Here is a 56,860-nt window from a genome sequence, read left to right as displayed (position 1 = left end):
TTTTTTTTCTTTTTTTGTTTTTTTTTTTTGGTTTTTCTGGGTGTGTTTGTGTTTTTGTTTTACTTTTTTTATTTTAAGTTTAGTCCCTCTGTGATTTCCTAGGTTGTGGCTTCGCGGGCACGGACCCCCCGCTTCTTGGCTGTGCGAGTCAACTGCGGCCGCTGCCGAGAGCCTTCCGTCCGGTGCCCGGCGGCAGCGCGGGACGTTCCGCCGGTGCCTGCTCGATGCGGAGTGCCAGCGCGGGGCAGCGGCTCACGGCACGCTGGGCGCGTCCCCGCAGATGCATCGGAACCGCGGCGTCCGCGAGCGCGGGATACCCGTCGGGGCCCAGTCTGATCAGCTCCGGGACGATGTCCGCACAGAGCCCGTGGCCCTTGCAGAGCGTCCAGTCCACCGCCAGCTTCTCGCCGCTCGGAATGGACTCCTCCAGGTCCTGGTAGCCGGGCGCCGGCAGCGGGAGGACGCCGAGCGTCTCCCGGCCGCAGCCGCCGTCCAGGACGTGGGCCGCCAGGTCGTCCGTGAACGCGGACAGGGTCGATGTCAGGAAGCGGGCCGAGCCGTCCGGATGCTTGCAGGCTCCCCGGCCCTTCACCGCCTGGGTCACCTCGCGCAACGCCTCCAGGGCCGCGGGCCCGCCCCCGTGCAGCACGTCGGAGAGTCCGCCCGCGGCGGCCGGCAGCCCCAGCTTGCAGGGGCCGCACTGACCCGCGGTCTCGGCGGCCAGCCAGTTCGCGATCCGCAACGACTCGCCGAGCGGGCAGGTCTCGGGCCCGATCGGCAGGATCGCGCCGGCGCCCAGGGCGCCGCCCGCCGCCGCCAGGGAAGCCCGGGACACCACCGCGTCGTGGCAGGCCATCGCGTCGATCCAGTTGCCGTGGTAACCGCCGGTCAGCACGCCCTGGGGCAGCGGCGGCGCGCCGGCCAGCTGCAGCACGTACCGCAGCGGCACACCGGTGGGCACCTCGATGACCATCGGGCGGGCGACGGCGCCGGAGAGGGTGAGCAGCACGGTGCCGGGCTCGTCGGGAAGGCCGGTGTGACCGTAGCGGCGGGCGCCGATCCGGGCGGCGACGGCGAGCTGTGCGTACGTCTCCGCGTTCGACAGCAGCGTCGGGGCGCCGCCCACCCCCGACTCCGCCGCTCGTTCGCGACGGCCCGGCGGCAGGGCGGGACCGCCGGCCGCGGCCCTGATGACGGCCGACGCCTCGCCGGAGACCATCCGCTCGGGAGTGCGCACCACACGGGCGCGCAGCTGCCGCCCGCGCCGGTCGGACAGACCCCGCTCGGCGAGGGCGGCGCGTATGGAGATCTCCGTGGAGTTACGGGTGACCGCGACGATCAGTGTGCGGGCGCCGAGCGCCTCCGCCGCCAGGAGGGCACCGTCCAGGATGAGGTGCGGCGCGCGGTTGAGCAGGACGGTGTCCTTGCGGCAGGCGGGCTCGCCCTCGCTGCCGTTGATCACGACGACCGGGCGGACCCCGCGCCGGATGGACGCCTTGGCGACCGCCCGCAGTTTCTTGCCGAACGGAAAGCCGGCGCCGCCGCGGCCGCGCAGCGAGATGGTTTCGGCCAGTTCGGCCAGACGCTCTCCGGTCATCGGCTCCAGCGGTCCGTGCACCTTCAGATGCATGGTGAGGTCGAGCCGCTCCACCAGGTCGAACCCGGTGGTGAGCTGAGGGAGGCCGACGACGCGGACCTCCGGCACATCGGGGAGGGGGAGATTCACGGTCGGTCTCCTGCGGGTGCCTGCCAGGGTTCTCCGGCAGGGGGTGGGTAGAGCGGCCCCGGCAGTGGCGCGGTCTCGTCGACGGCGGGCAGCGGGCCGGTCGGACCATCGGCTGCGTACGGGTCGTACGGGTGCTCCTGCGCGGGCTCGTACGGGGGACGGAACGCCTGGGCCGGCGGCGAGGGTGACGGGGCGGGCCAGCGGCCGGCCGGCTGCTGGGGACCCGGTCCCGGGACCGTGGTCCCGGCCGCCCGGGAGACGGCTCGGTACCCGGCCGATATCCCCGGGCCGCGGCCGGAGCGGACGGGCCCCGTGTCCGCCATGGGATCGGTCCCGTGACTGATGTCCAGGCGGTCGGAGCTGCGGGGCGGTGCCTCGTACAGCGGCGGGGCGGGGGCGGCGAAGGGCATCCGCAGGGGGGCGGGCGGCGACGGCAGCGCGCCGCCGGACGGCTCCCGGCCCAGCACGTCCCGGACCCCGTACGACCGGCTGCGGTCCTCCCGGCTCAGCGGATCCGCGCGGTCCGCGCCGGGCGGCCGGGATTCCCGAAGCGCCGGGTCCGGTTCGGCGGGGAGCGCGTCCGGCCTGATCAGAGCGGTGATCAGACCGGCGATCCGGCGCTTCGCCGGGGGCGGCAGACGGCGCAGGCACAGGGCCGCGGCCACCGCGAGCAGCGACAGGCTGTACATCACGACGACCCAGGTCGCGGGCGGCCTGCCCGCGTACAGCCCGTGGACCAGCGCGGTGCACCAGGCCGGATAGGACAGAGCGTGCAGGGCGCGCCAGCGGCCGGCCGTCCGGCCGGGGGTGGCGAAGGCGCTGCGCATCGCGCCGGTCGCGGCGGCCACCACCATCAGCAGCCCGGCCAGTGAGCCGAAGCCGATCAGCCCCGCCGTCCCGTGCACCCCGAGACCGAAGGGGACGAGGGCACCGAGCAGCGCCACGTGTCCCAGCGTGACCTTCACGGTGACGTGCAGAAGGAGGAACCCGAGCGAGGCGGAGGCGGCGGCCCGGTGGATGCCCTGGCCGAGCAGGCGCTGCCGCGAGGAGAGGAGCAGCCGGTCGGTGGCGATCAGGCCCCAGGCCACGGCTGCGGTGAGCGAGACCAGCGACAGTACGCCGGTCGTGAAGTCGAGTGCGGCGCGCAAGTCGTCGCTCCCTGCGACGGCGAGCAGAGGGATGAGAACCAGCACGGCGACGGTCAGCCCGCCCTGTACCGGGCGGCTCGGTCCGGCGCTCAAGGTGGGGGATGAGCGGATCTTGCGATGAGGGTTCATTGGGGCAACTCCGAATGGTTCGGCAAAGCGGTCCCGTTGCCGCATGCTAAGTCGCTCCATACCGGCCAGTACGAGGTTTGAGCGGTTGCCCCGATACAGGGCGGTACGCGGAGTAACCACTGCTTCCCGGACGTTCTGCAGCCGCCTGATGTCCGCCCCGCAGCGGGCTTCCCCGCACCGCTCCCTCCGGACGCCGTCCGCGGAGCGGAAGTGCCCGGCTGGGCTCCGGGCCCGTGCGGTACCCTGACGCCATGCGTGCCGTACGCCTTCTGCTTAGCGAGCCGCGCTGATCAGTCCCGACCGGTGAACATGCCTGGTTGGAATCGGCGCGGCGTCCCCTCCTGTGCGAGGGGCTTTTTCGTTTCCGTAAGCGCTGGCAGATGACGATCGATGGAGCTTTGAGGATCATGAGCGAGACGAATTCCGCAGTCGACGTGGCTGCGCCGCACCGCTACACGGCGGCGATGGCTGCCGACATCGAGGCACGCTGGCAGGACTTCTGGGACGCCCACGGCACGTACGAGGCGCCGAACCCGACCGGTGACCTGGCGGACGACCCGGAGCTGGCCGCCAAGCCGAAGAAGTTCATCATGGACATGTTCCCGTACCCCTCGGGTGCGGGCCTGCACGTCGGTCACCCGCTGGGCTACATCGCCACCGATGTCTTCGCCCGCCACCAGCGCATGACCGGGCACAACGTGCTGCACACCCTGGGCTTCGACGCCTTCGGCCTGCCGGCCGAGCAGTACGCCGTACAGACCGGGACGCACCCGCGCGCCTCCACCGAGGCCAACATGGTCAACATGAAGTCCCAGCTGCGCCGGCTGGGACTGGGCCACGACAAGCGCCGCTCGTTCGCGACGATCGAGGCGGACTACTACAAGTGGACCCAGTGGATCTTCCTGCAGATCTTCAACTCCTGGTACGACACCGAGGCGGACAGGGCGCGTCCGATCGCCGACCTGGTCGCGCAGTTCGAGAACGGTGAACGCCCGACCCCGGACGGCCGCGACTGGAGCGCGCTGAGCGCAGCCGAGCGCGCCGACGTGCTGGGCGGGTACCGCCTGGCGTACGCCTCCGACGCGCCCGTCAACTGGTCGCCCGGGCTGGGCACCGTGCTGGCCAACGAGGAGGTGACGGCCGACGGCCGTTCCGAGCGGGGCAACTTCCCTGTCTTCAAGGCCAAGCTGCGCCAGTGGAACATGCGCATCACCGCCTACGCCGACCGGCTGCTGAACGACCTGGACGGGCTGGACTGGCCCGAGGCGATCAAGCTGCAGCAGCGCAACTGGATCGGGCGTTCAGAAGGCGCGCGTGTCGACTTCCCGGTCGACGGTGCCGGTGACATCACCGTCTTCACCACCCGCCAGGACACCCTGTTCGGCGCCACCTACATGGTGCTGGCGCCGGAGCACGACCTGGTGGAGCGGATCATTCCGGCCGCCTGGCCCGAGGGCACCCACCCGGTGTGGACCGGCGGGCACGCGTCCCCGGCGGAGGCCGTCACCGCGTACCGCAAGCAGGCCGCCGCCAAGTCCGACGTGGAGCGGCAGGCCGAGGCCAAGGACAAGACCGGCGTCTTCACCGGCGCGTACGCGACCAACCCGGTCAGCGGCGAAAAGGTGCCCGTCTTCATCGCCGACTACGTCCTGATGGGCTACGGCACCGGCGCGATCATGGCCGTACCGGCGCACGACGCGCGTGACTTCGCGTTCGCGCGCGCCTTCGAGCTGCCGATGCGCTGCGTCGTCGAGCCGTCGGACGACCGCGGTACGGACGCCTCCACGTGGGAGGACGCGTTCGCCTCGTACGACGCGAAGCTGGTCAACTCCGCGAGCGACGAGATCTCGCTGGACGGCCTGGGTGTCGTCGAAGCCAAGGCGAAGATCACCGAGTGGCTGCGGGTGAAGGGCCTGGGCGAGGGAACCGTCAACTTCCGGCTGCGCGACTGGCTGTTCAGCCGTCAGCGCTACTGGGGCGAGCCCTTCCCGATCGTGTACGACGAGGACGGCATCGCCCACCCGCTGCCCGAGTCGATGCTGCCGCTGGAGCTGCCGGAGGTCGACGACTACTCGCCGCGCACCTTCGACCCGGAGGACGCCGACACCCAGCCCGAGACCCCGCTGTCCCGGAACGCCGACTGGGTCAACGTCACGCTGGACCTGGGTGACGGCAACGGCCCGAAGAAGTACCGCCGCGAGACCAACACCATGCCCAACTGGGCCGGTTCCTGCTGGTACGAGCTGCGTTACCTGGACCCGAACAACGACCGTCAGCTGGTCGACCCGGCGATCGAGCAGTACTGGATGGGCCCGCGCGAGGGGCAGCCGACCGGTGGCGTCGACCTGTACGTCGGCGGCGCCGAGCACGCCGTACTGCACCTGCTGTACGCCCGCTTCTGGTCCAAGGTGCTGCACGACCTGGGGCACGTCTCGTCCGCCGAGCCGTTCCACAAGCTGTACAACCAGGGCATGATCCAGGCCTTCGTCTACCGGGACAGCCGCGGCATCGCGGTCCCGGCGGCCGAGGTCGAGGAGCGCGACGGAGCGTTCTACCACCAGGGCGAGAAGGTCAGCCGTGTCCTGGGCAAGATGGGCAAGTCGCTGAAGAACGCCGTCACGCCCGACGAGATCTGCGCCGAGTACGGGGCGGACACGCTGCGCCTGTACGAGATGGCGATGGGTCCGCTGGACGTGTCGCGGCCGTGGGACACGCGCGCCGTCGTCGGCCAGTACCGGCTGCTGCAGCGGCTGTGGCGCAACATCGTCGACGAGGAGACCGGTGAGGTCACCGTCGTGGACGCCGAGCCCGACGAGGACACCCTGCGGGCGCTGCACAAGGCCATCGACGGCGTCGGTCAGGACATGGCGGGTATGCGCTTCAACACCGCGATCGCCAAGGTCACCGAGGTGAACAACCACCTGACCAAGGTGGGCGGCCCGCTGTCGCGCTCGGTGGCCGAGCGGCTGGTGCTGCTGGTCGCGCCGCTGGCGCCGCACATCGCCGAGGAGCTGTGGCGTCGGCTGGGCCACACCGAGTCGGTCGTGCACCAGGACTTCCCGGTCGCCGACCCGGCATACGTGGTGGACGAGACCGTGACCTGCGTCGTACAGATCAAGGGCAAGGTCAGGGCGCGACTGGAGATCTCGCCGTCGATCTCGGACGCGGAGCTGGAGGCGCTGGCCCTGGCCGACCCGGCAGTCGTCGCGGCGCTGGACGGGGCGGGGATCCGCAAGGTGATCGTGCGGGCGCCGAAGCTGGTCAACATCGTCCCCGCGTGACGGTCCCGGTCCACGGGCCGGCCGCCGGCTGTCGTCCGGTGGTGTGAGGGTTTCCCCTACGGGCAGGTTGGGGGTTCCGATGGAACCCGCGGCCTGCCCGTTCCGTTTACCGTTGAGAGGCTGGTAGCCGAATCGACATCCAAGGGGCGTCATGGAAGCCGTGATCCTGATCCTGGGGCTGCTCATCGTCGCGTTCATGGCCCTCGGTGTGTATGTGACCGTCAAGGTCGTCGGCGCCGCCAAGCGGGGCGTGGACCGCACGATCACGCAGGCGCGTCGCACCGTCGAGGACGGCGCGCTGCGGGCGAAGAGCTTCGGCCAGAGTGGTGTGGCCGGGGAGCTGGCGCAGATGCGGCTCGCGCTGCGTACGTCGATGCGCTCCACGCAGGAGGCGTTGCAGGCGGGGGTGGCCGAGGACGCCTCCCTTTCGGAGTCGGTGGGACTGTTCCACCGCCTGAGCGCGCACGGGCGGGAACTCGACGAGGAACTGAAGCGGCTGGAGCGCGAGCCCGACCGGGCGACGGTCGCCACGCTGCTGCCGGGGCTGAAGCAGCGTACGAAGCGCATCACGCACTCCGCGGATTCCTTGCGCTGGGCCGCTCGTGACCGGGCTCGCCGGTTCGCCGACGACGACCTGGAGGCGCTGAACACGCAGATCGATGTGGAGGCGGGGGCGCTGCGGCACTGGACCGTGGAGGAACCCTCGGCGGGTGCGGCACCGCATGCCGGCGCAGACCGGAGCGGAGCAGGGCGGATGCGGGGCGCGCCGGTCGGTCAGGAGGGGCCGGAGGCACTCACGGCTCGGGACCCGCGGCTGGAGACCGGCCATCCGTGGCAGAAGGCCGCGCGACCCGAGCCCACGAACTGAGGCGACGAGCTGAGGCGACAGAGCGGCCCACGGGGGTGCTTCAGTGCTGCGGGGCGGGGCCGCAGAAGGTGTCACAGGTCCGCACGAGAGGTGATCGTGGCCCTCGGGCCCTCGGGGCGCACGCGGGCGGTCGGTGGGCCACGGAAGCGCAGGTACGGTGGCTGGAGGATTCCCGGCGGGCGGCGTCCGACGGCTACCGGGCCGGGTTCGCATCGGAGTGACTGGTGATGCCAGGATGCGATCCGAAGCGATCGGAAGCGATCACTGGGTCGGGGTCGGACTGCCGAGCCGCCGCCGCGGCAGGTAACCTCCCGGTCATGTCCCGCCATGTCGCCATCGTCACCGATTCCACGGCCTACCTGCCGCCCCAGGCGATGGAGCGGCATGGCATCACAGCAGTGCCCCTGACCGTCGTACTGGGCGACCAGGCGTTGGAGGAGGGCACCGAGATCTCGGCCCGCTCGCTCGCGCTGGCGCTCCAGAAGCGGCGCCCCGTGACGACGTCCAGGCCCAGTCCCGAGGTCTTCGCCGCCGCGTACCGGGCAGCGGCCGAGGCGGGCGCTGGTGCCGTCGTCTCGCTGCATCTGTCGGCGGAGTTCTCCGGCACGTACGACGCCGCGCTGCTCGCCGCGAAGGACGCCCCGGTGCCTGTACGGGTGGTGGACAGCGGCATGGTGGCCATGGCTCTGGGATTCTGCGCGCTGGCGGCCGCCGAGGTGTCGGAGGCGGGCGGCACCGTGGAGGATGCGGTCGCCGCCGCCGAGAAGCGGGCCGCGGACACCTCCGCGTATTTCTACGTCGACACGCTGGACTACCTCCGTCGCGGCGGACGCATCGGCACGGCTCAGGCCCTGCTGGGTTCGGCGCTCGCGGTGAAACCGCTGCTGCAGCTGGACGGTGGCAGGATCGAGCTGCTGGAGAAGGTGCGGACGGCCTCGAAGGCGATCGCGCGCCTTGAGGAGATCGTCGCCGAGCGGGCGGGCACCGGCCGGGTGGACATCGCCGTGCACCACCTGGCGGCGCCCGATCGGGCCGAGCGGCTGGCCGAGCGGCTGCGTGTGCGGGTTCCGGGGCTGGTCGATCTGCATGTCAGCGAGGTGGGTGCGGTAATCGGCGCGCACACCGGCCCGGGTCTGCTGGGAGCAGTGGTCTCACCGCGCTGATCTCACCCTCCGGAGTGAGCGGGTTATCCACAACCGGCTTGTTTTCCACCGTTGTCGGGGCTGTTCAGCGAGTTTTCGCGCGGATGTCTAGCGTCGTGAGGCATGGCTCTCCGATCACATCGTGCAAGCAGCGGAAGCGGACCCGGTCGCGCTGCGGCCCCGGAGGTACGCGCCCGGCGCAGGTCCGGTGCGGGCACCGGCCCCGGCCCTGGACCCGGCGCGGCCACCGGACCCGGGCACCGAGGCCGCTCGCGAGGGCGTGCCGCGATCGTCGCCGCAGCGTCGCGGCGACGCGCGGACGCCCTCATGGGCGGGGCGTACGGAGGGCCTGCGGACCGGCCCGCGGAGACGGCGTCGCCGCCCCCGTCCCCCGCCCCGGCGGTTGCCGACCCGGGGGAGGCCGAGCAGTCCGGCGCGCGCGGGCGGACGGCGGAGCGGCTTCCGGCAGCGCCGGGACGCCGGGAGCGTGTGATGCCCGCGGTGCGGGAGCGGCTGCCGTTGTGGCTGCAGCTCAGATGCGGGCTGGAGCCGAGGACCCTTGCCGCGCTCACCGTCGTCCTGGTCGCCGCCGCGGTTTTCGCCGCGTTCCATTTCTGGTCCGCACGGCCCCGTTCCGTACGTGCTCCCGATCCGGTCGGAGCAGTCGCGCACACCCCGGTGGCGGACTCGGCCACGGATCCTGTCCGTACCCCCGAACCGGCACCTGGAGTGCCGCCCGGAGGTCCGCCCACCGGCGGATCGGGTGAGCGCATCGTCGTCGACGTCGGCGGCAAGGTGCGGCGGCCGGGCATCTATCCCTTGCCGTCCGGTGCGCGGGTCGCCGACGCGCTGCGGGCCGCGGGCGGGGTCAGGACCGGAGTGGATCTCACCGGGCTCAACCGGGCACGGGTGCTCGTGGACGGGGAGCAGGTCGTGGTCGGCGCGCCACCCGGCGGGCCCGGTCCCGTCGCTCCGGGAGGGGCAGTCCCCGGTGCGGCTGCCACGGGTGGCACCGGGGCCGGCCCCATCGGCCTCAACACCGCGACCGTCGAACAGCTGGACACGCTGCCCGGTGTCGGTCCGGTTCTCGCCCAGCACATCGTCGACTACCGCGCACAACACGGCGGCTTCCGGTCCGTCGACGAACTCCGTGAGGTCAACGGGATCGGTGACCGCCGTTTCGCCGATCTCCAGCCGTTGGTGCGGCCATGAGCGGCCAGGTCGTCGCACCGGATGTTGTCCTCCCCGACGACGTTCACAGGGCGTCCGGCCGACGGCTGGGTGCCTCGGACCCGCGGCAGGAGGGCCCGGCCGACCTGCGGCTGGTCCCGCCGGCTCTCGCCGCCTGGGCGGCCGCCGCGCTCGCCGTGGGCGCGCCGGTGCGCCGTACGGCCTTGGGGACGCTGCTCTGCCTCATCGCGGCCCTGGTGCTCCTGGCCGTGTCTCGGATCCCGGCCGCCCACGCAACGCGCGCCCGGCCGGGAGACCGCGCGGACGGCGCGGGCGGTGGTGACGGCGGGAACGGCGCGGCGCGGGACCGACGCCGGCTGCACGCCACCGCGGCGGCCGCGGTACTGCTCTGCGCGGCGGCCGGAGCGATGTCGGCCGGACTCCGTACCGCCGACGTACGGCAGGGGCCGGTGCCCGGTCTGGCCCGCCGCTTCGCGAGGGTCGACGCGGACGTGACGGTCATCTCCGACGCACGCCCGACCCGGCCCCAGGTCCACGGTGACCACAGCGCCCCGGCCGCCTTCCTCCTGGACGCCGAGATCACCCGACTCACCGCACCCGGCAGCGTCGTCACGGGGCTCCGCACCCCGGTGCTGCTCATCGTGGAGCCCGGCGCATCGAAGGCGCGGTGGCAACAGCTGCTGCCCTCCACGAGGCTGCATCTGACGGGGCGCCTCGCGCCGCCGCTGCACAGCGGTGAGCGCACCGTCGCCGCCCTGCGGCCTGACGGCAAGGGGCCACCCCGGGTCACCGGGCCGCCCATCCGCCTTCAGCGCATCGCGGGTGGGCTGCGCGCCGGGCTCCGCAGGGCGACGCGGCGACTGGACCCCGACGCGCGGGCGCTGTTGCCGGGGCTGGTCGTCGGCGACACGTCACGGGTCACCCCCGAACTGCACGATGCGTTCCGAGCGGCCGACCTCACCCATCTGATGGCGGTCTCCGGTGGCAATCTGGCAACCCTGCTCGTGCTGTTCATCGGTCCGGCCGGCACCGCGCTCAGGGCCGAACGCCGCGGTCTGGCGCCCAGGCTGGGGATCTCGCTGCGTGCGACCGCGTTGCTCGGCGGCGGCCTCACCGTTGCGTTCGTCCTGGTGTGCCGTCCGGAGCCGAGCGTGCTGCGCGCCGCGGTCTGCGGACTGATCACGCTGCTCGCCATCGGCACAGGGCGCCGCCGCTCGCTGATCCCCGCGCTGGCCGCCGCCGTTCTGCTGCTCGTGCTGTACGACCCCTGGCTGGCGCGTAGTTACGGCTTCATCCTCTCCGTCCTGGCGACCGGCGCGATGCTCACGGTCGCGCCGCGATGGAGCGAGGCGCTGCAACGCCGGCGGGTGCCGCCCAGGTTCGCCGAAGCGCTGGCCGCGGCGGCCGCGGCGCAGGCGCTGTGCGCACCCGTTGTCGTGGTGCTCGCCTCACGGGTCAGCCTGGTGGCGATCCCGTGCAATCTGCTGGCCGAGTTCGCGGTGGCACCGGCCACCGTTCTCGGGTTCGCCGCGCTCGCCCTGGCACCGGTGGCCATGCCGGTGGCCGAACTGTCGGCCCGGATCGCGGGCCGGCCCGCCGGGTGGATCGCCTACGTGGCCCGCACCGGAGCCGCCCTGCCCGGCGCGGAGGCCGGCTGGCCCGACGGCTGGCGGGGAGCGGCGCTGCTGGCCGCCCTGACAGCCGTCGCGGCGCTGTCCGCCCGCCGCCTGGCGCGCCATCCCTGGGTCTGTTCGGCCGCCGCGCTGCTGCTGGTGCTCATGGTGCTCCGACCGGTGCCGCTCACCCGGGTGCTGACCGGATGGCCGCCACCGGGCTGGGAGTTCGTGATGTGCGATGTGGGCCAGGGCGACGCCATGGTGCTCGCGGCGGGAGGCGGTGAGGCGGTCGTCATCGACACCGGCCCCGATCCGCGGCTCGCCGACCGCTGCCTGCGCGATCTCGGCGTCACCCGGATTCCGCTGCTGCTGCTGACACACTTCCACGCGGATCATGTCCGCGGCCTGCCAGGCGTGTTGCGGGGCAGAGCGGTGGGCGTGATCCAGACGACGAGTCTGGACGAACCCCCGGACCAGGCGGTGTTCGTACGCAGAACGGCCGCCGCGGCGCGGGTGCCGGTGGTGCGGGCGGTGCCCGGTGAACGCCGCCGCGTCGGCCCGCTCGACTGGCGAGTCCTGTGGCCGGCGGCCGGGCCGGTGACAGGTGGCGTACCGGCGGGTCGGGTGACCGTGCCCCCCGTGCCGGAGGACCCGAACGACGCCAGCGTCACGCTGTTCGTCCGGACCGGAGGGCTGAGCCTGCTTCTCCTCGGAGACCTCGAACCCCTGGCTCAGCAAGGGCTGCTGCGCCAGTACCCGGCGTTGCCGCGGGTGGACGTCCTCAAGGTCGCCCACCATGGATCCGCCTACCAGGACCCCGAGTTGCTGCGCAGCACCCGTCCACGGCTCGCCCTGGTGAGCGTGGGCAGGGACAACCCGTACGGGCACCCGGCCGCCCGCACGGTCGAGGCGCTCAGGGCCGGGGGAGCGGTGGTCCTGCGTACCGACCTGGACGGCGCGATCGCGGTGACCGGAGCCGGTAAGCGGTTGCGAGCGCTCGGTCGATCATGACCCTGCCCGTCCCGCCCGTCCCGCCCGTTCCGCCTCACGCCGTCCGCCTGCGCGCCGCCGGATCCCGCGCGGTGCCGTCCTGCACCGGCCTCCGTACCGTTCCTCCCATTCGACCGCAGAACCCCCGTTCCCACCCCCACCCACCAGCAGAACTCGCGCCCACACACCACCACTCACTTCGACTCGGTGAACCGACAAGGCCCCCGTACCCCCCCCGCCCCCCCGCCCCCGCCCCCGCCCCCGCCCCCGCCCCCGCCCCCGCCCCCGCCCCCGCACCCCGCTCCCGCACCCCGCACCCCGGCCTCCGTGCCGATCCCCGGCCGGAGCCCTGGCGCCGCTCGGGGTCAGACCAGCCAGGTGCCGTCGGCCATGAGCTCGCGCTCGCTCAGTTCGTTCTCCTCCCGCCAGGCCCTGACCGCGTGCGGGGTGAAGCGGAGGTAGACCCAGGAGGTGCGGCCACGCAGATCCCAGTCGAGCTTCGCCGCGAAGGCGTCCCCCGACTCCGTCGCGAGATCCGCACCTTCCACGACCTCGGCGGCCGCGTCGATGAGCACCACATCGCGGGTGTGCCCCAGGCTGATCCTGGCCTGACCGGTCGGCGTCACATTGCGCGCGGTCGGGTTGGTGCGCCTGGTGGCCATCAGCAGCGTCCCGCGGTCCCACACGAACGACAGCGGTACCAGCGTCGGTGCGCCGTCCGCCGAAGCGGTCGCCACCCAGGCGTCCTCGTCCTTCTCCAAGCGGCCGAACACATCCTGCTTGCGCTGCTCCCGGCTGCGTGCCGGTTCCGGATTCGTCATGCCCCGCACGCTAGTGCTGTGACCGGAAAGGTTCACCGGCTCGCGCCGCCCGGCACGGCACCTCGCCGCGTTGTCGCATCACCCGAGTACATCCAGTACGCGGGCGATGCTCCGCCTTGCGATGCACCGCACCGGACGCCGCGAGCTTCCCGGCAAACCTTTCCGGTCACAGCACCAGCGAGTTCCCGCGGCCCGCTACCTCGGCCGGCGGTCCTAGGACCAGCGGCTCATGGTGTGAGGCGGTGTCGCGGGACAGACTTCCGCCATGGACCCGGAATCACCGAATACCGTCGATGCCTACCTGGACCGCATCGGTGCCCGGCGCCCCGCGCGTCCCGACGCCGCCGCTCTGCGCGAGCTGCAGTTGCGGCATCTCACCGCCGTGCCCTTCGAGAATCTCTCGGTCCACCGTGCCGAGGACATCGTGCTGGACGAGAAGGCGCTCCTGGACAAGGTGGTGGGGGACCGGCGCGGTGGATTCTGCTACGAACTCAACGGGGCCTTCGCCGCCCTGCTGCGGGCCCTCGGATTCCGCGTCAGCCTGCTCCAGGCGCGCGTCCACGGGGACGGCGGGCGGCTCGGTATTCCGTACGACCATCTGGCGCTGCGCGTCGGGACCGACGACGGCACCGGGCCCTGGCTCGCCGATGTCGGCTTCGGCGATCACGCGCATCACCCGCTCGTGCTCGGCGACCGCACGGACCAGGAGGACCCGCGCGGCACGTTCCGGATCAGGCGGGCGACCGATCCGACGGACGGCGACGGCGGCATGGCCGGGGACGGGGCGACGGCGGCACTCGGGACGGCGACCGCAGACGCGGTCACGGCCGCCGCCGGGGACCTCGACGTGCTGCGTGACGGGACACCGCAGTTCCGGCTGGACCAGCGGCCACGCGCTCTCGCGGACTTCCGGGCCGGCGCCTGGTACCACAGCACCTCGCCCGACTCCCATTTCACCCGGTCCCTGGTCTGCTCCCGGCTCACCGACGAGGGCAGGGTGACGCTGAGCGGCCGCACTCTCGTCATGACGGTGCGCGGCGAACGCCACGAGGTGCCGCTCGCGACGGACACCCAGGTGCTGACCGCCTACCGTGAACACTTCGGACTGCGTCCGGACCGGGTGCCCACCGTTCGGGCAACCGCCTTTTTCGGACGCAACGACTGACTCTCACAAGCGGAATTTCTAATTCGGACCTTCGGTAACACCTCTACCCAAGACCCGACCAGTGCCTCTGTTTGCCTCGAACACCCCAAGAGTGATCGAATGCATGATCGTCGGCGGGCCGCTGCTCCGACAACGACGTCCAGCCGCCAGGCCCCAAGGTGAATCTCCCCCGGGGGTACGTGAAGATGTTGGGCCGTTGGCTGGGAAGCAAGAAGGCGACGGGTGCCGCGCGAGGCAACCCCCTTGCGGGGCTCACGGTGCCGCGTACGGCGGGAGTCGTGAGCTGCCGGGTACTCGATCCGGTCAACGAGGTGGTCCAGCAGGCCGAGTTCGTGGTCACCGACAGTTCGGGCCGCAAGGTCGTCAGCGGTGAGACGGATCCCTTCGGGCATGTCATGGCCACTGTCCCGGCGGGCGACTACCGGCTGGCGGTCACGTCCGAGGGCTTCACCCCGTTCCATGGCTCGGTCACGGTCGTCGAGGACAGCCACGCCGGCCTCGGCGATGTGGTGCTCCAGCTCTCCGCGCCCCCGCAGCTGCCCGCCCCCGGTGACTGGGAGATCGAGCCGAACCACACGCAGATCGCGTTCACGGCCCGTCACATCGGGCTGGCCCGCATCCACGGGCGGTTCAACACATTCGCCGGTGCCGTACGCATCGCCGACCGTATGGAGGACTCCGCCATGCACGTGGTCATCGACGCCTCGTCGATCGACACCAACGTGCAGATGCGTGACGACCATCTGCGCTCCAGCGACTTCCTCGACGTAGGGCGCTACCCGACGCTGGAGTTCTACAGCGACCGTTTCGTCCACCGGGGCGGCACCCGCTGGGGCGTGAGCGGCGCGCTCACCCTGCACGGCGTCAGCCGTACGGTGACGCTGGACACGCAGTACCTCGGCCTCGGCAACGGTCTCGAGGGCGAGACCCGGGCGGCCTGCCGGGCCACGACCGAGCTGCACCGTGAGGACTTCACCCTCACCTGGCAGACCCTGCTGGCCCGGGGTATCGCGGTGGTCGGCCCCAGCATCGCCATCGATATGGACATCCAGATCGTTCCGAAGAGCTGAGTCCGGCACCGCTGCGGCGGGCGGGGCGCCCGTCAGGGCGCCTCCAGCCAGCCCTCGTACTCCGCCGCGAACGTGTCCAGTGCCGCAGAGTCCAGCCGGCCGGCCGGGTCCTCGACGACCACCAGCCACTGGGCGTCCTCGGCGTCGTCCTCGCCGGCCAGCGCGTCGCGTACGAGCTGGGGTTCCTCGTCGACGCCGAACCGGTCGGCGAGCTCCCCGGCCACCTCCTCCGCCGTGTCGCGGTCGGGCAGCACCAGCACATGTCTCACATCGCTCACCCGCCCATTCTCCGGCACCGGGCGCGGTGCCCCGACAGGCGTCGCAGCCGGGCTGTCAGTGGGGCGTGGGATGCTGGACGACGATGGCCACCAGAAGGAATTCCACCGACGACCCGCTCGCCCCTCTCACGCTCGCCGTGGGCCAGGAGGACCTCCTCCTCGACCGTGCGGTGCAGCAGGTGGTGGCGGCGGCCCGTGCGTCCGACGCCGACACGGACGTCCGCGACCTCACCTCCGACCAGCTCCAGCCGGGCACCCTCGCCGAGCTGACGAGCCCGTCGCTCTTCGCGGAGCGCAAGGTGGTGATCGTGCGCAACGCACAGGACCTCTCCGCCGACACGATCAAGGACGTCAAGGCGTACCTCGACGCGCCGGCCGAGGAGATCACCCTGGTTCTGCTGCACGCCGGCGGCGCCAAGGGCAAGGGGCTGCTGGACGCGGCGCGCAAGGCGGGTGCACGGGAGGTCGCGTGCCCCAGGACGACCAAGGCCGCCGAGCGGCTGTCGTTCGTACGCTCCGAATTCCGGGCACTGGGAAGATCGGCCACCCCCGAGGCGTGCCAGGCGCTGGTCGACTCCATCGGCAGTGACCTGCGGGAGCTGGCGAGCGCGGTCTCGCAGCTCGTCGCGGACGTCGAGGGCACGATCGACGAGGCGGTGGTCGGGCGCTACTACACCGGCCGCGCGGAGGCGTCCAGCTTCACGGTCGCCGACCGGGCGGTGGAGGGACGGGCGGCGGAGGCGCTGGAGGCGCTGCGCTGGTCGCTGTCGACCGGAGTGGCACCTGTCCTGATCACCAGTGCGCTTGCGCAGGGGGTCCGGGCGATCGGCAAGCTCTCCTCCGCGCGCGGAGGCCGGCCTGCGGATCTTGCGCGCGAGCTGGGCATGCCGCCATGGAAGATCGACCGGGTGCGACAGCAGATGCGGGGCTGGACGCCGGACGGGGTGGCGGTCGCACTGCGGGCCGTCGCGGACGCGGACGCGGGGGTCAAGGGCGGCGGGGACGACCCCGAGTACGCCCTCGAGAAGGCCGTCGTCGCTGTTGCGCGGGCTGCCAGGGCCGGGCGGCGGTAGGTCCCGCATTCCATACGGGGACCGGGAGCGTCGGTACAGGGACGTCTCTCCGATCCGGGACGCACGTGTCCGGAGCAGCCGGGTGCCGCCCCGGCCCCCCGTACGCGGAAACGGCCCGGGGACACACGCGGGTATGCCGAAGGCCCCGGCTCTCGCTCCGGGGAGAGCGGTGGCCGGGGCCTTCGGGTTCACACTTGGTGCGCCGCACCCGCGTGGCGAACGCAGGTTCGGTGTGCGGCGCGGGGTGCCGGGCAGGGGCGGGAGAGAGGGCCCGCTGATCCGTTCCGGCGTCTACATCAGAAAGCTCAGCCCTGGAGGGTGGCAACCTTGGAGGCCAGCGCCGACTTCTTGTTGGCGGCGGCGTTCTTGTGGATGACGCCCTTCGAGACAGCCTTGTCGAGCGCGCGCGAAGCGTCGCGAGCGGCCGTGGTGGCCTTCTCGACGTCGCCCGCTGCGGCAGCCTCACGGGCCTTGCGGATCGCGGTCTTGAGCGACGACTTGACGGCCTTGTTGCGCAGGCGCGCCTTCTCGTTCGTCTTGTTCCGCTTGATCTGGGACTTGATGTTCGCCACGAAAGAGCCTTTTCAGGTTCGTTGGATCTTCGATGTGCGCCCCGCCGCCCGAAAGGCCACGAGGCACAGCTGTCAACGGTACCAGCCGCGCTCCGACCGGCCCAAACCGGTCCCTGCCCCGCAGGCGTGGGACGATGGAAGCTACGTATAGATCCGACCGACCCGACATCGACCCGAGACACGGCGTTCGGCGTCTCAAGAATCAGGACCCTGCGTGCCCGCGACTCCTACCAACGTGCCCGAGCCGAGCCGTACCGACCCGGCGCTGATCCGCAATTTCTGCATCATCGCGCACATCGACCACGGCAAGTCGACCCTTGCCGACCGGATGCTTCAGCTGACGGGCGTGGTCGACCAGCGGCAGATGCGTGCTCAGTACCTCGACCGGATGGACATCGAGCGCGAGCGCGGCATCACCATCAAGTCCCAGGCGGTCCGTCTGCCGTGGGCGCCCACCGCGGGCGAGGGCCTGGGCCGCACCCATGTCCTCAACATGATCGACACGCCGGGCCACGTGGACTTCACGTACGAGGTCTCGCGTTCGCTCGCCGCCTGCGAGGGCACGGTCCTGCTGGTCGACGCCGCCCAGGGCATCGAGGCCCAGACACTGGCCAACCTCTACCTGGCGATGGAGAACGACCTCACCATCGTCCCGGTGCTCAACAAGATCGACCTGCCGGCCGCCCAGCCCGAGAAGTTCTCCGAGGAACTGGCCAACCTCATCGGCTGCCAGCCCGAGGACGTCCTCAAGGTCTCCGCCAAGACCGGCATCGGTGTGGACGCGCTGCTGAACCGGGTGGTCAGGGACGTTCCTGCCCCCGTCGGCAAGGCCGACGCCCCGGCCCGCGCGATGATCTTCGACTCGGTCTACGACTCGTACCGCGGTGTCGTCACGTACGTCCGTGTCGTCGACGGTCAGCTCAACAAGCGCGAGCGCATCAAGATGATGTCGACCGGCGCCACCCACGAGCTGCTGGAGATCGGTGTCTCCTCCCCGGAGATGACCCCGGCCGACGGCCTCGGCGTGGGCGAGGTGGGCTACATCATCACCGGTGTGAAGGACGTCCGGCAGTCCAAGGTCGGTGACACGATCACCTCCCTGAACAAGGGCGCGACCGAGGCGCTGGGCGGCTACAAGGACCCGAAGCCGATGGTGTTCTCGGGGCTGTACCCGCTGGACGGCTCCGACTACCCGGACCTGCGCGAGGCACTCGACAAGCTCCAGCTCAACGACGCCGCCCTGGTGTACGAGCCGGAGACCTCCGCGGCCCTCGGCTTCGGTTTCCGCGTCGGCTTCCTCGGCCTGCTCCACCTCGACGTGATCCGCGAGCGACTGGAGCGCGAGTTCGGTCTGGAGCTCATCGCGACCGCCCCCAACGTGGTCTACCGCGTCGAGATGGAGGACGGCAGCGAGCACACCGTCACCAACCCGAGCGAGTTCCCCGAGGGCAAGATCGACAAGGTGCACGAGCCGGTCGTGCGGGCCACCGTCCTCGCCCCCAGCGAGTTCATCGGCGCGATCATGGAGCTCTGCCAGAACCGGCGCGGCACCCTGCTCGGCATGGACTACCTCTCCGAGGACCGGGTCGAGATCCGTTACACCCTGCCCCTCGCCGAGATCGTCTTCGACTTCTTCGACCAGCTGAAGTCCAAGACCCGCGGCTACGCCTCGCTCGACTACGAGCCCACCGGTGAGCAGTCCGCCCATCTCGTCAAGGTCGACATCCTGCTGCACGGCGACAAGGTCGACGCGTTCTCCGCGGTCACGCACAAGGACAAGGCGTACGCATACGGCGTACGGCTCGTCGCCAAGCTGCGTGAGCTCATCCCGAGGCAGAACTTCGAGGTGCCGATCCAGGCCGCCATCGGCTCACGGGTCATCGCCCGGGAGACCGTCCGCGCCATCCGTAAGGACGTCCTCGCCAAGTGCTACGGCGGTGACATCTCCCGTAAGCGGAAGCTGCTGGAGAAGCAGAAGGAAGGCAAGAAGCGGATGAAGATGGTCGGCAACGTGGAGGTGCCGCAGGAGGCCTTCATCGCCGTGCTGTCGACCGACGAGTCCGGCGGGGAGAGCAAGAGCAAGAAGTAGTCCGGTCGGATTCCCCCTCCCGGGCCGACTCCGGCCTCCCCGCTCCTGTACTGGGCGGTAGCCCAACGGGCCCCTGGGTCGCAGCATGCTGCGACCCAGGGGCCCGTTCGTTATGAAGCGGCGTCCGATTGCCTCTTACGCGGCGGACCCGGGCGCTCTACCCTGATCACGGATCGTTAGTTACTCGCGAGTTAAACAAGCGGAACCAACCGTGCTGGACAGCACGCGGGGCAAGCACACAGACGGACGTACGCAAGCAGAACAAGCAGCAGCACGCAGTAACCACCCAAGCCGGTCGAGAAGCACTGCCGCAGGCCCGGAGGATGTCGTGAGCGACACACAGACCATCATCGAGAACCGACCGCCCTCCGTGGCGAACCTCTTCATCGACCGCGTTGCGGCCACCCCGGACGGCGAGGCCTACCGCTTCCCGGTCCCGTCCGCCGACGGCCAGGGCCCGGATGAGTGGAAGTCGATGAGCTGGGCGCAGTCCGCGGAGCGCGTGTACGCGATCGCCGCCGGTCTCATCGGTCTGGGTGTGGAGCCGGAGCAGCGCGTCGCGCTCGCCGCCGCCACCCGGGTCGAGTGGATCCTCGCCGACCTCGGCGTGATGTGCGCGGGCGCCGCGACCACCACGATCTACCCGTCGACCAACGCCGAGGAGTCGTCCTTCATCCTCGCCGACTCCGGGAGCCGGGTGCTGATCGCCGAGGACGCCGGGCAGCTGGCCAAGGCCCGCGAACGCCGCGCCGACCTGCCGGAGCTCGCCCATGTCGTCGTCATCGACTGGCAGGGTGTCGAGCCCGACGCGGGCGACCCGGAGGGCTGGGTGCTCTCGCTGGCCGACCTGGAGGCCCGTGGCGCCGAACTGCTGGTGGAGAACCCGGCCGCGGTCAAGGAGCGGGTCGGTGCGATCGCCGCCGATCAGCTGGCCACCCTGATCTACACGTCGGGCACGACGGGCCGTCCCAAGGGCGTGCGGCTGCCGCACGACAGCTGGTCGTACATGGCGAAGGCCATCGTGGCGACCGGCCTGGTCAGCACGGAGGACGTCCAGTACCTGTGGCTGCCGCTCGCGCACGTCTTCGGCAAGGTCCTCATCTCGGGCCAGATCGAGGTCGGGCACGTCACCGCCGTCGACGGCCGGATCGACAAGATCATCGAGAACCTTCCGGTGGTCCAGCCGACGTACATGGCCGCCGTTCCGCGCATCTTCGAGAAGGTCTACAACGGGGTCGCGTCCAAGGCGCGGGCCGGCGGCGGCGCCAAGTACAAGATCTTCCAGTGGGCGGCCGGGGTCGCCCGCGAGTACGCCAAGGTGTCCCAGGACAACTTCCGGCACACCGGCACGGCCTCCGTCCCGTTCGCCCTCGGCGCCAAGCACAAGGTCGCCGACACGCTCGTCTTCGCCAAGATCCGTGAGGCCTTCGGCGGCCGGCTGCGCGCCTGCGTCTCCGGCTCCGCGGCGCTCGCCCCCGACATCGGCTACTTCTTCGCCGGCGCCGGCATCCACATCCTGGAGGGTTACGGGCTCACCGAGTCCAGCGCCGCCTCCTTCGTCAACCCGGGCGAGGCCTACCGCACGGGCACGGTCGGCAAGCCGCTCCCCGGCACCGAGGTACGGATCGCCGACGACGGCGAGATCATGCTGCGCGGCCCCGGCATCATGCAGGGCTACCACCGGCAGCCGGAGAAGACCGCCGAGGTGCTGGAGGCCGACGGCTGGTTCCACACCGGTGACATCGGTGAGCTCTCCGTCGACGGCTACCTGCGGATCACCGACCGCAAGAAGGACCTGATCAAGACGTCGGGCGGCAAGTACGTCGCCCCGGCGGAGGTCGAGGGGCAGTTCAAGGCGGTGTGCCCGTTCGTCTCCAACATCCTGGTGCACGGTGCGGACCGTAACTTCTGCACCGCCCTGATCGCCCTCGACGAGCCGACCATCCTGGGCTGGGCCGCCGAGAACGGCATGGCGGACACGTCGTACGCCGAGGTCGTCGCCTCCCCGCAGACCGTGGAACTCGTCGACGGCTACGTGAAGCGGCTCAACGAGGGGCTGCAGCGCTGGCAGACCATCAAGCAGTTCCGGCTGCTGCCCCGCGACCTCGACGTGGAGCACGGCGAACTGACACCGAGCCTGAAACTGAAGCGGCCGGTCGTCGAGCGCGCGTACAGGAACCTCATCGACGAGATGTACGTGGGCGCCCGCGAAGCCTGATCACGGCGCCCGCCAGGCTTGACCAGGCGCGTGCGGGGCAGGACGGTGCGGACGGGGTGAACCGCCCCGCCCGCCCGCCGCCCCTGACCACCGCTCCCGACCGCCGTTCCCGGGTCTTCTCCGCCCACTTCGGTAACTCCGTGCTTATGGGCGGGGTCGGTCTGTCACTCTGTCGGTGTCGTCAGCGGCGCATGGCGGGAAACAGGCCGTGCGAGAACAGGTCAGGAGCTGCGCCATGGGACCGATTCCCTTGCAGCGGGACACCGTTCAGCGTCCCGGTAGCCACTCAGGCCGTGCGGACGCCCGTCCGGTCGCCCGGACGAGTCTGCCCGGAAATCCCCTCGCGCCTTCCGCCGCCCGCCGGTTCGTGCGGGCCGCGCTCACCGAGTGGACCGGGCTCGGGCTGCCCGCCGCCGTGGGTTTCAGCGACCGGCTGGCCGACGACGCGACCGTCGTCGTCAACGAGCTCGTCACCAACGCCGTCGTGCACGCCGGGACCACCGTCGAGCTGCTCTTCCGGATGGAGGAGGCGACCGAGGACGAGGCCGCCGCCCTGGTGCTGGAGGTCGCCGACCATCACCCCGCCCGGTCCGTGCGTGGTGAGCGCCCCGGCCCGTTAACGGCGGCGGACCGGGACGGCCCCGCCGAGTACGGGCGGGGGCTGCGGGTCGTCGCCACACTCGCCGAACGCTGGGGCATCACCTACCGCACGGGCCTGAAGACCGTCTGGGCCAGGCTGCCCGTCGACGACTGGACCGACTCGCCCGACCCGGCCGCCGAACCCGAACTGCATGCCGCCGAGCTGCTCGCCCCCAGCACCCGGCGCGCCGTCCGTGACGACGCGGACTGGGCGGGGCGCGGGGCGCTGTCGTTCCTGGCCGAAGCATCCGATCTGCTCGCGGGGCAGCTCGACGAGGACATCGTCGCCGCGCTCGCCGGACAACTGCTGGTGCCCCGGCTCGCCGACTGGTGTGCGATCTGGCTGCAGGGCGACGGGGGTGGCAGGGCTGCCGCCCCGCGGCTCGTCCGGGTCTGGCACGCCGACGAGAGCGGCGGGACGGAACAGCTGCGTACCGCGCTGGAGAGCGAGCCGCCGCGGCTGCCGGACGAGGCGGGCAACGGGGCGGTACGGATTCCCTGGCCCGGGAACGAGGGGGAGGGCACGGCCCTCGGCTTCCGGATCGTGTCGGGGGAGCGCACGCTCGGCGCGGTGCTGCTCGGCCGGGAGGGCGCCGCTCGTGTGCCGTACGAGGTGACCGCCCTGGTCGAGGACTTCGTGCGCCGCGTCGGCCTGGCCGTCGGCGCCGCACGCGCCTACACCCGGCAGGCCACCATCAGCCGCATCCTGCAGCGCGGGCTGCTGCCCAGCAAGGTCGCCGACATACCCGGCGTCACCAGCTCACTGGTGTACGAGCCCAGCGACGACGGCGTCGTCGGCGGTGACTTCTACGACATCTTCCCGTGCCCCGGCGACCGCTGGTGCTTCATCCTGGGCGACGTGCAGGGCAGCGGCCCGGAGGCCGCCGTCGTCACCGGCCTCGCCCGGCCCTGGCTGCGGCTGCTGGCCCGGGAGGGGTTCCGGGTCGGTGAGGTGCTGGACCGGCTCAACCGGCTGCTCCTCGACGACGCGATGGAGACGGCCGAGGCCGCCGCCCTGATGGTCGCCGCGGCGGGCGGACAGCACCTGGCGGAGGAGGGCGGCAAGCATCTGCGCGAGGACGGCCCGCAGCTGCCCGACGGCGGACAGCCCCGGTTCCTCTCCCTGCTGTACGGGGAGATGGTGCCGCTGCCCGGAGGCGGGGTGCGCTGCACCCTGGCCAGCGCGGGCCATCCGCTGCCGCTGCTGCTGCGCCCGGACGGCACCGTCCGCCCCGCCGCCGAACCGCAGATACTGCTCGGCGTCGTCGAGGACGTCGCGTACGAGAGCCAGAGCTTCGACCTGGCGCCAGGGGACAGCCTGCTCTGCGTCACGGACGGGGTCACGGAGCGGCGCTCGGGACCCCTGATGTTCGACGACGGCGACGGGCTGGCCCGGGCGCTGGCCGGGTGCGCCGGGCTGACCGCGGAGGGGATCGCGGACCGGATCAAACGGGCGGTGCACGAGTTCGCCGAGCGGCCGCCGGACGACGATCTGGCACTGGTGGTCCTGCAGGCACAGTGAGCGTGGGCCGGGTACCGCCGGCGGCGAGTGACAATGGACGGTATGCCTTCCGTACTGCCCGATGGTGAACCCGTGCCCGACGACGGGGCGCTGCCCCGCCATGCCCTGGAAGGCGCCGCCGACCGGCCGCTCGGCTTCTACCTCCATGTGCCGTACTGCGCCACGCGCTGCGGTTACTGCGACTTCAACACGTACACGGCGACCGAGCTGCGCGGCTCCGGCGGCGCACTGGCCTCCCGCGACAACTACGCATCCCATCTGATCGGCGAGGTCCGCCGGGCCCGCAAGGTGCTCGGCGACGACCCGCGGCCGGTCCGGACGGTCTTCGTCGGCGGCGGCACCCCCACGCTGCTCGCCGCCGGTGATCTCGTACGGATGCTCGCGGCGATCCGCGACGAGTTCGGGCTCGCCGACGACGCCGAGATCACCACCGAGGCGAACCCGGAGTCCGTCGGACCGGCGTACCTCGCGGAGCTGCGGGAAGGCGGCTTCAACCGGATCTCCTTCGGCATGCAGAGCGCGCGGCAGCACGTACTGAAGGTCCTCGACCGCACGCACACGCCGGGCCGGCCCGAGGCGTGTGTCGCCGAGGCGCGGGAGGCAGGCTTCGAGCACGTCAATCTCGACCTGATCTACGGCACCCCCGGGGAGTCCGACGACGACTGGCGCGCCTCGCTGGACGCGGCGATCGGCGCGGGTCCCGACCATGTCTCCGCGTACGCGCTGATCGTCGAGGAGGGCACGCAGCTGGCCCGCCGCATCCGGCGCGGCGAGGTACCGATGACCGACGACGACGTCCACGCCGACCGCTACCTGATCGCCGACGAGGCGATGGCGGCGGCAGGTTTCTCCTGGTACGAGGTGTCCAACTGGGCCAGGACGCCGGAAGGCCGGTGCCTGCACAACGAGCTGTACTGGCGCGGCGCCGACTGGTGGGGCGCCGGACCCGGCGCGCACAGCCACGTGGGCGGGGTGCGGTGGTGGAACGTGAAGCATCCCGGCGCGTACGCGCAGGCACTCGCGGAGGGCCGGTCCCCCGGGGCGGGGCGGGAGATCCTGTCGGAGGAGGACCGCCGGGTCGAGCGGATCCTGCTGGAACTGCGGCTGGTCGACGGCTGCCCGCTGTCGCTGCTGGCTCCGGCCGGGCTGGCCGCGGCGGGGCGCGCGGTGGCCGACGGGCTGCTGGAGGCGGCGCCGTACGCGGAGGGACGGGCCGTGCTGACTCTGCGGGGCCGGCTGCTTGCGGACGCGGTGGTCAGGGACCTGGTGGACTGACCGCGGAAGAATTACAGTTCCGCGTCATGATCGTTGACATACAGCCGGCCGCGGATGCCACCGTGCTGCGCTACGGGTTGCGGCGGCTGTTGTGGGCACTGCCCGCTCTGTTTGTGGTGCCGTCGGGCCCGTTCCTCTTCTACGTGGTGCTCACCTCGCGGCCCTCCGGCAGTGGTTGGCAGTGGCTCCCCGTGGGCCTCTTCCTGCTGGCCAGCTTCGTGTGCGGACGCATCCTCGTCTCCCGTTGGCGCAAGCGCCGCGCGGTGACCGCGTTCGACGCCGTCGGCTTCTGGTGGATCGAGGGCAAGCAGGCCACGCTCATCCGCTGGGACTCACTGGCCGGCGTCGGGATCTACTGGGCACGGCCCGGCAAGACCGTGGTACACACTGTCGAGCTGTGCCCCAAGGGCGAGATCGACCGCGACGACCCGCTGCTGTGGAGCTACGTCCGCGACGCCGCCCCGCTCCACCCGGACCTGCCCCGGCTGCGGTACCGCATCGACGTGGAGAACTTCCCCGGGGCGTACGGGAAGGCGCTGCGCCAGTGGGCGCCGGAGCTGTGGTTCGGGCGCCAGGAGCAACCCGATTCGTATCTGGGCGCACCGGACCGCGTGGGTCACCGGGAGCGGACGGCTGCCGCGCAGGAGGCCGCTCTCCAGCCGCCCGAGATCGGCGACACGGTCGTCGTCCACGAAGGCAGGCCCCTCGCCCGGCGCGGATTCCTCGTCCTGCCGATCCTGACCATCCTCGGCGCACTCGCCGTGTGGGGACTTGTTCCAGGGCACGGGCACGGAGTGGTCGCCGTCGTCCGGTATGTGATCGCGGCGGTGATCGTGCTGTATGTCGGCTGGCTGGATGCGATCGGTGTGCGGAGCATGAGGACGAAGTGGAATCAGCGCATCACCATGGACGCCACCGGAGTCCACTGGACTCAGAAGGGGAGGGGGGCGACGGTGCCGTGGTCGCAGCTCGCCGCCGTGGGCATCCACCACTCCGCGCACGACCACACCCTCGAACTCTGCCCGAAGGGCGAGGTGGACCGGGACGCCCCGGTGCTGTGGCAGTTCGTCCGTGACGCCGAACCCCAGCAGCCGGGCCTGCCACGGTTGCGCTACCGCATCTCCGTGTCTCCCGTCTCCGGGCGGTACGCCGTAGCGGCAGGCTGCCGGCGCTGGGCACCCGAGCTGTGGTTCACCGGCGAGCGCATGGCCAACAACTACGTAGGAAGCCCTGACCGGAAGGGGCACAGGCAGCGGCTGCGTGCCGCTCAGGCCGGCTGAGTCACGAAGTCGATCAGCTCTTCCACCCGGCCCAGCAGCGCCGGCTCCAGGTCCTTGTAGGAGCGGACCGTGGACAGGATGCGCTGCCACGCCGCCCCGGTGTTCTCCGGCCAGCCCAGCGACCGGCACACGCCCGTCTTCCAGTCCTGGCCGCGGGGGACCACCGGCCAGGCGCCGATGCCGACCGACGAGGGTTTCACCGCCTCCCACACGTCGATGTACGGGTGGCCCACCACCAGCACGTCCGCGTCCGTGACCGCGGCCGCGATGCGCGACTCCTTGGAGCCGGGGACCAGATGGTCGACCAGGACGCCCAGCCGCGCGTCCGGGCCGGGGGAGAATTCGCGGACGATGGCCGGGAGGTCGTCGACGCCCTCCAGGTACTCGACGACGACGCCCTCGATGCGCAGGTCGTCGCCCCAGACCCGTTCCACCAGCTCCGCGTCGTGCCGGCCCTCGACGTAGATCCGGCCGGCCCGCGCCACCCGGGCCCGCGCCCCGGGGACCGCCACCGAGCCGGAAGCCGTAAGGGCGGGGCGGGACGGGCCGGCCGCCGACGGGCGTACCAGGGTGACCACCCGGCCCTCCAGCAGGAAGCCACGGGGTTCCATCGGGAACACCCGGTGCTTGCCGAAACGGTCCTCCAGGGTCACCGTCGGCCCCTGAGCCGTCCTCTCGCAGCGGATCACCGCACCGCAGAATCCGGTGGCGGCCTCCTCCACGACCAGATCGGTCTCGGCGGGTACCTCGGGGACGGGGGCGGACTTCTTCCACGGCGGGGTCAGGTCCGGGTGATAGCTGCGCATCGGACGACGATAGGACGTGGGCCGGTCACGACACGCCGAAGGCGGAGGACAGCTGTTCGCGCTGCGTCCGTACGAACGCCGCGTCCACGACCGCCCCGTGCCCCGGTACGTACATCGCCTCCTCGCCGCCCAGCGCCAGCAGCCGGTCCAGTGCCGCGGGCCAGTGGGACGGGACGGCGTCCGGGCCCGCCTGCGGTTCGCCCGACTCCTCGACCAGATCGCCGCAGAGGACCACCGCGGGGGAGCCGGGTACGAGGACCGCGAGGTCGTGTCCGCTGTGGGCCGGTCCCACGTTCGCCAGCAGCACCCGGCGGCCGCCGCCCAGGTCGAGCGTCCACTCCCCGCACACCTCGTGATGCGGCGCCACCAGCACGTCCGCCGCCTGCGCGGCTTCCTCCTCGGGCACTCCGTGACGTACCGCGTCGGCATGCAGTTCGTCCGCCCCGTCGGCGAGGAGCCCGGCCATGCCGATCGCGCCGTACACCTCAGCCCCGGCGAACGCCGCGGTGCCGAGAACATGGTCGAAATGGGGATGGCTGAGTGCGATATGCGTCACCCTCCGGCCGATCAGCGCCTGTACCTGGGTGCGCACCTCCACGCCCTCGCGCAGGGTCGCCCCGGTGTCGAAGAGCAGGGCGCCGTCCGCTCCCACCACCAGTGCGACCGTCGCATCCCAACCCGGGAGCCGTCGGCGGCCCACACCGTTGCCGAGTCGCTCCCAGCCGAACTCTTCCCAAGAGGCGTCCATACGGAGACGCTATCGGCAACGACCTGCGCAGTCTCGCGGTAGCGTGGCCGGTCGCCCTTGCTCGGTCCCCACCCGGCCGCCGTACACTGGCGGGGGGTCGTTGGCACTCGTACGCATCGAGTGCCAGGAATCACCGGAGATCGACCGGAACCACCGAGGAAACACAGCTGGAGGTGTGCGCCATGCTCAGCGAACGCAGACTCGAAGTGCTGCGCGCCATCGTCCAGGACTATGTCGGCACCGAGGAGCCCGTCGGCTCCAAGGCGCTCACCGAGCGGCACAAGCTGGGGGTTTCCCCGGCCACGGTCCGCAACGACATGGCCGTGCTGGAGGACGAGGGCTTCATCGCCCAGCCGCACACCAGCGCGGGACGCATCCCGACGGACAAGGGCTACCGGCTCTTCGTCGACAAGCTCGCGGGGGTCAAGCCCCTGTCGTCGCCGGAGCGCAGGGCCATCCAGAACTTCCTCGACGGCGCGGTCGACCTCGACGACGTCGTGGGCCGCACCGTACGGCTGCTCGCGCAGCTGACCCGGCAGGTCGCGGTCGTGCAGTACCCCTCGCTGACCCGGTCGACGGTGCGGCACGTGGAACTGCTGTCGCTGGCGCCCGCCCGGTTGATGCTCGTGCTCATCACGGACACCGGCCGGGTCGAACAGCGCATGATCGACTGCCCCGCGCCGTTCGGGGAGACCTCACTCGCCGATCTGCGGGCCCGGCTCAACAGCCGGATCGTCGGGCGTCGATTCCCGGACGTCCCGCAGCTGGTGCAGGACCTGCCGGAATCCTTCGAGAGCGAGGACCGGGGAACCGTGTCCACCGTGCTCTCCACCCTGCTCGAAACCCTCGTCGAGGAGACGGAGGAGCGGCTGATCATCGGCGGCACCTCCAATCTCACCCGCTTCGGGCACGACTTCCCCCTGATGATCCGGCCGGTGCTGGAGGCGTTGGAGGAGCAGGTCGTGCTGCTGAAGCTGCTCGGCGAGGCCAAGGACTCGGGCATGACCGTACGTATCGGGCACGAGAACGCCCACGAGGGGCTCAACTCCACGTCCGTCGTCGCGGTCGGCTACGGTTCGGGCGACGAGGCAGTCGCCAAACTCGGCGTGGTCGGACCGACCCGCATGGACTACCCCGGAACGATGGGAGCGGTACGCGCAGTGGCACGTTACGTCGGACAGATCCTGGCGGAGTCGTAAGTGGCCACGGACTACTACGCCGTACTCGGCGTGCGCCGCGACGCAGCTCAGGACGAGATCAAGAAGGCCTTCCGGAGGCTCGCACGCGAGCTGCACCCGGATGTCAATCCGGATCCGAAGACCCAGGAGCGGTTCAAGGAGATCAACGCCGCCTACGAGGTGCTGTCGGACCCGCAGAAGAAGCAGGTCTACGACCTCGGTGGCGACCCGCTGTCCGCCTCCGGCGGCGGTGGCGCGGGCGGATTCGGACAGGGCGGCTTCGGCAACTTCTCCGACATCATGGACGCCTTCTTCGGTACGGCGTCGCAGCGCGGACCCCGTTCGCGCACCCGGCGCGGCCAGGACGCGATGATCCGGCTGGAGATCGATCTCGCCGAGGCGGCGTTCGGTACCACCAAGGACATCCAGGTCGACACGGCCGTCGTCTGTACCACCTGTAGCGGTGAGGGCGCCGCACCCGGTACCTCCGCCCAGACCTGTGACATGTGTCGCGGCCGCGGTGAGGTCTCCCAGGTCACCCGGTCGTTCCTCGGCCAGGTCATGACCTCGCGGCCCTGCCCGCAGTGCCAGGGCTTCGGCACGGTCGTGCCGACCCCGTGCCCGGAGTGCGCCGGCGACGGCCGCATCCGTTCGCGGCGCACGCTCACCGTGAAGATCCCCGCCGGTGTCGACAACGGCACCCGCATCCAGCTCGCGGGCGAGGGCGAGGTCGGCCCCGGCGGCGGCCCGGCCGGCGACCTGTACGTCGAGATCCACGAGCTGCCGCACACGGTGTTCCAGCGCCGCGGCGACGACCTGCACTGCACGGTCACCATCCCCATGACGGCGGGCGCGCTCGGCACCAAGGTGCCGCTGGAGACGCTCGACGGCCTGGAGGAGGTCGACATCCGGCCGGGTACCCAGTCCGGGCAGTCGGTCCCGCTGCACGGCCGCGGCATCACGCATCTGCGGGGCGGTGGGCGCGGCGACCTGATCGTGCACGTCGAGGTCATGACCCCGTCGAAGCTGGACCCGGAGCAGGAGCGACTGCTGCGGGAGCTGGCGAAGCTGCGCGGCGAGGAACGGCCCACCGGCCAGTTCCAGCCAGGGCAGCAGGGGCTCTTCTCCCGGCTCAAGGACGCGTTCAACGGCCGCTGAGGGCCGTCGACCCCGTTCCCGCACAGGCCACCGCACCGCCCGCCGGTCTCCGACCGGCGGGCGGTCGGCGTACCGAGGTACACCCGTTCGGACCTCCCCTGGCTGATTCGGCAGGGTGCACGAGACGTGACACGATGCGGTCATGCCACCCGTGTTGACCGATCTCTGCCGGTATCCGATCGTGCAGGCCCCGATGGCGGGCGGTGCGTCCTGCCCGCAGCTCGTCTCGGCCGTCGCCGAAGCCGGCGGGCTCGGTTTCCTCGCCGCCGGGTACAAGACGGCGGACGGCATGTACAACGAGATCAAACAGCTGCGCAGGCTGACCGGTCAGCCGTTCGGCGTCAACCTCTTCATGCCGCAGCCGGACGTCGCGGACCAGGGCGCCGTGGAGGTGTACCGGCATCAGCTCGCCGGTGAGGCCGTCTGGTACGAGACCCCGCTCGGCGACCCGGAGTCCTGCGGCGACGACGGCTACGACGCCAAGCTCGCCATCCTCCTTGAGGACCCGGTCCCGGTCGTCTCCTTCACCTTCGGGTGCCCCACCCGCGACGCGCTCGACGCACTCGCCGCGGTGGGCACGTACACCGTCGTGACGGTCACCTCGCCCGAGGAGGCGCAGGCCGCCCAGTGGGCCGGGGCCGACGCGATCTGCGTCCAGGGCGTGGAGGCGGGCGGCCATCAGTCCACGCACCGGGACGACCCGCAGACCGACGGCGCCGGCAGCGGCATCGGTCTGCTGGCCCTGCTGGCCCAGGTCCGTGAGGCCGTTCAGCTGCCCCTCATCGCGTCGGGCGGCATCATGCGCGGCTCGCAGATCGCGGCGGTCCTCGCGGCGGGCGCGGAGGCGGCGCAGCTCGGCACGGCGTTCCTGATCTGCCCCGAGTCCGGCGCGCATCTGCTGCACAAACAGGCGCTGACCAACCCGCTGTTCGTACGGACGGCGCTGACCCGGGCGTTCTCCGGGCGTCCCGCCCGCGGCCTGGTCAACCGTTTCGTGCGTGAGCACGGTCCGTACGCCCCCGCCGCCTATCCGCAGGTGCACCATGTCACCAGCCCACTCCGCAAGGCCGCGGCCAAGGCCGGGGACGCGCAGGGGATGGCCCTGTGGGCGGGCCAGGGACACCGCATGGCACGCGAGCTGCCGGCCGGCCGGCTGGTCGAGCTGCTCGCCGAGGAACTGGATGCCGCGCGCGCGGCGCTGAGCACGAGGAGCACGCAGTGACCGCACCGGTCTTCGTCGTCGAACAGGTCCCCGACGGGCCCGAGTTCGTCCTGGACGGCCCCGAGGGGCGGCACGCCGTCTCGGTCAGGCGACTGCAGGCCGGTGAGGACGTCGTCCTGACGGACGGGCACGGCCGGTGGACGGAAGGGGTCGTGGGGGCCGCCGAGGGCAAGGACCGGCTTCTGCTGACCGGCCTCGGCGCCGTCCGCGAGGAACCGCGGCCGGCGCCCCGCATCACCGTGGTCCAGGCGCTCCCCAAGGGCGACCGGGGCGAGCTCGCGGTCGAGACGATGACGGAGACGGGTGTCGACGCGATCGTGCCGTGGCAGGCCGCGCGCTGCATCACCCAGTGGAAGGGCGACCGCGGTCTCAAGTCCCTGGCGAAGTGGCGGAACACGGCCCGCGAGGCGGGCAAGCAGTCGCGCCGGGTGCGATTCCCTGAGGTGACGGACGCGATGACGACCAAGCAGGTCGCCGCGCTCGTGGCCACCGCGGACTTCGCCGCGGTCCTGCACGAGGACCGGGGATACGACAGCGAGCCGCTGGCCACCGTCGGACTTCCCGTCAGCGGCGAGATCGTGCTCGTCGTGGGCCCCGAGGGCGGGGTCTCGTCGGACGAGCTGGCCGCCTTCGCCGAGGCCGGCGCACGGACCTGCAGGCTCGGCCGGAGCGTCCTGCGCACCTCGACCGCGGGCACGGCGGCGACCGCTCTGCTGCTGGGGCGCACCGGACGCTGGGCGTAGCGCCCGCACCCCGCCGGACGACACCGCGCGGCACCGGCGCACCTACGCGGCAGGGCGCCGCGCGGCGCCGGGCCCCGCTCCCCGACCCGTCCCGGTCCGGGTGAATGACCCCAAGGCGGTCTACCGCGTGACGGGTGAGTGATGGGACGCTTCCCGTATGGGGACATTGAGGGCATCGGGTCCATCGGGCCGCAGCCGGACCCGCCGTATTCCAGCCGTATTGTGTCTCGTCGCCGCGACCGCGGCCGGGGCCGTCGCCTGTGCACCGGTGACCGGGCTGAACTCCGCGAGCGTCGCGCTGACCACCGACCGGACCGGTACCGGGGCGCTGGAGCGCAAGGGGATCGATGTGCGGTGGCTGAGCTGCGCGGCCGAGGTGGAGGGAGGCCGCACCGCGGCGTCCTCGCCCTCACCCTCCGCGTCCGTCCACCGGGTGGCTCAGGTGGACTGCCGGGGCAGAACCGCCGACGGCAAGGTCATCACGGTCACCGGCGGGGTCACCCAGGTGGTCAACGGGCGTTGTGTACGGGGCGACCTGACCGCGGAGGCCGATGGCAGGGCAGTCCTGCGGGCCGACGTGCTGGGCGACTGCGACGCAGCTCCGCCGCCCGCCGTCGTGATCCCGTCGTCGGGCGCCGGCCATGGTGGCGGCAACGGCGGCGCCGCCAGGCCGGCCGTCACCGTGACCGTCACGGTGACCCAGTACCCGGGCAAGTGAGTGGCCCCGGCACACAACGGTCCGGCGGACTCCGGCCAACTCCGTTCCCCGGAACCCGGCCGCGGCCTAGGGTGATCGGTGTGACACAGCCTGCCTATCTCCGGTTTCCCCATGTCCAGGGCGAGTTGATCGCCTTCACCGCCGAGGACGATGTCTGGCTGGCGCCGCTCGGCGGTGGCCGCGCATGGCGGGTCAGCGCCGACAACCGGCCCGTCAGCCAGCCACGGATCTCACCCGACGGCGCCCACGTGGCGTGGACGTCCACCCGGGACGGCGCTCCCGAGGTGCATCTCGCGCCGGTCGACGGCGGCCCCTCGAAACGCCTGACCTACTGGGGCGACGCGCGGACCTCCGTACGCGGCTGGACCCCCGAAGGCGACGTGCTGGTCATCAGCACCCAGGGTCAGGCGTCGCTCCGCCGCAGCTGGGCCCGCGCGGTCCCGGTCGACGGCGGCCCGGCGCGGACCCTGCCGTACGGGCCGGTCGGCTCGCTCGCGTACGGGCCCGGCGGGCGGGTCCTGCTGCTCTCGACCACCATGGGCCGCGAGGCCTCGGCCTGGAAACGCTACCGGGGCGGCACAGCGGGCAAGTTGTGGATCTCGGGGCCCGCCGACGGTGAGGACGCGGCCGATTTCGTGCGGATCCACGAGGACCTCCGGGGCAACCTCGAATGCCCGATGTGGGTGGGCGACCGCATCGCGTTCCTCTCCGACCACGAAGGCGTCGGTGCGCTCTACTCCTCTCTCGCCGACGGCTCCGACCTGCGGCGGCACACCGCGACCGACGGCTTCTACGCCCGGCACGCCACCACCGACGGCACCCGGGTCGGCTACGACTCGGCCGGTGAACTCTGGCTGCTCGACGACCTCGACGACGCGGAGCCCCGCCGCCTCGACATCCGGCTCGGCGGCCAGCGCGCCGACCTCCAGCCGTATCCCGTCCACGCCGGGAGCCACCTCGACGCGGCATCCCCGGACCGCACCGGCCGTGGCAGCGCCGTCGGGACGCGCGGCGCCGTCCACTGGGTCACCCACCGCGGGGGCCCGGCCCGCGCGCTGGCCGTCGAACCCGGAGTACGGGCCAGGCTCCCCCGCACCTTCCAGGCCGAGGGTGATCAGCACGTCGTATGGGTCACCGACGCCGAGGGCGAGGACGCCCTGGAGTGCGCGCCCGCCACCGGTACCGCGTCCGGAGCCGGTCCCCGCCGGCTCGCCGCGGGCCGGCTCGGCAGGGTGCTCGACCTCGCGGCGGCCCCCGACGGCAGCCGGTTCGCGGTGGCCTCGCACGACGGCCGGATCATGATCGTCGAGCGGGGGAGCGGTGAGGTCCACGAGGTCGACCGCAGCGAGGACGGCGACGCCTCCGGGCTCGTCTTCTCCCCCGACTCGGCATGGCTCGCCTGGTCGCACCCCGGTCCCGAACCGCTCAGCCAGCTGAAGATCGCCCACCTCGCCGATCTCTCGGTCGCCGAGGCCACCCCGCTGCGCTTCCGCGACTACTCGCCCGCGTTCACCGTCGACGGCAAGCACCTCGCCTTCCTCTCCGAGCGGGCCTTCGACCCGATCTACGACGCGCACGTCTTCGACATGGCCTTCGTCGGCGCCTGTCGCCCGCATCTGCTGACGCTGGCCGCCACCACACCGTCCCCGTTCGGGCCGCAGCGGCACGGTCGCCCGGCCGACAAGGAGAAGAGCGCCGGCGACGGCGACGACGACAACCCCACGGCGCTGCCCGTCACCCGGATCGACCTCGAAGGGCTCGCCGACCGGATCGTGCCGCTGCCCGTCGAGGCGGCCCGCTACTCCTCGCTGCGCGCGGCGAAGGACGGGCTGCTGTGGCTGCGGCACCCGGTGACCGGAGTGCTCGGTACGGCGGGGGCGACGCCGGACGCCCGGCGGCCGGAGACCGTGCTGGAACGGTACGACCTGGAGAAGCTGCAGAGCGACGAACTCGCCTCCGACGTCAGCCGGTTCGCCGTCAGCGGCGACGGCAGGCGGCTGGTGCTGCACACCCGCGGCAAGCTGCGCGTGGTACCCGCCGACAGTCGCGTCCCGGCGGGTTCCGACGACGACCGGGACGGCGGCGAGCACCACATCACCGTGGACCTCTCCCGGATCCGCCGGACCCTCGATCCGGCCGCCGAATGGCGCCAGATGTACGACGAGACCGGCCGCATCATGCGCGACAACTACTGGCGGTCCGACATGGGCGGCGCCGACTGGGACGGGGTCCTGGACCGCTACCGGCCGGTGCTGGCGCGCGTCGCCACCCACGACGACCTCGTCGACCTGCTGTGGGAGGTGCAGGGCGAGCTCGGTACCTCGCACGCGTATGTGACCCCGCCCGGTGGCCGGAGCGACGACGCGAGCCGGCAGGGGCTGCTCGGCGCGGACATCTCCCGTGCGGACGACGGCCGTTGGCGCATCGACCGGATCCTGCCGTCCGAGACGTCCGACCCGGCGGCCGGCTCGCCGCTCGCCGCGCCCGGGGTCGCGGTACGCGCCGGGGACGTGCTCCTGGCCGTCGACGGCCAGGAGGTCGACCCGCTGACCGGGCCCGGACCGCTGCTCACCGGTTCGGCGGGCAAGCCCGTGGAACTGACCGTCTCGCCGGTGGACGGGGGCGACCCGCGCCATGTCGTCGTCGTGCCGACCGCCGACGAGGAGGCGCTGCGCTACCACGCGTGGGTGGCGGACCGGCGGGCGTACGTGCACGAGCGGTCCGGCGGGCGCCTCGGCTACCTCCACGTCCCCGACATGGTCGGCTCCGGATGGGCGCAGCTCCACCGCGACCTGCGCATGGAGATGGCCGGCGAGGGTCTGGTGGTGGACCTGCGGGAGAACCGCGGCGGCCACACGTCGCAGCTGGTGGTGGAGAAGCTGGCCCGCCGGATCGTCGGCTGGGTCCGCCCGCGGGGCATGCGGCCGTACAGCTACCCCGGGGACGCGCCGCGCGGACCGGTGGTGGCCGTGGCGAACGAGTTCTCCGGCTCGGACGGGGACATCGTGAACGCCGCGATCAAGGCGCTGGGGATCGGGCCGGTGGTCGGTACACGGACGTGGGGCGGTGTGGTGGGCATCGACAGCCGGTACCGGCTGGTCGACGGCACGCTGGTCACCCAGCCCAAGTACGCGTTCTGGCTGGAGGGATACGGCTGGGGCGTGGAGAACCACGGTGTGGATCCGGACGTGGAGGTCGTGATGGCGCCCCAGGACCATGCGGCGGGTCGGGACCCGCAGCTGGACGAGGCGATCCGGATCGGGCTGGAAGGGCTGGCGCGGACGCCGGCCAAGGTGGCGCCGGCGGTGCCGGAGTAGCGACGGGGAGCGGGGGAGGGGCGCGGTGTCGCACCGGCAGGGCCGAGCCCCCTCCCGCGGCAGGTCCGGGGACCGGGGGTCCGGGTGACGCCCTGTCCGGACCGGTGTGATACGCCGTCAGGTGAAGACGGAGGCATCCCGTTCCGGCAGGCCGGTCCCGCGTGCCCCGGCGCCCGCTCGCGGCGCTGTCGTCGGTCGCCACGGCTCGGGCGGGATTCCCGCCGCGGGCGTACCCCGACCTCGCCCGACCTCGCCCGATAGCATGCCCATGTACTGATCGTCCACGCGACCGAGGAGCCAGGCCCATGGCGGGAGAACCGCAGTCCGACTGCCTGTTCTGCAAGATCGTCTCGGGAGAGATCCCGGCAACCATCGTCCGCGAGACCGAGACGACCGTCGCCTTCCGCGACATCAACCCCCAGGCCCCCACCCACGTGCTCGTCATCCCCCGCGTCCACCACCCCGACGCGGCCACCCTCGCGGTCGCCGAACCGCAGATCGTCGCCGACATACTGCGGGAGACCGCGGCCGTCGCGGCCGACGAGAAGATCGCCGACACCGGGTACCGGGTCGTCTTCAACACCGGCAGCGGTGCCGGCCAGACCGTCTTCCACGCGCACGCCCACGTCCTCGGCGGCCGCGGGATGCAGTGGCCCCCCGGATAGCCCCGTAGGACCCCGGCGGGCCCGGCCCCCGGGCAGCCCGAACCATCCCGGAACCTCGAACAGCAGGCCGCCGCAACCATGTCCGTACGCGAACTCGTCGTCCTCGGCACCGCCAGCCAGGTGCCCACCCGGCACCGTAACCACAACGGCTATCTGCTGCGCTGGGACGGCGAGGGCATCCTCTTCGACCCCGGCGAGGGCACGCAGCGCCAGATGCTGCGGGCCGGTGTCGCCGCGCACGACATCAACCGGATCTGCGTCACGCATTTCCACGGCGACCACTCGCTCGGTCTGGCGGGGGTGATCCAGCGGATCAACCTCGACCAGGTGCCGCACCCCGTCACCGCGCACTATCCGGCGAGCGGGCAGCACTTCTTCGAGCGACTGCGGTACGCGACCGCCTACCGCGAGTCCGTCGAGCTGACCGAGGCCCCGGTCGCGGCCGACGGGATCATCGCCGAGACGCCCGCGTACACCCTGCACAGCCACCGGCTCTCGCACCCCGTCGAGTCGTACGGCTACCGGCTCGTCGAGCCCGACCGCCGGCGCCTGCTGCCCGCGAGACTCGCCGAGCACGGCATCTCGGGCCCCGACATCGGCAGGCTCCAGCGCCAGGGCTCGCTGGGCGGGGTCACGCTCGGCGAGGTCTCCGAGCGCAGGCGCGGACAGCGCTTCGCATTCATCATGGACACGAGGCTCTGCGACGGCGTGTACGCGCTCGCCGAGGGATGCGACATGCTGGTCATCGAGTCGACTTTCCTCGACGAGGACCAGCGGCTCGCCACCGACCACGGTCACCTCACCGCCGGACAGGCGGCCGGGGTGGCACGGGAGGCCGGCGTACGGCATCTCGTACTGACGCACTTCTCGCAGCGGTACGCGGATCCGGACGTCTTCGCCGCCCAGGCCCGGGCAGCCGGGTTCGAGGGCGAACTGACCATCGCCAAGGACCTCATCGGCGTGCCCGTGCCGACCAGACACCAACAGCAGTGACAGCGAATGCGTAAGCGAGAGAAACCGTGCACCTCCCCAAGGCCGAACTCCACCTCCACATCGAAGGAACCCTCGAACCCGAGCTGGCCTTCGCCCTCGCCGAACGCAACGGCGTGGAACTGCCGTACGCGAACACCGAAGAGCTCCGCACCGCCTATCTCTTCGACGATCTGCAGTCCTTCCTCGACCTGTACTACGCGCTGATGGCCGTCCTGCGCACCGAGCGGGACTTCGAGGAACTCGCCGACGCCTACCTCGGCCGAGCCGCCGCCCAGGGCGTCCGCCACGCGGAGATCTTCTTCGACCCGCAGGCGCACACCGCCCGAGGCGTCCCGATCGGGACCGTCGTCGAAGGACTCGGCCGGGCGCTCGACCGCAGCGAGGAGAAGCACGGCATCTCCACCCAGCTGATCATGTGCTTCCTGCGCGACCTGTCCGCCGCCTCGGCCCTGGAGACCCTCGACGCCGCGAAGCCGTATCTGCACCGGATCAGCGCCGTCGGCCTCGACTCGGCGGAGGTCGGGCATCCGCCCGCGAAGTTCCGTGAGGTGTACGAGGCGGCCGGGGCACTCGGGCTGCGCAAGGTCGCGCACGCGGGCGAGGAGGGGCCGCCGGAGTACATCCGGGAGGCGCTCGACGTCCTCGGGGTCGAGCGCATCGATCACGGGCTGCGCTGCATGGAGGACCCCGACCTGGTGAAGCGGCTCGTCGCAGGCCGGGTGCCGCTCACCCTCTGCCCGCTGTCCAACGTGCGGCTGCGGGCCATCGACACCGTGGAGGAACACCCGCTGCGGGCCATGCTGGACGCCGGGCTGCTCTGCACGGTGAACTCCGACGACCCCGCGTACTTCGGCGGATACGTCGGAGACACCTTCCACGCCGTCCACGAGGCCCTGGGGCTGGAGCGCGAGCAACTGCGCACGCTGGCCCGCAACTCCTTCGAGGCGGCCTTCCTCGACCACGACGAGGAGCGCAGGTCGCGCTACCTGTCGGAGGTCGAGGCGTACGAGTTCGACTGACCGGCCGCGCCCGCGGGACCGGCTGCGCGGAACGCGCTCCGGCCCAGCCGCCCGCGGCGCAGCGCCGGCATGCTGATCTCCGTGACGGCCTGTTCGGGCGAGCCCATCCTGGGTACCGCACCGGACAGCGTGCCGGTGGTCGCCGCCAGCACCGCCGCGGGGGCGCCGCCCCGGCGGCGGACCGAGCCCGGCACCAGCGGGCGGCCACCGGTGTGCAGCGCGACGGCCGTGACCGGGGCCGCGACCAGCAGGGTTGCGGCGCCCAGGATCAGCCCCATCGACGGATAACCCGCCGTCTCGGACAGCACACTGCCCAGGACCGGGCCGCAGGCCACGCCGACGGACGACGCGGAACCGGCGAGGACCGCCCAGCGCCCCCGCACGTCCAGGGAGGCGGCCAGACCGATCAGATACGACAGGACCACCGGATAGACGGTGTTCCAGCTGATCTCGCCGGTGGCGAACGAGCCGAGGCCCCGGGCCGACGAACTCATCACGATGCTGGCCGCGATGACCATCGTGCCGAGGCCGATCGGGACGGCCCGGCCGAGCCGCGCGCCGAGCACGCCGGCCCCCATCACACCGAGCAGGCCGGCGCCGAGCGCGGCGGCGAACACCGCGCCGACGGTGACCTCGGAGAGCCCGGCCTGGACCACGCCGATCCGGCTGCTCACGCCCCACAGCGCGTTCTGCGCCATCGACCAGACGAGCATGCCGCCCGCCAGCACCAGGCCGGAGCGGCGGTGCGGCAGCCGGCCGGCCGTGGGCGCCGTGGCGCCGGCGGCCGCCGGGCCGCCGAGCCGGGCGGTGGCCGGCCAGACGACCAGGGCGACCAGGGCGATCGAGGCGAACGGCAGCCGGTGGCCGCCTCCCAGGTGCGGGATCGTCAGATAGAGGGCGCCCGCGGTCGCGGAGACGCTGAGCAGCCCCAGGGACGAGGTCCGGTGCGGGTCGCGCTGCGCGGCGATGCCGGACGCGGCCACCGCCGTCGCCGTCCCCGAACCGAGGCCGCCGATCACCGCGCCCATGACCACCAGCGGCACGGAACCGGCCAGTGCGGAGCAGCCGTAGCCCACCACGGCCAGCAGCAGCCCGACCCGCGCCGGTCTCCGTGACCCGTACCGCTCGACCCGGCCCGCCAGAGTGAACCCTGCGGTGGCCGAACTGAGCAGGAGAGCGCTGCCGACCAGACCGGCCTGGGCAGCGCTGAGGCCCAGATAGGTGGAGAGCCGGCCGACGATGGTGGGGAGCAGATAGGCGGCGAGGTAACCGGCGGTGAACACGGCGACCAGGGGCCACGCGGCGCGAGGGCGCGAGGACATGGGCGTTCCTGAAGACATGCCAGAAGAGGCAGAGAAGTAAGGCAGGGGAGGGCGATGCGGGAGATGCGGGGAGGGGCGGCGCACACGTCGGCAGTGGTCGCCGAGGGTGCTCGCGGGCCAATTTGTATCAAGCGCGCCCGGCCGACCGAAAGGCGGGATCATGTGATGTGGCTCACTTGAGCGTTTGCCGTCTCGTCGACCGGGTAGTCGATGACGTTTATGCAGGTCGGAGCCGTTACGGACCGATCCCGCCCAAGCCCTCCGGACGAGGCGGCGCGGACCCTCCGGATGCGCGGGCGAAGCGGGCACACTGGCCAGATCTGCCACGACCGGGGAGTGCAAGGTGAGCACAGACATTCCAGGCATCGACCCACTGGGCGGGCTGCGTGCACCGCAGGACCCCCACTGCGACGTGTTCCTCACCGGCACGGTCTTCCTCGACATCGTCTTCACCGGTCTGGACAGCGCCCCGGTCCGCGGCACCGAGTCCTGGGCGCGCGGCATGGGCTCCAGCCCCGGTGGCGTCGCCAACATGGCCACCGCACTGGCCCGGCTCGGGCTGCACACCTCACTGGCCGCGGCGTTCGGCGACGACCACTACGGGGAGTACTGCTGGGACGCGCTCGAACAGGGGGAGGGCATCGACCTCTCGATGTCGCACACCGTCCCGGGCTGGCACTCCCCGGTGACCGTCTCGATGGCCTACGAGGGCGAGCGCACGATGGTCTCGCACGGCCACGAGGCCCCGCCGCCCGCGACCGGGCCCGACCGGACCTTTCCGCACTGCCCGCCGCGCGCCCGCGCCGCCGTCGCCTCGCTGACCCCCGGCCGCAGCGAACCCTGGGTCGCCGCCGCGGCCCGGCACGGCGCCCGGATCTTCGCCGACGTGGGCTGGGACGAAACCGGCCGCTGGGACCTGGAAGCGCTGCCCGACCTGGAGCACTGCCAGGCGTTCCTGCCCAACGCGGAGGAGGCGATGCGCTACACCCGTACCGACTGCCCGCGCGACGCCGCCCACGCCCTGGCCGAGCGGGTGCCGCTCGCCGTGGTCACTCTGGGCGCGGAGGGTGCCTACGCGGTGGACGCGGCGACCGGCATCACCGCCGAGGTGCCCGCGATCGAGGTGGAGGCGCTCGACCCCACCGGCGCGGGCGACGTCTTCGTCGCCGGATTCGTCACCGGCACCCTCGCGGACTGGCCGCTGGCCGACCGGCTGGCCTTCGCCGGGCTGACCGCGGCGCTCTCCGTGCAGGAGTTCGGCGGCTCCCTGTCGGCGCCGGGCTGGGCGGAGATCGCGGCCTGGTGGCAGCGGGTACGCACCTGCGACGGCCAGGACCCGGCGGCGCTCCAGAGGTACGCGTTCCTGGAGGCGCTGCTGCCCGCGGCGGCCCGGCCCTGGCCGCTGCGCCGGGCCGTACCGACGATCGGTTTCCGGCACCCGGCGTGACGACCGGGGCAGGCGTGTTCGCACGGTGTGCGAAAAAGCTCTCGGTGTTGTCCGCGCGGAGTCGTAGGCTTGGTGATCCAGAGGTTGTCGAGCAGCGAGAACCCTGCAACGGGAGGTATGTGCAGGCCCGAGGGCCGGCCCATGACTCAGACACCCACACAGCCGCAGGCGCGTGCCCAGATCAGGATTCCGGCCGCACACCCCATGGTGATGCTCCTGGGATCGGGTGACTCGTTGCTGCGCGTGATCGAAGCGGCTTTCCCGGCAGCCGACATTCATGTCCGGGGCAACGAAATCAGCGCCACCGGCGACGCGGCCGATGTCGCTCTGATCCAGCGCTTGTTCGACGAGATGATGCTCGTGCTCCGCACCGGGCAGCCGATGACGGAGGACGCAGTGGAACGGTCGATCGCCATGCTCCGGGCGAGTGGCGAGGGGGAGCCGCAGGGTGAGACGCCCGCCGAGGTGCTCACGCAGAACATCCTCTCCAACCGCGGTCGCACGATCCGCCCCAAGACGCTCAACCAGAAGCGCTACGTCGACGCCATCGACAAGCACACGATCGTCTTCGGCATCGGCCCCGCCGGTACCGGCAAGACCTATCTCGCCATGGCGAAGGCGGTCCAGGCCCTGCAGTCCAAGCAGGTCAGCCGGATCATCCTGACCAGGCCCGCCGTCGAGGCGGGGGAGCGGCTCGGCTTCCTGCCCGGCACGCTCTTCGACAAGATCGATCCGTATCTGCGCCCGCTCTACGACGCGCTGCACGACATGCTCGACCCCGACTCGATCCCGCGGCTGATGGCGGCGGGCACGATCGAGGTCGCGCCGCTGGCATACATGCGCGGCCGCACGCTCAATGACGCGTTCATCATCCTCGACGAGGCGCAGAACACCAGCGCCGAGCAGATGAAGATGTTCCTGACCCGGCTCGGCTTCGACTCGAAGATCGTCGTCACCGGCGACGTCACCCAGGTCGACCTGCCGAACGGGACGAAGAGCGGTCTGCGCCAGGTCCAGGAGATCCTGGAAGGCGTCCAGGACGTGCACTTCTCCCGGCTCACCTCCCAGGATGTCGTCCGGCACAAGCTCGTCGGCCGTATCGTCGACGCGTACGAGAAGTACGACAGCCGAGACAGTCACAACGGGAAGTAGTCGCAGCGCACCATGTCGATCGATGTCAACAACGAGTCCGGAACCGAGGTCGACGAGCAGGCGATCCTCGACATCGCCCGCTACGCGCTCGCGCGGATGCGGATCCACCCGCTCTCCGAGCTCTCGGTGATCGTGGTGGACACCGACGCCATGGAGCAGCTCCACATCCAGTGGATGGACCTGCCCGGGCCGACGGATGTCATGTCCTTCCCGATGGACGAGCTGCGTCCGCCGGCCAAGGACGACGAGGAGCCCCCGCAGGGGCTCCTCGGTGACATCGTGCTCTGCCCGGAGGTCGCGAAGAAGCAGGGCGAGGACGCGGAGACACAGCACTCCATGGACGAGGAGCTCCAGCTCCTCACCGTCCACGGAGTGCTGCACCTTCTGGGGTACGACCACGAGGAGCCGGACGAGAAGGCCGAGATGTTCGGTCTCCAGGCGGCGATCGTCGACGGCTGGCGCGCCGAGCACGGCCTGACCGGACCGTCGCCCGCCCCCACCGTGTCGTGAGCGTCCCCCTCGTCCTGGGAGCCGTCCTGCTGGTCGTCCTCGGCTGGCTTGCGGCCTGTGCCGAGGCGGGCATCGCGCGGACGTCGAGCTTCCGGGCCGCCGAGGCGGTCCGGTCGGGGCGGCGCGGCAGCGACAAGCTGGAACAGGTCGCCGCCGATCCCACCCGCTACCTCAACGTCGCCCTGCTGGCACGGGTCGCCTGCGAGATGTCGGCCGGGGTGCTCGTCACGTACGCCTGTCTGCAGGAGTTCCCGGAGACCTGGGAGGCGCTGGCCGTCGCGATGGGCGTGATGGTCCTCGTCAGTTACGTCGCGATCGGCGTCTCGCCACGCACCATCGGGCGGCAGCACCCGCTGAACACGGCGACCGCGGCGGCGTACGTGCTGCTGCCGCTCGCCAGGATCATGGGCCCGATCCCGCAGCTGCTGATCCTTCTCGGTAACGCGCTCACCCCCGGCAAGGGGTTCCGCAAGGGGCCGTTCGCCAGCGAGGCGGAACTGCGGGCGATGGTGGACCTCGCCGAGCAGGAGTCGCTGATCGAGGACGACGAGCGCCGAATGGTGCACTCCGTCTTCGAGCTCGGCGACACGCTCGTGCGCGAGGTGATGGTGCCGCGGACGGATCTGGTCTGCATCGAGCGGTACAAGACGATCCGGCAGGCGCTGACCCTCGCCCTGCGTTCCGGATTCTCCAGGATCCCGGTCACCGGGGAGAACGAGGACGACATCGTCGGGATCGTCTACCTCAAGGACCTCGTCCGCAAGACGCACATCAACCGGGAGTCGGAGGCCGATCTGGTCTCCACGGCGATGCGGCCGGCCGCGTTCGTGCCCGACACGAAGAACGCCGGCGACCTGCTCCGTGAGATGCAGCAGGACCGCAGTCATGTCGCCGTCGTCATCGACGAGTACGGCGGCACGGCGGGGATCGTCACCATCGAGGACATCCTGGAGGAGATCGTCGGCGAGATCACCGACGAGTACGACCGCGAGCTCCCGCCCGTCCAGGAGCTGGAGAACGGCTGCTTCCGGGTGACCGCACGGCTCGACATCGGTGACCTCGGAGAGCTGTTCGGGCTCGACGAGTACGACGACGAGGATGTGGAGACGGTCGGCGGACTGCTCGCGAAGGCGCTGGGCCGGGTGCCGATCGCCGGGGCGTCATCGGTCGTCGGTCTTCCCGACGGTCGGTATCTGCGGCTGACCGCGGAGTCCCCGGCCGGGCGCCGGAACAAGATCGTCACGGTGCTGGTCGAACCGGTGGAGCCGGAGGAGGCGGAAGCGGAATGACTCCGCAGGAACTGAGGGCGTTCTGCCTGGAGTTCAACGCGAGCGTCGAGGAGTTCCCGTTCGGACCGGAGACCTCGGTGTTCAAGGTGCTCGGCAAGATGTTCGCGCTCAGCGCGCTGGACGGCCGGCCGCTGACGGTCAATCTGAAGTGCGATCCGGACGACGCGGTGCGGTTGCGGGAGGAGCACCCGGCGATCGTGCCGGGGTGGCACATGAACAAACGGCACTGGAACACGGTGACGGTGTCCGGGGTGCCGCGCCGGCTGCTGCGCGAGCTGATCGAGGACTCGTACGACCTGGTGGTCGCGGGTCTGCCGCGCGCGGAACGGCTTCGGCTCGACCGGAGTTAGGGGCTTTCGTTCGGATCATGCCGGGAGTCCGGTCCCCGGCCGGTGCGCCCCAGGGCCGTGGCCGACCGGTTCGTCCGGTGGCGCCGGGCCCGGGCGACCGCCCGCGTGCCGCCCCGGTCCGCCCGCTTCGTATGCTCGGCACATGACTGAGAGCACCGACCTCGGCCCCGAGGACCGCAAGATCGTCACGCTGGCGCGCAGCGCCCGCGCCCGCAACGGTGTGCCGGAGGGCGCGGCCGTGCGCGACGAGACCGGACGTACGTATGTCGCGGGCACCGTGCGGCTGGAGTCGCTGAAGCTGAGCGCGCTGCAGACCGCCGTCGCGATGGCGGTGGCCAGCGGCGCCACCTCCCTGGAGGCGGCCGCGGTCGTCTCCGAGGCCGAGACCCCGTCCGACGCGGACCGCGCCGCGGTACGGGACCTGGGCGGACCGCAGACGCCGGTGCTGCTGGCCGGGCCCGACGGCACCCTGCGGGTCAGTGTGACGGCGGGCTGACACGGGCCCGCCGCGGAGCGGTGCGGAGGCGGCCCGCCGCAGTCCTGCCGGTGCTCGCCGGAGGGCGTACGGGATGTGGCCGCAGGGTGCGTCGCGGCCGTGCCGCAGGGTCCGGGACGGCGACGGGCGGGCCCCGCGGCGGCCCGCTGTGCGGCACAGCCGCCAGGATCGGGGACAATGGGCGCCATGAGCGCTCGACCGAACCCTGAAGCCGCTGCGCAGCAGGCTGAGAACAACGCCCCCCACCGGGCCGGCTTCGCCTGCTTCGTGGGCCGCCCCAACGCGGGCAAGTCCACCCTTACGAACGCTCTGGTCGGCCAGAAGGTGGCGATCACCTCCAACCGGCCCCAGACCACCAGGCACACGGTGCGCGGCATCGTGCACCGCGACGACGCACAGCTGATCCTGGTCGACACCCCCGGCCTCCACAAGCCGCGGACGCTCCTCGGCGAGCGGCTGAACGACGTCGTGCGGACCACCTGGGCCGAGGTCGACGTCATCGGATTCTGCCTCCCCGCCGACCAGAAGCTCGGCCCCGGCGACAAGTTCATCGTCAAGGAACTCGCGGGCATCAAGAAGACCCCGAAGATCGCGATCATCACCAAGACCGACCTGGTCGACTCCAAGCAGCTCGCCGAACAGCTGATCGCCGTCTCCCGCCTCGGCGAGGAGCTCGGCTTCGAGTGGGCGGAGATCATTCCGGTCTCCGCGGTGGAGGACAACCAGGTCGGCCTGCTCGCCGACCTGATCGCGCCGCTGCTCCCGGAGAGCCCGCCGCTCTACCCGGAGGGTGACCTCACCGACGAGCCCGAGATGGTCATGGTCGCGGAGCTGATCCGGGAGGCCGCGCTCGAAGGCGTACGCGACGAGCTGCCGCACTCCATCGCGGTCGTCGTCGAGGAGATGCTGCCGCGCGAGGACCGCCCCGCGGACAAGCCGCTGCTCGACATCCACGCGAACGTGTACATCGAGCGGCCGAGCCAGAAGGGCATCATCATCGGCCCGAAGGGCAAGCGGCTGAAGGAGGTCGGCACGAAGTCGCGCAAGCACATCGAGGCGCTGCTCGGTACGCCGGTCTTCCTGGACCTGCACGTGAAGGTGGCCAAGGACTGGCAGCGCGATCCCAAGCAGCTGCGCAAGCTGGGGTTCTGAGACCGGTCGGCCGCCCACCGGTCTCACGCGCCCTCCTTCAGGACGCGTGAGACCAGGGTGCGCTGCGCGTCGGTCAGGTGCGGGTCCGCGCAGTGGACGGTGCGGCCGCCGACGGTGATCCGGTAGCGGAAACCGTCCGGCACCCCGGACGGCGGGGCGGCGTGGCCGTCCGCGAGCGCGGACTCGGCGAGGGCCTCCCACTCCGCGGCGTCGGTCCGGTCCGATGTGTCGACCTCCCGGCGGTGGGCGATGCCGGCGAAGCCGCCGGTGCGGCTCACCTCGATCCGCATGGTTCGGCTCCTCTCGGGTGTGCGCCGCGTTCCGGGCGCCGGGGCGGGCCTGTGACCGGGGCTCTGCCCCGGACCCGGCACCTCAACCCCGGAGGGCCGGCCGGACCCGGTGCCGGGCCCGGCCGGTGATGCGAGTACGGAACCGGCGACCGGTGTCACGTGGAGGGCACGCCCACCTCCGACCAGGCCTTCCGTACCGCCTCCAGCTCGTCGCCGTCGCCGAAGCGCGCCCTCGCCGCCCCGACAGTCAGGCGGGCGAAGTCCGTGAAGTCCGCGTCCGCGGCCAGGCCACCGCCGGTGAGCACGTCGAACCAGAGCTGTCCGGCCCGCTCCCACGCGTTGCCGCCGAGCGCCGTGGCCAGCAGGTAGAAGGCGCGGTTCGGGATCCCGGAGTTGAGATGCACACCGCCGTTGTCCTCGGTGGTGTGGATGTAGTCCTCCATCGACGCCGGCTGCGGGTCCTTGCCGAGCACATCGTCGTCGTACGCCGTGCCCGGTGCCTTCATCGAACGCAGGGCCACGCCCTGGACCCGGGGTGCCAGCAGCCCGGCTCCGATCAGCCAGTCGGCCTGCTCGGCGGACTGTCCGAGCGAGTACTGCTTGACCAGGGAGCCGAAGACGTCCGACATCGACTCGTTGAGAGCACCGGACTGGCCGAAGTAGCTCAGGTTGGCCGTGTACTGGGTCAGTCCGTGGGTCAGCTCGTGGGCGATCACATCGATGGCGACGGTGAAATCGAGGAAGATCTCCCCGTCCCCGTCGCCGAAGACCATCTGTTCGCCGTCGAAGAAGGCGTTGTTGTACTTCTCGTCGTAGTGGACGGAGCCGATCAGCGGCAGTCCGTTGCCGTCGATCGAACGGCGGCCGTAGGCCGTGAGCAGCAGTTCGAAGGTGGCGCCGAGGCCCGCGTACGCGCGGTTGACGCTCGCGTCCCGGGTCGGTCCGTCGCCCTCGCCACGGACCTTGAAGCCCGGCAGCCGCGTCCCGTGCCGGCAGTCGTAGAGCGTCCGCTCGGGTTTGTCCGACGGCTGATCCGTGGCCGTGGGGACGGGTGTGGGGGTGACGAGGGTGGCCATCTGGCGGCGGGTGCGCCGGGCGGCGTCGCCCTCCAGGGTGCGGCGGGCCGGACCGGCCAGCTCGGGATCGTCGGATTGTGACAGCTTGTCGAGTACGTGGGGCGGCACGATCGTGCAGAAGACGGGATGGAACCCGTGCTGAGGTCGAGGCTGCATGGGTCCGACTGTGGCACTGCGTCACCGGGCTGTCACTGTTTGCCAGCGTGATTGACGAAATGGAGTGATCGATCACTGTTCACCCGTTACCGGTGTCCGGTCCCGCATACTGATACGGGACCGACGCCTCAGGCGACTCTCGGTTAGTCTCGTCGCATCATGCGTTTCGGGCTGCTTCTTCTTAGCTGCCGCGGCGAGGGCCTGTAGTCGTAGGCCGACCCCCTCCCCGCGGAGTCTGGCGTTGCAGCGACACAGTCGGCCGTCCCACCGCTGGACCCCGAGGAGCCGTACGTCATGACCACTGTGAATCCCGCTCAGACCCCTGCCGGGAACGCTGTCGGCCGCCCCACGCCGATCACCAACGCCACCGCGCTCCAGAAGCCGTCCGGGATGCCGGTGCACAAGTACGGCCGGTACGAGGCCGTCGAGATTCCCGACCGCACCTGGCCCGACAAGCGGATCACCGTGGCGCCCCGCTGGCTCTCCACCGACCTGCGCGACGGCAACCAGGCGCTGATCGACCCGATGTCGCCGGCCCGCAAGCGCGAGATGTTCGACCTGCTCGTACGCATGGGCTACAAGGAGATCGAGGTCGGCTTCCCGTCCTCCGGCGAGACCGACTTCGCCTTCGTGCGCTCCATCATCGAAGAGGGCGCGATTCCCGAGGACGTGACGATCTCCGTCCTGACGCAGGCCCGCGAGGAGCTGATCGAGCGGACCGTCGAGTCGCTGCGCGGCGCCCACCGCGCCACGGTGCACCTGTACAACGCCACCGCCCCCACCTTCCGCCGCGTGGTCTTCCGCGGCTCGAAGGAGGAGGTCAAGCAGATCGCGGTGGACGGCACCCGGCTGGTCATGGAGTACGCGGAGAAGATCCTCGGCGACGAGACGATCTTCGGCTACCAGTACAGCCCGGAGATCTTCACCGACACGGAGCTGGACTTCGCCCTGGAGGTCTGCGAGGCCGTCTGTGACGTCTGGCAGCCGGAGGAGGGCCGCGAGATCATCCTCAATCTGCCCGCCACCGTGGAGCGTTCGACGCCGTCCACGCACGCGGACCGGTTCGAGTGGATGTCGCGCAACCTGTCGCGCCGCGAGTACGTCTGCCTGTCGGTCCACCCGCACAACGACCGCGGCACCGCCGTCGCCGCCGCCGAGCTGGCCGTCATGGCCGGCGCGGACCGTGTCGAGGGCTGCCTGTTCGGCCAGGGCGAGCGCACCGGCAACGTCGACCTGGTGACGCTGGGCATGAACCTGTTCTCCCAGGGCGTCGACCCGCAGATCGACTTCTCGCAGATCGACGAGGTCCGCCGCACCAGCGAGTACTGCAACCAGATGGAGGTCCACCCGCGCCACCCCTACGCGGGCGACCTGGTCTACACCGCCTTCTCCGGCTCCCACCAGGACGCCATCAAGAAGGGCTTCGACGCCATGGAGGCCGACGCGGCCGCCCGGGGCAAGACCGTCGACGAGATCGAATGGGCGGTGCCGTACCTGCCGATCGACCCCAAGGACGTCGGCCGCTCGTACGAGGCCGTCATCCGGGTCAACTCGCAGTCCGGCAAGGGCGGAATCGCCTACGTCCTGAAGAACGACCACAAGCTGGACCTGCCGCGCCGGATGCAGATCGAGTTCTCCCGGATCATTCAGGCCAAGACCGACGCCGAGGGCGGCGAGGTCACGCCGACGCAGATCTGGTCCACGTTCCAGGACGAGTACCTGCCCAACCCGGAGAACGCCTGGGGCCGGGTGCAGATCAGCTCCGGCCAGACCACGACCGGGTCCGACGGCCAGGACACGATCACCGTCGACGCGACCGTGGACGGCGCGGACACCGTGCTGACCGGTACCGGCAACGGCCCGATCTCCGCGTTCTTCGAAGCGCTGCAGGCCATCGGCATCGACGCACGGCTGCTGGACTACACCGAGCACACGATGAGCGAGGGCGCGAGCGCCCAGGCCGCCTCGTACATCGAGTGCGCGATCGACGGAAAGGTCCTGTGGGGCATCGGAATCGACGCCAACACCACGCGGGCCTCGCTGAAGGCGGTCGTCTCCGCGGTCAACCGCGCGACCCGCTGAACCCACGCCCGAAAGGGCATGGAGCCGCACGGCCGACGGACCCCGCCACCCGCTACGGAGGGCGGGGTTCGGCCATCTCCCGGCGGTTGTGACAAGCGAGGTGCTGACGCCGCAACGCGACTGTGGTTAACATCACGTCAACACGGCAATGTTGCCGGAGCGTTACGGAGGTGTGCGACGTGCGGTCAACCCTGGGACAACGCGCCATAAAGCTGCGTATCTGCGGCATCCGCACCACCTGGGACGCCGTCGGTGACGGGGAGTTCTTCTGTCCGGGCTGCGGCGGGGACCGCAACTATCGCCGTCTCACCGGGCGTCGCCGTTTCGCCGTGCTCGGCGTGCCCCTGCTGCGCCGGGGCACCGTGGGCCCCGTCGTCGAATGCGCCGCCTGCCGGACCCACTTCGACACCGAGGCGCTGGACCACCCCACCACCACCCGGTTCTCCGCGCTGCTCCGCGAAGCCGTCCACACCGTGGCCCTCGGCGTCCTGGCCGCCGGCGGCACCGCCTCCCGTACGGTCCTGGAGACCGCGGCGGCCACCGTGCGCGGCGCCGGGTTCGACGATTGCACCGAGGACCAGCTCTTCACCGTCGTCGAGGTCCTCGCCGCCGACATCGGCCACGGCTCGGCCTTCGACGCCGCCGCCGAGGCGTGCGGCGCCGCCCTGGCCATCGAACTCCACGAGGCACTCGAACCCCTCGCCCCGCACCTGGCGCCCGCCGGACGCGAATCGATCCTGCTGCAGGGCGCCAGGATCGCGCTCGCCGACGGCCCGTACAGCCAGGGGGAGCGCGAGGTGCTGACCACGGTCGGAGCGGCGCTGCAGCTCCGCCCGGACGACACGGCCCGGCTGCTCGCCGCGGCGGCGCGCACGCCCTCGTGACCCGCACCGCCGCGCGCCGCGCCGCTACTCCCGCGGGAGTAGTCGTGCGCCCGGGCCCACTCAGGCAGTAGCGGCGAAGTCGGTCTCCGGCGCGACGAATCGGCCCCCGGCGGCCGGGAGTCTGGACACATACCAGGCAACCGGCCGAAGGGGGGCCCGAGATGAGGGCCGTAAAGGAAGACAGCGGCACACCGCCGCGAAGGGGCGGCCCGAGGCGCATGCTGCCCTGGGCGGTCCTCGCGTTCTGGGTTGCCGTGATCGCGCTCGCCGGGCCCCTGGCGGGCAGGCTCGGTGACGTACAGACCAACCGCGCCGTGGACTACCTGCCGGCGAGTGCCGACTCCACCCAGGTGGCGAAGATCCAGGGCGCGCTGCCCGGCGGGGAGTCCACCGACCTCGTCCTCGTCTACCACCGGGACGGCGGTCTGACCGCCGCCGACCGGGCCACGGCCGCGCGGCAGACCACCGAGGTCGCGAACGCCCACACGCTGAGCGGCACCCCCAGGGGCGTCCCCTCCGAGGACGGCACGACGCTGATGTACCCGGTCTCCTCCACCGGGCCCGGCCAGGACGACGACGCCAGGACGGCGTTCGTCGACGAGGTCCGTGACGTCGCGAAGGGCGGCGGCGGCCTGAGCGTCGAGGTGGGCGGCCCCGGGGCACTGGCGGCCGACTCCAAGGAGGTCTACGCCTCGCTGGGCGGACCGTTGCTCTACACGACCGTCGCCGTCGTCGCCGTCCTGCTGATCCTCATCTACCGCAGCCCGCTGCTGTGGCTGGTGCCGCTCGTGGTCGCGGGCGCCGCCGATGCCCTGTCCATGGCCGTCGTGTACGGGCTCAACCGGGGCTTCGACGTCACCGTCACCGGCCAGAGCTCCGCCGTGATGACCATCCTCGTCTTCGGGGCGGGTACCGACTACGCGCTGCTGCTCGTCTCCCGCTACCGCGAGGAACTGACCCGGGTCGCGCGGCCGTACGACGCGATGGCCGCCGCCCTGCGCGGCTGCGGCCCGGCCGTCCTCGCCTCCTCCGGCACCGTCGCAGCGGGCTTGCTGTGCCTGCTCGCCGCCGACCTCACCAGCAGCCGCGGGATGGGCCCCGTCGCCGCCGTCGGTGTGCTGTGCGCCCTGCTCGCCATGACGACCCTGCTGCCCGCCCTCCTCGTCCTGTTCGGCCGCCGGCTGTTCTGGCCGCTCGTCCCCGCCCACGGCAGCACGCCGGAGCGACGGCGGTCGCTGTTCTCCGCGATGGGCGGTTCGGCCGGGCGCCGGCCCGTCGCCGTACTCGTCTGCGGCGGGGTACTGCTCGGAGCGCTGGCGCTCGGGGTGTTCCGGATGCCCGGCGGCCTCAAGCAGGAGGACTCCTTCACCACCGAGCCGGACTCGATCGTCGCGATGGGGACCCTCGCCGCCTCCTACCCCGACCGGTCGACCCGGCCGATCACCGTGGTCACCCCCACCGGCCGGGCGGCCGGGACCATGGCGAAGGCCCGTACCACCGACGGCGTCGCCGCCGTCGAACGCGGCCGCAGCGGCGGCGGCTGGACCGAACTCTCCGTCGTCGCCACCGATCCCCCCGAGTCCGCCGGCGAGCAGGCCACGGTCGCGGCCCTGCGCCGTGCGCTGGACGGCAGCCATGTCGGCGGCCCCAGCGCCCAGCAGCTGGACCTGGAGGCGGCCGACGCGCGGGACCTGAGGACCGTCGTCCCCCTCGTCCTCCTCTCCGTCCTGCTGATCCTGATCGCCCTGCTGCGCAGCCTCGTCGCCCCGTTGCTGCTCGTCGCCGCCGTGGTCGCCGTCTGGGGCGCCGCCCTCGGTATCGGCGGGCTGGTCTTCGAACCGGTTCTCGGCCTGCGCGGCACCGACCCCGGACTGCCGCTCCTCTCCTTCGTCTTCCTGGTGGCGCTCGGCGTGGACTACGGCATCTTCCTGATGCACCGGGTCCGCGAGGAGACACTCTCCGGCGCAGGACCGACGGCCGCCGCGCTCACCGCCCTGCGCACCACCGGCGGAGTGATCGCCTCCGCGGGACTGGTGCTCGCGGCCACCTTCGCCGTCCTGACGAACATGCCGATGGTCAGCCTGGTCGAGATGGGCTTCGTCATCGCGGTCGGCGTCCTCCTCGACACCTTCCTCGTCCGTACCTACCTGGTGACCTCGGCGAGCGTGGCACTCCAGCGGAACCTGTGGTGGCCGGGAAGGCTCAGCCGGGAGCCCGCCGCCCGGCCGCGCGAACCCGAACTCGCGGGGGTCCGGTGACGGTGCCCGCGCCCGTACCGCAGGATGGCGGCGTGTCCCGATCCACGCGCCGACGAGAACGCATCCTGGCGGTCGTCAACCGCGACCCCATGCACGCGCCGCACCGGACGCGCACCGACGCCCTCGTGGCCCTCGTCGCCGGTGCGCTCTCCGTCCTGCTCGCGCTCACCACCGACCGGACCCGGACGCCCGACGCGCTCGGCTGGGCGCTGCTGATCACGAGCGCGGTGCCCCTCGTGTGGCGGCGGCGCAGCCCGCTGCTCGCCCTGCTCGCCCTGATTCCCGTCCTGATGACGTACCACGCGCTCGACAACGCGCACTCGGCACCGATGCCGCAGACCTGCATCGCCCTCTACACGGTGGCGGTGACCGGCCGGCCGCTGCGCACGGTGCTGACCGGCATCGGCGTCCTCGCGGTCATGGTGACGGTGGTGCTCAGCCTCAACGCCCATCAGGGTGTGGAGCTGCTGCGGATCTCCGGCTGGATCGTCGCCGTGCTGTTCTGCGGCGTCGATGTGCGCATCTACCGTCAGTACGTCGCTTCCGTGCTGGAGCGTGCCGAACGCGCCGAACGCACCCGCGAGGAGGAGGCCCGGCGGCGGGTGGCCGAGGAGCGGCTGCGGATCGCCCGCGATCTGCACGACCTGCTGGCCCACAGCATCACGCTGATCGGGGTCCAGACCTCGGTGGCCTCGCACATCCTGACCGTCGACCCGGACCGGCTCGACCGGCAGTCGGTCGCCCGGGCGCTGGAGGACATCGCCGACACCTGCCGGGAGGCACGGGTCGAGCTGCGCACCACCCTCCAGGTGCTGCGCGGCGACAGCGAGGAGACGGACGGGCCGCTGCCCGGCCTGGCGGCGCTGCCCGGCCTCGCACGAGCCGCGGAGGCCGCCGGGGCCCGGGTCGAACTGGTGGTGCGCGCCCCCGACAGCCGGCCGGCCCCGGCGGCCGGCGCGGCCGCCTACCGGATCGTGCAGGAGTCGCTGACCAACGCCCTGCGCCACGCCGGGCCCGGGGTACGGATCAGGGTGGCCGTGGAACCCGACGGCAGCGGCGCACTGAGCGTCAAGGTCACCGACGACGGCGCAGGGCACCGGACGAACGGTGCCGCACCGGGGTTCGGCATGGTCGGGATGCGCGAACGCGCGCGCAGCACCGGCGGCACCCTCACGGCGGGACCGGGCCCCGGGGGCGGTTTCGAGGTCGCGGCGGTGCTGCCCTGTCACGAGGGGGAGAGGACACCATGATCCGGGTACTGCTCGTCGACGACCAGACCCTGGTCCGGGCCGCGTTCGCGATGCTCGTCGAGTCGGCCGCCGACATGGAGGTCGTGGCCCAGGCCGGCACCGGCCACGAAGCCGTCGCCCTGGCCCGCTCGCAGCAGCCCGACATCGTCGTCATGGACATCCGCATGCCTGAGCTCGACGGCATCGGGGCGACCCGGCTGATCGCCGCCGACCCGGCGCTGGCCGGGGTGAAGGTGCTGGTCCTGACCACGTACGACACCGACGAGCACGTGGTCGAGGCACTGCGCGCGGGCGCCTCGGGATTCCTGGTCAAGGACACCCGGCCCGCCGAACTCCTCGCAGCCATCAGAACCGTCGCGGCCGGTGAAGCACTGCTCTCCCCCGGCCCGACCGCCCGCCTGATCTCCCGTGTCCTGCGTCAGCCCGAGCTGCCGTCCCGGGCCTCCCCGGGCGGCCCGGACTGCCTCTCGGACCGTGAGCGGCAGGTGCTGCGCCTGGTCGCGCGCGGATTGAACAACACCGAGATCGCCGAGAGCCTGGGTCTCAGCCCGCTCACCGCCAAGACCCACGTCAGCCGGATCATGGGCAAGCTGGGAGCCCGGGACCGGGCGCAGCTGGTCATCGTGGCGTACGAGTCGGGGCTCGCGGTACCGGCCCGGGACGGGGCCGACGGAAGCTGAACCGTGCGGTCTGCGGGGGCGCGCCCGCTCCGGTGCGCGCGTACAGGACAATGGACGGCATGAGCTTGTTCCGGGACGACGGCGTGGTGCTGCGCACGCAGAAACTGGGCGAGGCCGACCGGATCATCACGATCCTGACCCGCGGCCACGGCCGGGTGCGGGCCGTCGCGCGCGGGGTGCGGCGTACGAAGTCCAAGTTCGGTGCCCGCCTCGAACCGTTCTCCCATGTGGACGTGCAGTTCTTCGCCCGCGGCAGCGAGCTGATCGGCCGCGGGCTGCCGCTGTGCACCCAGAGCGAGACGATCGCGCCGTACGGCGGTGGCATCGTCGCCGACTACGGCCGGTACACCGCGGGCACCGCGATGCTGGAGACCGCCGAGCGCTTCACCGACCACGAGGGCGAGCCCGCGGTCCAGCAGTACCTGCTGCTCGTCGGCGGCCTCCGCACCCTGGCCCGCGGGGAGCACGCCCCGAATCTGATCCTCGACGCCTTCCTGCTGCGTTCCCTCGCGGTCAACGGATACGCGCCCAGCTTCGAGGACTGCGCGAAGTGCGGAATGCCCGGTCCGAACCGTTTCTTCTCCGTCGCGGCGGGCGGCGTCATATGCGGCGACTGCCGGGTGCCCGGCAGCGTCGTACCCTCGGCTGAGGCCGTCGCCCTGCTGAGCGCGCTGCTCACCGGGGACTGGGAGACGGCCGACGCCTGCGAGGGGCGGCATGTCAGGGAGGGGAGCGGGCTGGTGTCCGCCTATCTGCACTGGCATCTGGAACGCGGACTGCGCTCGCTGCGGTACGTGGAGAAGTAACACAGGCACAGGTACAGGCACAGGTACAGGCACAGCAGGCACAGGGAGACGAGACAGCTCATGGCAGTACGCGGGATCCTCGGTGGCCGTAACCGGCACACGTACAAGACCCCCGAACCGCACCCCTCGGGCGCCACGCCCCCGAAGATCCCCGGCGAGCTGGTGCCCAAGCACATCGCCGTCGTGATGGACGGGAACGGCCGCTGGGCCAAGGAGCGGGGGCTCCCGCGCACCGAGGGCCACAAGGTCGGCGAGGGCGTCGTCATGGACGTCCTCAAGGGCTGCATCGAGATGGGCGTCAAGAACCTCTCGCTGTACGCGTTCTCCACCGAGAACTGGAAGCGCTCCCCGGAGGAAGTGAAGTTCCTGATGAACTTCAACCGGGACGTGATCCGCCGCCGCCGCGACGAGATGGACGAACTGGGTATCCGCATCCGCTGGGTGGGCCGGATGCCGAAGCTGTGGAAGTCCGTCGTCCAGGAGCTCCAGGTCGCCCAGGAGCAGACGAAGGACAACGACAAGATGACGCTGTACTTCTGCGTCAACTACGGCGGCCGGGCCGAGATCGCCGATGCCGCGCAGCGCATCGCGGAGGACGTCGCGGCCGGGAGGCTGGACCCCGCCAAGGTCAACGAGAAGACCTTCGCGAAGTACATCTACTACCCGGACATGCCGGACGTGGACCTCTTCGTCCGCCCGAGCGGCGAGCAGCGCACGTCCAACTACCTGATCTGGCAGAGCGCATACGCCGAGATGGTCTTCCAGGACGTGCTGTGGCCGGACTTCGACCGCCGTGACCTGTGGCGGGCCTGTCTGGAGTACGCCCAGCGCGACCGGCGGTTCGGTGGCGCGGTGGAGGCGGCCGAGACGTCGGGGGACGCCGGACCCACCGCCTGACGCCACCCGGTGCGGTCTCGGCGGCGCCCGCCCCCGGGGAGGGTGCGAGAACCACCCCCGCGCCCGCGGCGGGCCCCCCCGGGCGCAGCGCCACGCCCGGGGC

46 protein-coding genes are annotated in these 56,860 nt (G+C 71.7%); 36 read left to right on the top strand and 10 right to left on the bottom strand.

Annotation, left to right across the window (positions count from 1 at the left end; genetic code table 11):
• Positions 1 to 148: 148 nt before the first annotated feature.
• Together ACFVXE_RS28405 and ACFVXE_RS28400 are read right to left on the bottom strand one after the other, a co-directional pair.
• Positions 149 to 1,726: an NADH-ubiquinone oxidoreductase-F iron-sulfur binding region domain-containing protein gene (locus tag ACFVXE_RS28405; RefSeq protein WP_389675356.1), complete on the bottom strand. Its 1,578-nt coding sequence runs from the start codon at positions 1,724 to 1,726 to the stop codon at positions 149 to 151.
• The gene (locus ACFVXE_RS28400; protein ID WP_389675354.1) at positions 1,723 to 3,003 is read right to left on the bottom strand and encodes a hypothetical protein; all 1,281 of its coding nucleotides are present in this window, start codon (positions 3,001 to 3,003) and stop codon (positions 1,723 to 1,725) included. Before ACFVXE_RS28400 ends, ACFVXE_RS28405 begins: the two co-directional genes overlap by 4 nt.
• Positions 3,004 to 3,410: 407 nt before the next feature.
• Between ACFVXE_RS28400 and leuS the strand changes: the two genes are divergently transcribed.
• From leuS to ACFVXE_RS28375, 5 genes are all read left to right on the top strand, one after another.
• Entirely contained in the window at positions 3,411 to 6,284 is a 2,874-nt protein-coding gene (gene leuS / locus ACFVXE_RS28395) for a leucine--tRNA ligase (RefSeq protein WP_389675353.1), read from the top strand.
• Between the two features lie 151 nt (positions 6,285 to 6,435).
• Entirely contained in the window at positions 6,436 to 7,152 is a 717-nt protein-coding gene (locus ACFVXE_RS28390) for a hypothetical protein (protein ID WP_389675351.1), read from the top strand.
• Positions 7,153 to 7,469: 317 nt separating this feature from the next.
• On the top strand, positions 7,470 to 8,315 hold the full coding sequence (locus tag ACFVXE_RS28385) for a DegV family protein (protein WP_389675349.1): 846 nt from the start codon (positions 7,470 to 7,472) through the stop codon (positions 8,313 to 8,315).
• Between the two features lie 471 nt (positions 8,316 to 8,786).
• Positions 8,787 to 9,506 carry a helix-hairpin-helix domain-containing protein gene (locus ACFVXE_RS28380; RefSeq protein ID WP_389675347.1) on the top strand — a complete coding sequence of 240 codons (720 nt, stop codon included), beginning with the start codon at positions 8,787 to 8,789 and terminating at the stop codon, positions 9,504 to 9,506.
• Positions 9,503 to 12,112, top strand: a complete 2,610-nt coding sequence (locus tag ACFVXE_RS28375; RefSeq protein ID WP_389675345.1) for a ComEC/Rec2 family competence protein — start codon at positions 9,503 to 9,505, stop codon at positions 12,110 to 12,112. The genes ACFVXE_RS28380 and ACFVXE_RS28375 overlap by 4 nt, the downstream gene beginning before the upstream one ends.
• Before the next feature lie 344 nt (positions 12,113 to 12,456).
• On the opposite strand, the gene ACFVXE_RS28370 is transcribed toward ACFVXE_RS28375, so the two are convergent.
• A complete protein-coding gene (locus tag ACFVXE_RS28370; protein ID WP_389675344.1) occupies positions 12,457 to 12,912 on the bottom strand; it encodes a pyridoxamine 5'-phosphate oxidase family protein in 456 nt (151 codons plus the stop codon).
• Positions 12,913 to 13,177: 265 nt separating this feature from the next.
• Here ACFVXE_RS28370 and ACFVXE_RS28365 point away from each other — a divergent pair, with 265 nt between their 5' ends.
• The gene (locus ACFVXE_RS28365) at positions 13,178 to 14,077 is read left to right on the top strand and encodes an arylamine N-acetyltransferase (protein ID WP_389675343.1); all 900 of its coding nucleotides are present in this window, start codon (positions 13,178 to 13,180) and stop codon (positions 14,075 to 14,077) included.
• A 185-nt stretch (positions 14,078 to 14,262) separates the two neighbouring features.
• Entirely contained in the window at positions 14,263 to 15,147 is an 885-nt protein-coding gene (locus ACFVXE_RS28360) for a YceI family protein (RefSeq protein WP_389675342.1), read from the top strand.
• Positions 15,148 to 15,179: 32 nt separating this feature from the next.
• Here ACFVXE_RS28360 and ACFVXE_RS28355 read toward each other — a convergent pair whose 3' ends face one another.
• A complete protein-coding gene (locus ACFVXE_RS28355) occupies positions 15,180 to 15,425 on the bottom strand; it encodes a hypothetical protein (protein ID WP_389675340.1) in 246 nt (81 codons plus the stop codon).
• An 83-nt stretch (positions 15,426 to 15,508) separates the two neighbouring features.
• Here ACFVXE_RS28355 and holA point away from each other — a divergent pair, with 83 nt between their 5' ends.
• Positions 15,509 to 16,498, top strand: a complete 990-nt coding sequence (holA, locus tag ACFVXE_RS28350; RefSeq protein ID WP_389675339.1) for a DNA polymerase III subunit delta — start codon at positions 15,509 to 15,511, stop codon at positions 16,496 to 16,498.
• A gap of 305 nt (positions 16,499 to 16,803) precedes the next feature.
• Here holA and rpsT read toward each other — a convergent pair whose 3' ends face one another.
• Entirely contained in the window at positions 16,804 to 17,070 is a 267-nt protein-coding gene (rpsT, locus tag ACFVXE_RS28345) for a 30S ribosomal protein S20 (RefSeq protein WP_389675337.1), read from the bottom strand.
• A 214-nt stretch (positions 17,071 to 17,284) separates the two neighbouring features.
• Between rpsT and lepA the strand changes: the two genes are divergently transcribed.
• The 5 genes from lepA to ACFVXE_RS28320 all read left to right on the top strand — a co-directional run bounded on the left by lepA (position 17,285) and on the right by ACFVXE_RS28320 (position 26,093).
• On the top strand, positions 17,285 to 19,159 hold the full coding sequence (lepA, locus tag ACFVXE_RS28340; RefSeq protein WP_389675335.1) for a translation elongation factor 4: 1,875 nt from the start codon (positions 17,285 to 17,287) through the stop codon (positions 19,157 to 19,159).
• A 328-nt stretch (positions 19,160 to 19,487) separates the two neighbouring features.
• Positions 19,488 to 21,377, top strand: coding sequence for an AMP-dependent synthetase/ligase (locus ACFVXE_RS28335; protein ID WP_389675333.1), 1,890 nt, complete (start codon positions 19,488 to 19,490; stop codon positions 21,375 to 21,377).
• A 235-nt stretch (positions 21,378 to 21,612) separates the two neighbouring features.
• Positions 21,613 to 23,538 carry a SpoIIE family protein phosphatase gene (locus ACFVXE_RS28330; RefSeq protein ID WP_389675331.1) on the top strand — a complete coding sequence of 642 codons (1,926 nt, stop codon included), beginning with the start codon at positions 21,613 to 21,615 and terminating at the stop codon, positions 23,536 to 23,538.
• A 33-nt stretch (positions 23,539 to 23,571) separates the two neighbouring features.
• Positions 23,572 to 24,813 (top strand): radical SAM family heme chaperone HemW, encoded by a 1,242-nt coding sequence (hemW, locus tag ACFVXE_RS28325; protein WP_389675330.1) that lies wholly within the window; start codon positions 23,572 to 23,574, stop codon positions 24,811 to 24,813.
• Between the two features lie 26 nt (positions 24,814 to 24,839).
• Positions 24,840 to 26,093, top strand: coding sequence for a hypothetical protein (locus ACFVXE_RS28320; RefSeq protein ID WP_389675328.1), 1,254 nt, complete (start codon positions 24,840 to 24,842; stop codon positions 26,091 to 26,093).
• On the opposite strand, the gene ACFVXE_RS28315 is transcribed toward ACFVXE_RS28320, so the two are convergent.
• Both ACFVXE_RS28315 and ACFVXE_RS28310 read right to left on the bottom strand, forming a co-directional pair.
• Positions 26,081 to 26,899: a DUF3097 domain-containing protein gene (locus ACFVXE_RS28315; protein ID WP_389675326.1), complete on the bottom strand. Its 819-nt coding sequence runs from the start codon at positions 26,897 to 26,899 to the stop codon at positions 26,081 to 26,083. The two genes, ACFVXE_RS28320 and ACFVXE_RS28315, sit on opposite strands and share 13 nt — an antisense overlap.
• 25 nt (positions 26,900 to 26,924) lie before the next feature.
• Positions 26,925 to 27,647: an MBL fold metallo-hydrolase gene (locus ACFVXE_RS28310; protein WP_389675324.1), complete on the bottom strand. Its 723-nt coding sequence runs from the start codon at positions 27,645 to 27,647 to the stop codon at positions 26,925 to 26,927.
• A gap of 182 nt (positions 27,648 to 27,829) precedes the next feature.
• On the opposite strand from ACFVXE_RS28310, the gene hrcA reads away from it, so the two are divergent.
• The 9 genes from hrcA to ACFVXE_RS28265 all read left to right on the top strand — a co-directional run bounded on the left by hrcA (position 27,830) and on the right by ACFVXE_RS28265 (position 38,660).
• The gene (gene hrcA / locus ACFVXE_RS28305; RefSeq protein ID WP_389675322.1) at positions 27,830 to 28,846 is read left to right on the top strand and encodes a heat-inducible transcriptional repressor HrcA; all 1,017 of its coding nucleotides are present in this window, start codon (positions 27,830 to 27,832) and stop codon (positions 28,844 to 28,846) included.
• Positions 28,847 to 29,983, top strand: a complete 1,137-nt coding sequence (gene dnaJ, locus ACFVXE_RS28300; RefSeq protein WP_389675320.1) for a molecular chaperone DnaJ — start codon at positions 28,847 to 28,849, stop codon at positions 29,981 to 29,983. It abuts the gene before it with no gap.
• 142 nt (positions 29,984 to 30,125) lie between these two features.
• A complete protein-coding gene (locus tag ACFVXE_RS28295) occupies positions 30,126 to 31,205 on the top strand; it encodes a nitronate monooxygenase (protein WP_389675319.1) in 1,080 nt (359 codons plus the stop codon).
• Positions 31,202 to 31,948 carry a 16S rRNA (uracil(1498)-N(3))-methyltransferase gene (locus tag ACFVXE_RS28290; RefSeq protein ID WP_389675318.1) on the top strand — a complete coding sequence of 249 codons (747 nt, stop codon included), beginning with the start codon at positions 31,202 to 31,204 and terminating at the stop codon, positions 31,946 to 31,948. The genes ACFVXE_RS28295 and ACFVXE_RS28290 overlap by 4 nt, the downstream gene beginning before the upstream one ends.
• A 220-nt stretch (positions 31,949 to 32,168) precedes the next feature.
• The gene (locus tag ACFVXE_RS28285) at positions 32,169 to 32,666 is read left to right on the top strand and encodes a hypothetical protein (protein WP_389675317.1); all 498 of its coding nucleotides are present in this window, start codon (positions 32,169 to 32,171) and stop codon (positions 32,664 to 32,666) included.
• An 80-nt stretch (positions 32,667 to 32,746) separates the two neighbouring features.
• Entirely contained in the window at positions 32,747 to 35,983 is a 3,237-nt protein-coding gene (locus tag ACFVXE_RS28280) for a S41 family peptidase (RefSeq protein ID WP_389675316.1), read from the top strand.
• 305 nt (positions 35,984 to 36,288) lie between these two features.
• Positions 36,289 to 36,648 carry a histidine triad nucleotide-binding protein gene (locus tag ACFVXE_RS28275; RefSeq protein ID WP_389675314.1) on the top strand — a complete coding sequence of 120 codons (360 nt, stop codon included), beginning with the start codon at positions 36,289 to 36,291 and terminating at the stop codon, positions 36,646 to 36,648.
• A gap of 78 nt (positions 36,649 to 36,726) precedes the next feature.
• Positions 36,727 to 37,641, top strand: a complete 915-nt coding sequence (locus ACFVXE_RS28270) for a ribonuclease Z (protein ID WP_389675312.1) — start codon at positions 36,727 to 36,729, stop codon at positions 37,639 to 37,641.
• Positions 37,642 to 37,667: 26 nt separating this feature from the next.
• Positions 37,668 to 38,660 carry an adenosine deaminase gene (locus ACFVXE_RS28265; RefSeq protein ID WP_389675310.1) on the top strand — a complete coding sequence of 331 codons (993 nt, stop codon included), beginning with the start codon at positions 37,668 to 37,670 and terminating at the stop codon, positions 38,658 to 38,660.
• Here the strand turns inward: ACFVXE_RS28265 and ACFVXE_RS28260 are convergent.
• The gene (locus ACFVXE_RS28260) at positions 38,624 to 39,982 is read right to left on the bottom strand and encodes an MFS transporter (RefSeq protein WP_389675309.1); all 1,359 of its coding nucleotides are present in this window, start codon (positions 39,980 to 39,982) and stop codon (positions 38,624 to 38,626) included. The genes ACFVXE_RS28265 and ACFVXE_RS28260 overlap by 37 nt on opposite strands.
• Positions 39,983 to 40,325: 343 nt before the next feature.
• On the opposite strand from ACFVXE_RS28260, the gene ACFVXE_RS28255 reads away from it, so the two are divergent.
• The 7 genes from ACFVXE_RS28255 (at position 40,326) to era (ending at position 46,378) form a co-directional block, all read left to right on the top strand.
• Positions 40,326 to 41,429, top strand: coding sequence for a carbohydrate kinase family protein (locus tag ACFVXE_RS28255; RefSeq protein ID WP_389675307.1), 1,104 nt, complete (start codon positions 40,326 to 40,328; stop codon positions 41,427 to 41,429).
• Between the two features lie 141 nt (positions 41,430 to 41,570).
• Positions 41,571 to 42,581: a PhoH family protein gene (locus ACFVXE_RS28250; protein ID WP_389675305.1), complete on the top strand. Its 1,011-nt coding sequence runs from the start codon at positions 41,571 to 41,573 to the stop codon at positions 42,579 to 42,581.
• A gap of 12 nt (positions 42,582 to 42,593) precedes the next feature.
• The gene (gene ybeY / locus ACFVXE_RS28245) at positions 42,594 to 43,091 is read left to right on the top strand and encodes an rRNA maturation RNase YbeY (RefSeq protein WP_030921061.1); all 498 of its coding nucleotides are present in this window, start codon (positions 42,594 to 42,596) and stop codon (positions 43,089 to 43,091) included.
• On the top strand, positions 43,088 to 44,380 hold the full coding sequence (locus ACFVXE_RS28240) for a hemolysin family protein (protein ID WP_389675304.1): 1,293 nt from the start codon (positions 43,088 to 43,090) through the stop codon (positions 44,378 to 44,380). The genes ybeY and ACFVXE_RS28240 overlap by 4 nt, the downstream gene beginning before the upstream one ends.
• Positions 44,377 to 44,730, top strand: a complete 354-nt coding sequence (locus ACFVXE_RS28235; RefSeq protein ID WP_389675302.1) for an MmcQ/YjbR family DNA-binding protein — start codon at positions 44,377 to 44,379, stop codon at positions 44,728 to 44,730. Before ACFVXE_RS28240 ends, ACFVXE_RS28235 begins: the two co-directional genes overlap by 4 nt.
• A gap of 142 nt (positions 44,731 to 44,872) precedes the next feature.
• A complete protein-coding gene (locus ACFVXE_RS28230; RefSeq protein WP_389675300.1) occupies positions 44,873 to 45,226 on the top strand; it encodes a cytidine deaminase in 354 nt (117 codons plus the stop codon).
• A 177-nt stretch (positions 45,227 to 45,403) separates the two neighbouring features.
• Entirely contained in the window at positions 45,404 to 46,378 is a 975-nt protein-coding gene (gene era, locus ACFVXE_RS28225) for a GTPase Era (protein ID WP_389675298.1), read from the top strand.
• A gap of 23 nt (positions 46,379 to 46,401) precedes the next feature.
• Here the strand turns inward: era and ACFVXE_RS28220 are convergent, their stop codons facing one another.
• Positions 46,402 to 46,668, bottom strand: a complete 267-nt coding sequence (locus ACFVXE_RS28220) for a protealysin inhibitor emfourin (protein WP_389675296.1) — start codon at positions 46,666 to 46,668, stop codon at positions 46,402 to 46,404.
• A gap of 155 nt (positions 46,669 to 46,823) precedes the next feature.
• The gene (locus ACFVXE_RS28215; protein WP_389675294.1) at positions 46,824 to 47,900 is read right to left on the bottom strand and encodes a M4 family metallopeptidase; all 1,077 of its coding nucleotides are present in this window, start codon (positions 47,898 to 47,900) and stop codon (positions 46,824 to 46,826) included.
• 294 nt (positions 47,901 to 48,194) lie between these two features.
• Here ACFVXE_RS28215 and leuA point away from each other — a divergent pair, with 294 nt between their 5' ends.
• The 7 genes from leuA to ACFVXE_RS28180 all read left to right on the top strand — a co-directional run bounded on the left by leuA (position 48,195) and on the right by ACFVXE_RS28180 (position 56,757).
• Positions 48,195 to 49,982 (top strand): 2-isopropylmalate synthase, encoded by a 1,788-nt coding sequence (gene leuA, locus ACFVXE_RS28210; RefSeq protein WP_389675292.1) that lies wholly within the window; start codon positions 48,195 to 48,197, stop codon positions 49,980 to 49,982.
• A gap of 179 nt (positions 49,983 to 50,161) precedes the next feature.
• On the top strand, positions 50,162 to 50,866 hold the full coding sequence (locus tag ACFVXE_RS28205) for a TerB family tellurite resistance protein (protein WP_389675290.1): 705 nt from the start codon (positions 50,162 to 50,164) through the stop codon (positions 50,864 to 50,866).
• Positions 50,867 to 51,084: 218 nt separating this feature from the next.
• Positions 51,085 to 53,124, top strand: coding sequence for an MMPL family transporter (locus tag ACFVXE_RS28200; RefSeq protein WP_389675289.1), 2,040 nt, complete (start codon positions 51,085 to 51,087; stop codon positions 53,122 to 53,124).
• A gap of 89 nt (positions 53,125 to 53,213) precedes the next feature.
• Positions 53,214 to 54,374: a sensor histidine kinase gene (locus ACFVXE_RS28195; protein WP_389675357.1), complete on the top strand. Its 1,161-nt coding sequence runs from the start codon at positions 53,214 to 53,216 to the stop codon at positions 54,372 to 54,374.
• A complete protein-coding gene (locus ACFVXE_RS28190) occupies positions 54,371 to 55,054 on the top strand; it encodes a response regulator (RefSeq protein WP_389675288.1) in 684 nt (227 codons plus the stop codon). Before ACFVXE_RS28195 ends, ACFVXE_RS28190 begins: the two co-directional genes overlap by 4 nt.
• A gap of 59 nt (positions 55,055 to 55,113) precedes the next feature.
• The gene (gene recO, locus ACFVXE_RS28185; protein WP_389675286.1) at positions 55,114 to 55,860 is read left to right on the top strand and encodes a DNA repair protein RecO; all 747 of its coding nucleotides are present in this window, start codon (positions 55,114 to 55,116) and stop codon (positions 55,858 to 55,860) included.
• Between the two features lie 60 nt (positions 55,861 to 55,920).
• A complete protein-coding gene (locus ACFVXE_RS28180) occupies positions 55,921 to 56,757 on the top strand; it encodes an isoprenyl transferase (protein WP_389675285.1) in 837 nt (278 codons plus the stop codon).
• The last annotated feature ends 103 nt before the right edge of the window (positions 56,758 to 56,860 follow it).

Origin of the sequence: Streptomyces sp. NPDC058231 (assembly GCF_042882275.1) — a bacterium.
Lineage (GTDB): Bacteria > Actinomycetota > Actinomycetes > Streptomycetales > Streptomycetaceae > Streptomyces.
Note: the sequence above shows the minus strand (reverse complement) of the source record. Positions and strands in the feature narration are given on the sequence as shown.

Coding starts and splice junctions, on each gene's coding strand:
- ACFVXE_RS28400 (WP_389675354.1), bottom strand. CDS start 3,003: ATGAACCCTCATCGCAAGATCCGCTCATCCCCCACCTTGAGCGCCGGA.
- leuS (WP_389675353.1), top strand. CDS start 3,411: ATGAGCGAGACGAATTCCGCAGTCGACGTGGCTGCGCCGCACCGCTAC.
- ACFVXE_RS28390 (WP_389675351.1), top strand. CDS start 6,436: ATGGAAGCCGTGATCCTGATCCTGGGGCTGCTCATCGTCGCGTTCATG.
- ACFVXE_RS28385 (WP_389675349.1), top strand. CDS start 7,470: ATGTCCCGCCATGTCGCCATCGTCACCGATTCCACGGCCTACCTGCCG.
- ACFVXE_RS28380 (WP_389675347.1), top strand. CDS start 8,787: ATGCCCGCGGTGCGGGAGCGGCTGCCGTTGTGGCTGCAGCTCAGATGC.
- ACFVXE_RS28375 (WP_389675345.1), top strand. CDS start 9,503: ATGAGCGGCCAGGTCGTCGCACCGGATGTTGTCCTCCCCGACGACGTT.
- ACFVXE_RS28370 (WP_389675344.1), bottom strand. CDS start 12,912: ATGACGAATCCGGAACCGGCACGCAGCCGGGAGCAGCGCAAGCAGGAT.
- ACFVXE_RS28365 (WP_389675343.1), top strand. CDS start 13,178: ATGGACCCGGAATCACCGAATACCGTCGATGCCTACCTGGACCGCATC.
- ACFVXE_RS28360 (WP_389675342.1), top strand. CDS start 14,263: ATGTTGGGCCGTTGGCTGGGAAGCAAGAAGGCGACGGGTGCCGCGCGA.
- holA (WP_389675339.1), top strand. CDS start 15,509: ATGGCCACCAGAAGGAATTCCACCGACGACCCGCTCGCCCCTCTCACG.
- ACFVXE_RS28330 (WP_389675331.1), top strand. CDS start 21,613: ATGGGACCGATTCCCTTGCAGCGGGACACCGTTCAGCGTCCCGGTAGC.
- hemW (WP_389675330.1), top strand. CDS start 23,572: ATGGACGGTATGCCTTCCGTACTGCCCGATGGTGAACCCGTGCCCGAC.
- ACFVXE_RS28320 (WP_389675328.1), top strand. CDS start 24,840: ATGATCGTTGACATACAGCCGGCCGCGGATGCCACCGTGCTGCGCTAC.
- ACFVXE_RS28315 (WP_389675326.1), bottom strand. CDS start 26,899: ATGCGCAGCTATCACCCGGACCTGACCCCGCCGTGGAAGAAGTCCGCC.
- ACFVXE_RS28310 (WP_389675324.1), bottom strand. CDS start 27,647: ATGGACGCCTCTTGGGAAGAGTTCGGCTGGGAGCGACTCGGCAACGGT.
- hrcA (WP_389675322.1), top strand. CDS start 27,830: ATGCTCAGCGAACGCAGACTCGAAGTGCTGCGCGCCATCGTCCAGGAC.
- ACFVXE_RS28295 (WP_389675319.1), top strand. CDS start 30,126: ATGCCACCCGTGTTGACCGATCTCTGCCGGTATCCGATCGTGCAGGCC.
- ACFVXE_RS28275 (WP_389675314.1), top strand. CDS start 36,289: ATGGCGGGAGAACCGCAGTCCGACTGCCTGTTCTGCAAGATCGTCTCG.
- ACFVXE_RS28270 (WP_389675312.1), top strand. CDS start 36,727: ATGTCCGTACGCGAACTCGTCGTCCTCGGCACCGCCAGCCAGGTGCCC.
- ACFVXE_RS28260 (WP_389675309.1), bottom strand. CDS start 39,982: ATGTCCTCGCGCCCTCGCGCCGCGTGGCCCCTGGTCGCCGTGTTCACC.
- ACFVXE_RS28250 (WP_389675305.1), top strand. CDS start 41,571: ATGACTCAGACACCCACACAGCCGCAGGCGCGTGCCCAGATCAGGATT.
- ybeY (WP_030921061.1), top strand. CDS start 42,594: ATGTCGATCGATGTCAACAACGAGTCCGGAACCGAGGTCGACGAGCAG.
- ACFVXE_RS28235 (WP_389675302.1), top strand. CDS start 44,377: ATGACTCCGCAGGAACTGAGGGCGTTCTGCCTGGAGTTCAACGCGAGC.
- ACFVXE_RS28230 (WP_389675300.1), top strand. CDS start 44,873: ATGACTGAGAGCACCGACCTCGGCCCCGAGGACCGCAAGATCGTCACG.
- era (WP_389675298.1), top strand. CDS start 45,404: ATGGGCGCCATGAGCGCTCGACCGAACCCTGAAGCCGCTGCGCAGCAG.
- ACFVXE_RS28220 (WP_389675296.1), bottom strand. CDS start 46,668: ATGCGGATCGAGGTGAGCCGCACCGGCGGCTTCGCCGGCATCGCCCAC.
- ACFVXE_RS28215 (WP_389675294.1), bottom strand. CDS start 47,900: ATGCAGCCTCGACCTCAGCACGGGTTCCATCCCGTCTTCTGCACGATC.
- leuA (WP_389675292.1), top strand. CDS start 48,195: ATGACCACTGTGAATCCCGCTCAGACCCCTGCCGGGAACGCTGTCGGC.
- ACFVXE_RS28200 (WP_389675289.1), top strand. CDS start 51,085: ATGCTGCCCTGGGCGGTCCTCGCGTTCTGGGTTGCCGTGATCGCGCTC.
- ACFVXE_RS28195 (WP_389675357.1), top strand. CDS start 53,214: ATGCACGCGCCGCACCGGACGCGCACCGACGCCCTCGTGGCCCTCGTC.
- ACFVXE_RS28190 (WP_389675288.1), top strand. CDS start 54,371: ATGATCCGGGTACTGCTCGTCGACGACCAGACCCTGGTCCGGGCCGCG.
- recO (WP_389675286.1), top strand. CDS start 55,114: ATGAGCTTGTTCCGGGACGACGGCGTGGTGCTGCGCACGCAGAAACTG.
- ACFVXE_RS28180 (WP_389675285.1), top strand. CDS start 55,921: ATGGCAGTACGCGGGATCCTCGGTGGCCGTAACCGGCACACGTACAAG.